The 57,671-nt window shown below is 47.4% G+C and carries 51 protein-coding genes, 3 tRNA genes and 2 riboswitches (2 of these 56 cut by a window edge); of the genes, 27 read left to right on the top strand and 27 right to left on the bottom strand.

What is annotated here, in order from left to right; genetic code table 11:
- From hisA to N2245_RS12845, 7 genes are all read right to left on the bottom strand, one after another.
- Positions 1-450, bottom strand: the 5' portion of a protein-coding gene (gene hisA, locus N2245_RS12875) for a 1-(5-phosphoribosyl)-5-[(5-phosphoribosylamino)methylideneamino]imidazole-4-carboxamide isomerase (RefSeq protein ID WP_494537134.1). It extends 282 nt beyond the left edge of the window; the window shows 450 of its 732 coding nt (coding positions 1-450); the start codon lies at positions 448-450; the stop codon falls past the left edge of the window.
- Entirely contained in the window at positions 447-1,085 is a 639-nt protein-coding gene (gene hisH, locus N2245_RS12870; RefSeq protein ID WP_494537133.1) for an imidazole glycerol phosphate synthase subunit HisH, read from the bottom strand. Before hisH ends, hisA begins: the two co-directional genes overlap by 4 nt.
- Positions 1,086-1,090: 5 nt before the next feature.
- On the bottom strand, positions 1,091-1,681 hold the full coding sequence (gene hisB, locus N2245_RS12865; protein ID WP_494537132.1) for an imidazoleglycerol-phosphate dehydratase HisB: 591 nt from the start codon (positions 1,679-1,681) through the stop codon (positions 1,091-1,093).
- Between the two features lie 3 nt (positions 1,682-1,684).
- Entirely contained in the window at positions 1,685-2,797 is a 1,113-nt protein-coding gene (gene hisC / locus N2245_RS12860; RefSeq protein WP_494537131.1) for a histidinol-phosphate transaminase, read from the bottom strand.
- Positions 2,797-4,098 carry a histidinol dehydrogenase gene (hisD, locus tag N2245_RS12855; RefSeq protein WP_494537130.1) on the bottom strand — a complete coding sequence of 434 codons (1,302 nt, stop codon included), beginning with the start codon at positions 4,096-4,098 and terminating at the stop codon, positions 2,797-2,799. Before hisD ends, hisC begins: the two co-directional genes overlap by 1 nt.
- 17 nt (positions 4,099-4,115) lie before the next feature.
- Entirely contained in the window at positions 4,116-4,994 is an 879-nt protein-coding gene (gene hisG, locus N2245_RS12850) for an ATP phosphoribosyltransferase (RefSeq protein ID WP_494537129.1), read from the bottom strand.
- Positions 4,995-5,106: 112 nt separating this feature from the next.
- Positions 5,107-6,417 (bottom strand): DUF1015 domain-containing protein, encoded by a 1,311-nt coding sequence (locus tag N2245_RS12845; protein ID WP_494537128.1) that lies wholly within the window; start codon positions 6,415-6,417, stop codon positions 5,107-5,109.
- Between the two features lie 195 nt (positions 6,418-6,612).
- On the opposite strand from N2245_RS12845, the gene N2245_RS12840 reads away from it, so the two are divergent.
- The 3 genes from N2245_RS12840 (at position 6,613) to N2245_RS12830 (ending at position 8,782) form a co-directional block, all read left to right on the top strand.
- Positions 6,613-6,915 carry a hypothetical protein gene (locus tag N2245_RS12840; RefSeq protein WP_494537127.1) on the top strand — a complete coding sequence of 101 codons (303 nt, stop codon included), beginning with the start codon at positions 6,613-6,615 and terminating at the stop codon, positions 6,913-6,915.
- 110 nt (positions 6,916-7,025) lie between these two features.
- On the top strand, positions 7,026-7,802 hold the full coding sequence (locus tag N2245_RS12835; RefSeq protein WP_494537126.1) for an electron transfer flavoprotein subunit beta/FixA family protein: 777 nt from the start codon (positions 7,026-7,028) through the stop codon (positions 7,800-7,802).
- Positions 7,799-8,782, top strand: a complete 984-nt coding sequence (locus N2245_RS12830) for an electron transfer flavoprotein subunit alpha/FixB family protein (RefSeq protein WP_494537125.1) — start codon at positions 7,799-7,801, stop codon at positions 8,780-8,782. Before N2245_RS12835 ends, N2245_RS12830 begins: the two co-directional genes overlap by 4 nt.
- Positions 8,783-8,788: 6 nt before the next feature.
- Here N2245_RS12830 and N2245_RS12825 read toward each other — a convergent pair whose 3' ends face one another.
- Positions 8,789-10,273: an ABC transporter ATP-binding protein gene (locus N2245_RS12825; protein WP_494537124.1), complete on the bottom strand. Its 1,485-nt coding sequence runs from the start codon at positions 10,271-10,273 to the stop codon at positions 8,789-8,791.
- A gap of 181 nt (positions 10,274-10,454) precedes the next feature.
- Between N2245_RS12825 and N2245_RS12820 the strand changes: the two genes are divergently transcribed.
- A complete protein-coding gene (locus N2245_RS12820) occupies positions 10,455-11,456 on the top strand; it encodes a Gfo/Idh/MocA family protein (RefSeq protein WP_494537123.1) in 1,002 nt (333 codons plus the stop codon).
- A 28-nt stretch (positions 11,457-11,484) separates the two neighbouring features.
- On the opposite strand, the gene N2245_RS12815 is transcribed toward N2245_RS12820, so the two are convergent.
- The 11 genes from N2245_RS12815 to N2245_RS12765 all read right to left on the bottom strand — a co-directional run bounded on the left by N2245_RS12815 (position 11,485) and on the right by N2245_RS12765 (position 25,709).
- Entirely contained in the window at positions 11,485-12,348 is an 864-nt protein-coding gene (locus N2245_RS12815) for a hypothetical protein (protein ID WP_494537122.1), read from the bottom strand.
- Between the two features lie 12 nt (positions 12,349-12,360).
- Positions 12,361-13,062: a polysaccharide deacetylase family protein gene (locus N2245_RS12810; RefSeq protein WP_494537121.1), complete on the bottom strand. Its 702-nt coding sequence runs from the start codon at positions 13,060-13,062 to the stop codon at positions 12,361-12,363.
- Complete coding sequence (locus tag N2245_RS12805; protein WP_494537120.1) at positions 13,038-14,891, bottom strand: MGDG synthase family glycosyltransferase; 1,854 nt, start codon at positions 14,889-14,891, stop codon at positions 13,038-13,040. The genes N2245_RS12810 and N2245_RS12805 overlap by 25 nt, the downstream gene beginning before the upstream one ends.
- Before the next feature lie 446 nt (positions 14,892-15,337).
- Positions 15,338-16,138, bottom strand: coding sequence for a hydroxyethylthiazole kinase (gene thiM, locus N2245_RS12800; protein WP_494537119.1), 801 nt, complete (start codon positions 16,136-16,138; stop codon positions 15,338-15,340).
- A gap of 17 nt (positions 16,139-16,155) precedes the next feature.
- Positions 16,156-16,950, bottom strand: coding sequence for a bifunctional hydroxymethylpyrimidine kinase/phosphomethylpyrimidine kinase (gene thiD, locus N2245_RS12795; RefSeq protein ID WP_494537118.1), 795 nt, complete (start codon positions 16,948-16,950; stop codon positions 16,156-16,158).
- A gap of 6 nt (positions 16,951-16,956) precedes the next feature.
- The gene (thiL, locus tag N2245_RS12790; RefSeq protein WP_494537117.1) at positions 16,957-17,961 is read right to left on the bottom strand and encodes a thiamine-phosphate kinase; all 1,005 of its coding nucleotides are present in this window, start codon (positions 17,959-17,961) and stop codon (positions 16,957-16,959) included.
- Positions 17,958-18,608 (bottom strand): thiamine phosphate synthase, encoded by a 651-nt coding sequence (gene thiE / locus N2245_RS12785; RefSeq protein ID WP_494537116.1) that lies wholly within the window; start codon positions 18,606-18,608, stop codon positions 17,958-17,960. The genes thiL and thiE overlap by 4 nt, the downstream gene beginning before the upstream one ends.
- Positions 18,596-19,288, bottom strand: coding sequence for a thiaminase II (tenA, locus tag N2245_RS12780; RefSeq protein ID WP_494537115.1), 693 nt, complete (start codon positions 19,286-19,288; stop codon positions 18,596-18,598). Before tenA ends, thiE begins: the two co-directional genes overlap by 13 nt.
- Positions 19,289-19,352: 64 nt before the next feature.
- A riboswitch (TPP riboswitch) is annotated at positions 19,353-19,474 on the bottom strand.
- Between the two features lie 70 nt (positions 19,475-19,544).
- Positions 19,545-19,736: a hypothetical protein gene (locus N2245_RS12775; RefSeq protein WP_494537114.1), complete on the bottom strand. Its 192-nt coding sequence runs from the start codon at positions 19,734-19,736 to the stop codon at positions 19,545-19,547.
- 171 nt (positions 19,737-19,907) lie between these two features.
- Entirely contained in the window at positions 19,908-20,588 is a 681-nt protein-coding gene (locus tag N2245_RS12770; RefSeq protein WP_494537113.1) for a hypothetical protein, read from the bottom strand.
- 177 nt (positions 20,589-20,765) lie between these two features.
- Positions 20,766-25,709, bottom strand: a complete 4,944-nt coding sequence (locus tag N2245_RS12765) for a PAS domain S-box protein (protein WP_494537112.1) — start codon at positions 25,707-25,709, stop codon at positions 20,766-20,768.
- A gap of 130 nt (positions 25,710-25,839) precedes the next feature.
- Between N2245_RS12765 and N2245_RS12760 the strand changes: the two genes are divergently transcribed.
- Complete coding sequence (locus tag N2245_RS12760) at positions 25,840-26,379, top strand: hypothetical protein (protein ID WP_494537111.1); 540 nt, start codon at positions 25,840-25,842, stop codon at positions 26,377-26,379.
- 20 nt (positions 26,380-26,399) lie between these two features.
- On the opposite strand, the gene ispH is transcribed toward N2245_RS12760, so the two are convergent.
- Complete coding sequence (ispH, locus tag N2245_RS12755; protein WP_494537110.1) at positions 26,400-27,281, bottom strand: 4-hydroxy-3-methylbut-2-enyl diphosphate reductase; 882 nt, start codon at positions 27,279-27,281, stop codon at positions 26,400-26,402.
- A 591-nt stretch (positions 27,282-27,872) separates the two neighbouring features.
- Between ispH and N2245_RS12750 the strand changes: the two genes are divergently transcribed.
- The 3 genes from N2245_RS12750 to N2245_RS12740 all read left to right on the top strand — a co-directional run bounded on the left by N2245_RS12750 (position 27,873) and on the right by N2245_RS12740 (position 31,150).
- Positions 27,873-29,066, top strand: coding sequence for a calcium:cation antiporter family protein (locus N2245_RS12750; protein WP_494537109.1), 1,194 nt, complete (start codon positions 27,873-27,875; stop codon positions 29,064-29,066).
- 56 nt (positions 29,067-29,122) lie between these two features.
- Complete coding sequence (locus tag N2245_RS12745; RefSeq protein WP_494537108.1) at positions 29,123-30,475, top strand: ornithine cyclodeaminase, nickel-pincer nucleotide-dependent; 1,353 nt, start codon at positions 29,123-29,125, stop codon at positions 30,473-30,475.
- A 309-nt stretch (positions 30,476-30,784) separates the two neighbouring features.
- Positions 30,785-31,150, top strand: a complete 366-nt coding sequence (locus tag N2245_RS12740; protein ID WP_494537107.1) for a helix-turn-helix domain-containing protein — start codon at positions 30,785-30,787, stop codon at positions 31,148-31,150.
- Positions 31,151-31,182: 32 nt separating this feature from the next.
- On the opposite strand, the gene N2245_RS12735 is transcribed toward N2245_RS12740, so the two are convergent.
- The 3 genes from N2245_RS12735 to N2245_RS12725 form a co-directional block, all read right to left on the bottom strand.
- Positions 31,183-32,358, bottom strand: a complete 1,176-nt coding sequence (locus tag N2245_RS12735) for a DUF4268 domain-containing protein (protein WP_494537106.1) — start codon at positions 32,356-32,358, stop codon at positions 31,183-31,185.
- Positions 32,359-32,447: 89 nt separating this feature from the next.
- Complete coding sequence (locus N2245_RS12730) at positions 32,448-33,605, bottom strand: C39 family peptidase (protein WP_494537105.1); 1,158 nt, start codon at positions 33,603-33,605, stop codon at positions 32,448-32,450.
- 81 nt (positions 33,606-33,686) lie between these two features.
- Positions 33,687-33,760 (bottom strand) — tRNA-Asp (locus tag N2245_RS12725).
- A gap of 80 nt (positions 33,761-33,840) precedes the next feature.
- Here N2245_RS12725 and N2245_RS12720 point away from each other — a divergent pair.
- The 3 genes from N2245_RS12720 to N2245_RS12710 all read left to right on the top strand — a co-directional run bounded on the left by N2245_RS12720 (position 33,841) and on the right by N2245_RS12710 (position 35,971).
- Positions 33,841-35,610: a dynamin family protein gene (locus N2245_RS12720; RefSeq protein ID WP_494537104.1), complete on the top strand. Its 1,770-nt coding sequence runs from the start codon at positions 33,841-33,843 to the stop codon at positions 35,608-35,610.
- Positions 35,611-35,621: 11 nt separating this feature from the next.
- Positions 35,622-35,813, top strand: coding sequence for a hypothetical protein (locus N2245_RS12715; protein WP_494537103.1), 192 nt, complete (start codon positions 35,622-35,624; stop codon positions 35,811-35,813).
- 81 nt (positions 35,814-35,894) lie between these two features.
- Positions 35,895-35,971 (top strand) — tRNA-His (locus N2245_RS12710).
- Positions 35,972-36,537: 566 nt separating this feature from the next.
- On the opposite strand, the gene N2245_RS12705 is transcribed toward N2245_RS12710, so the two are convergent.
- Positions 36,538-37,104: a DUF488 domain-containing protein gene (locus tag N2245_RS12705; protein WP_494537102.1), complete on the bottom strand. Its 567-nt coding sequence runs from the start codon at positions 37,102-37,104 to the stop codon at positions 36,538-36,540.
- Between the two features lie 101 nt (positions 37,105-37,205).
- Between N2245_RS12705 and N2245_RS12700 the strand changes: the two genes are divergently transcribed.
- The 4 genes from N2245_RS12700 to N2245_RS12685 all read left to right on the top strand — a co-directional run bounded on the left by N2245_RS12700 (position 37,206) and on the right by N2245_RS12685 (position 41,130).
- Positions 37,206-38,606: a TrkH family potassium uptake protein gene (locus N2245_RS12700; protein ID WP_494537175.1), complete on the top strand. Its 1,401-nt coding sequence runs from the start codon at positions 37,206-37,208 to the stop codon at positions 38,604-38,606.
- 12 nt (positions 38,607-38,618) lie between these two features.
- Entirely contained in the window at positions 38,619-39,293 is a 675-nt protein-coding gene (locus tag N2245_RS12695) for a potassium channel family protein (protein ID WP_494537101.1), read from the top strand.
- 395 nt (positions 39,294-39,688) lie between these two features.
- Positions 39,689-40,585 carry a hypothetical protein gene (locus N2245_RS12690; protein ID WP_494537100.1) on the top strand — a complete coding sequence of 299 codons (897 nt, stop codon included), beginning with the start codon at positions 39,689-39,691 and terminating at the stop codon, positions 40,583-40,585.
- Positions 40,586-40,596: 11 nt separating this feature from the next.
- On the top strand, positions 40,597-41,130 hold the full coding sequence (locus N2245_RS12685; protein ID WP_494537099.1) for a hypothetical protein: 534 nt from the start codon (positions 40,597-40,599) through the stop codon (positions 41,128-41,130).
- Positions 41,131-41,387: 257 nt separating this feature from the next.
- On the opposite strand, the gene N2245_RS12680 is transcribed toward N2245_RS12685, so the two are convergent.
- Complete coding sequence (locus N2245_RS12680) at positions 41,388-42,503, bottom strand: glycoside hydrolase family 172 protein (protein WP_494537098.1); 1,116 nt, start codon at positions 42,501-42,503, stop codon at positions 41,388-41,390.
- Positions 42,504-42,612: 109 nt separating this feature from the next.
- On the opposite strand from N2245_RS12680, the gene N2245_RS12675 reads away from it, so the two are divergent.
- The 4 genes from N2245_RS12675 to N2245_RS12660 are packed head-to-tail and all read left to right on the top strand — an operon-like array spanning position 42,613 to position 46,402.
- Positions 42,613-43,458, top strand: coding sequence for a sugar phosphate isomerase/epimerase family protein (locus N2245_RS12675; protein ID WP_494537097.1), 846 nt, complete (start codon positions 42,613-42,615; stop codon positions 43,456-43,458).
- Positions 43,459-43,492: 34 nt separating this feature from the next.
- Entirely contained in the window at positions 43,493-44,857 is a 1,365-nt protein-coding gene (locus N2245_RS12670; protein WP_494537096.1) for a nickel pincer cofactor-dependent isomerase, group 22, read from the top strand.
- An 11-nt stretch (positions 44,858-44,868) separates the two neighbouring features.
- A complete protein-coding gene (locus tag N2245_RS12665) occupies positions 44,869-45,888 on the top strand; it encodes a galactitol-1-phosphate 5-dehydrogenase (protein WP_494537095.1) in 1,020 nt (339 codons plus the stop codon).
- A gap of 13 nt (positions 45,889-45,901) precedes the next feature.
- Positions 45,902-46,402 carry an NUDIX hydrolase gene (locus N2245_RS12660; RefSeq protein WP_494537094.1) on the top strand — a complete coding sequence of 167 codons (501 nt, stop codon included), beginning with the start codon at positions 45,902-45,904 and terminating at the stop codon, positions 46,400-46,402.
- Positions 46,403-46,434: 32 nt separating this feature from the next.
- Here the strand turns inward: N2245_RS12660 and N2245_RS12655 are convergent, their stop codons facing one another.
- Positions 46,435-47,958, bottom strand: coding sequence for a carboxypeptidase M32 (locus N2245_RS12655; RefSeq protein WP_494537093.1), 1,524 nt, complete (start codon positions 47,956-47,958; stop codon positions 46,435-46,437).
- Between the two features lie 99 nt (positions 47,959-48,057).
- A tRNA-Val gene (locus tag N2245_RS12650) sits at positions 48,058-48,131 on the bottom strand.
- A 125-nt stretch (positions 48,132-48,256) separates the two neighbouring features.
- Positions 48,257-48,318: riboswitch (Fluoride riboswitch) on the top strand.
- Between the two features lie 54 nt (positions 48,319-48,372).
- Between N2245_RS12650 and N2245_RS12645 the strand changes: the two genes are divergently transcribed.
- From N2245_RS12645 to N2245_RS12610, 8 genes are all read left to right on the top strand, one after another.
- Positions 48,373-49,101 carry a DUF6062 family protein gene (locus N2245_RS12645; protein ID WP_494537092.1) on the top strand — a complete coding sequence of 243 codons (729 nt, stop codon included), beginning with the start codon at positions 48,373-48,375 and terminating at the stop codon, positions 49,099-49,101.
- 10 nt (positions 49,102-49,111) lie between these two features.
- Entirely contained in the window at positions 49,112-50,392 is a 1,281-nt protein-coding gene (locus N2245_RS12640) for a DUF190 domain-containing protein (protein WP_494537091.1), read from the top strand.
- Between the two features lie 16 nt (positions 50,393-50,408).
- Positions 50,409-50,900, top strand: coding sequence for a hypothetical protein (locus tag N2245_RS12635; protein ID WP_494537090.1), 492 nt, complete (start codon positions 50,409-50,411; stop codon positions 50,898-50,900).
- 4 nt (positions 50,901-50,904) lie between these two features.
- Complete coding sequence (locus tag N2245_RS12630; protein WP_494537089.1) at positions 50,905-52,386, top strand: inorganic diphosphatase; 1,482 nt, start codon at positions 50,905-50,907, stop codon at positions 52,384-52,386.
- 121 nt (positions 52,387-52,507) lie between these two features.
- On the top strand, positions 52,508-55,864 hold the full coding sequence (gene fdh / locus N2245_RS12625) for a formate dehydrogenase (RefSeq protein ID WP_494537088.1): 3,357 nt from the start codon (positions 52,508-52,510) through the stop codon (positions 55,862-55,864).
- Entirely contained in the window at positions 55,864-56,703 is an 840-nt protein-coding gene (locus N2245_RS12620; RefSeq protein WP_494537174.1) for a 4Fe-4S dicluster domain-containing protein, read from the top strand. Before fdh ends, N2245_RS12620 begins: the two co-directional genes overlap by 1 nt.
- A gap of 11 nt (positions 56,704-56,714) precedes the next feature.
- Positions 56,715-57,644, top strand: coding sequence for an NrfD/PsrC family molybdoenzyme membrane anchor subunit (gene nrfD, locus N2245_RS12615; protein ID WP_494537087.1), 930 nt, complete (start codon positions 56,715-56,717; stop codon positions 57,642-57,644).
- Between the two features lie 6 nt (positions 57,645-57,650).
- Positions 57,651-57,671, top strand: the 5' portion of a protein-coding gene (locus N2245_RS12610; protein ID WP_494537086.1) for a hypothetical protein. 201 nt of this gene lie beyond the right edge of the window; only the first 21 of its 222 coding nucleotides appear in the window; the start codon lies at positions 57,651-57,653; its stop codon lies off the right edge, out of view.

Genomic DNA, 57,671 nt, shown 5'->3' with positions numbered 1-57,671 from the left:
TTCTAGGACATCCAATCCTGAGGACTTAGTCCAACCATCGACCGCAACAACACCATTGCGGGCATCTAGAGCTGCTACGACCATATCAGGATATTCAGCACAAACTGTCCTAAGAAATTCAGGGTCTTTTACGGCTGAAGTACCTAGCACTATCCTGCCAGCTCCCATCTCCACAACACTGCGGATATCCTCCAGTGTCCTCAGTCCTCCTCCCACCTGCACCTGGGGGCCAAACTCCGTGATTATAGCCTCGATCACATCCATGTTCACAGGATGTCCCTGTCGGGCGCCATCTAGATCCACAACATGCAACCATTGCGCTCCGATAGCCTTCCACTTTCGCGCGACGATAACAGGATCGTAGGAGTAAATCTTTTTTCTGGAGTAATCACCTTGGGTAAGTCTTACCAGCTTACCTTCTAGGATATCTATTGCCGGGATTATGATCATGCAGGAGTTACCTCCCCTTTGACAATCCGTATGAAGTTTTCGTACATACGAATCCCGATATCGCCGCTCTTCTCTGGATGGAACTGAGTACCAAAGACATTATTCCCAGCTACAGTGGATACTATCTGTCCATCATAATCGGTAGTAGTTATTACAAATTGCTCCTGATCAGTTATTACATGATACGAATGTACAAAATATACATACGAGCCTTCCTCAACGCCCTCTAGCAGAGGATTAGAACGTATTAGGTTCAAGCTGTTCCAACCCATGTGAGGTACCTTAGCACGTCCACGAAGAAAAACCACATCTCCCGAGAGTATGCCTAATCCCTTAGTAGGACCCTCTTCGTTTTCTCCAAACAACAGCTGCATACCAAGACATATACCGAACAGTGGTTTGCCTCGATCTACCTGATTAAGGATCTCTTGATCAATGTGCTTCTCCACTAGAAAATCCATAGCGGATTTAGCGGACCCGACGCCAGGCAGTATTATGCCATCTGCTTTTGTTAGATCTTCAGGGTCGTCAGTTATAAGAGGGATACCCCCTGCTTTCTCTACCGCCCTTGTTACACTATGCAGGTTACCTGCTCCATAATCAACTATTGCTATTAAAGGCGATGAATCTTTCATAAGGCTTAATCCAGAGCTCCCTTAGTAGACGGAACATCACTACCGTGTATGGTAATAGCCTGACGAATAGCAAGGGCAAGAGCCTTGAACATAGCCTCTATGGAATGATGAGGATCATGTCCATACAGCAGCTCTACATGCAGGGTAACACCAGCTTCCTGTGCAAAAGATCTAAAGAAATGCCCCACTAGGTAGGTCTGAAATTTACCTACATGAGATTCCAGACCAGAAGCCTTGTACACTGAGTAGGGTCTCCCACATATATCAATTACCGCCCGAGCCAATGAGTCATCCATGGGAGCGTAGGCATAACCAAACCTAGCTATACCAACTCGATCGCCCACAGCTGCCCTGAAAGCTCTGCCCATAACCAATGCAACATCCTCGGTAGTATGATGATCGTCTATATGCAGATCACCTTTGGCCTGTACCAAAAAATTCATACCAGAGTGGCGAGCGAGTGAGATCAACATATGATCTAGGAAGGGGATTCCTGTATCTACCTCGGCACGTCCTTCCCCATCAAGAGTCAACTCAACCCTTATATCAGTTTCAAGAGTTTTTCTATGAAAGCTGCCGGTCCTGCTCGCTATCATGATTTATCCTATCAACACAGAGTTCTTGATATCATCCAAGGCTTCAATCAAACGATCGGTATGTTCAGGCAAACCAACGGATACGCGTAGGCAATCCTGTATTCTAGGCTTGGAGAAGTGTCGCACAAAAACACCCCTCTTTGCGAGCTCTTCTCTCACAAGCTTTGCATCCCCATTGACCCTACACAGGAGGAAGTTAGCTTTGGAAGGGTAAGGCAGAAGTACACCTTGTCCCCTGAGCTTAGTGAACATGCGCTCCCTTTCCTCTACCAGCCTCCGCACGTTGTCCTGTAGTCTGTCAATGTCTTGTAGGGAAGCTAGAGCAGCAGCTTGCCCTGCAACTGTAACATTATATGGCTGTTTGATTTTCAGCAACTCGTTGATCATGATCTCGGACGCTAATAGATATCCCACTCTTAAACCAGCAAGCCCCGCAAGCTTACTGAACGTCCTTACTATGAACAGGTTAGGATACTTAGGCAACAATCCCACGAAAGTTTTACCAGCAAACTCATAATAAGCTTCGTCTATTACCACGGGGATGCCAGTATCCAGCAGGCGTACAACATCCTGTTCTGATACGAGGTTACCAGTAGGGTTGTTGGGCGAACAAATAAATATTAGTTTTACCGGCCAAGCCGCTAGAACCTTGAGTATGGCCTGCAAGTCAATATTCCAATCGTCACCTCTAGGAACATCTATGACCTCGCCAGCGTTCTGTAGAGTAAATAACGAATACATGCTGAACGTAGGCTGACAATCCACCACAGCTTCTCCCGTCCCAACGAACAGGCGGATCAGTAGCTCTATGATCTCGTCAGCCCCCGCACCTACCAACACCTGTTCAGTAGATACGCCTGCATATTCCGCTATCTTCTTTCTAAGGGATGTCGATAACGGATCAGGATACCTATTAATACCTTGCAGGTTGGCAAGAGCCTGATATACCAAAGGAGATGGGCCATAGGGATTCTCATTAGCATCCAACTTAACTATCTGAGATACATCCAACCCATATCTCGCCGCTAGAGAGTCTATGGTCTCCACTCCCTTATAGGGCTCGAGATCTTCCAGATGTTGCCTAAGATATTTCCTTACATCCTGCTTTGAACTCATCAGACAGAAAACCTCACCTCAATAGCTCTAGCATGTCCCTCCAGATTCTCAGCACGCGCCAGAGTAGTTACAACATCTGATATGACCCCCAGACCTTCTGGGGTGAGTTCCTGCACCTGCACCCACTTGCCGAACTCCTCTGTCGAGAGAGGACCAAACGTGCGTGCGCTCCCACTAGTAGGTAGCACATGATTACTTCCCACTGCGTAATCTCCGGCAGGAACAGGCGAGTACCTTCCAAGGAATATGGATCCTGCATTATTGATACCCTCCAGAATCTCTCTAGGAGAAACAGTAACTATCTGAAGGTGCTCTGGAGCATACTCGTTGACAAACCCTACAGCCTGAGCAAGATCCTCAACTAGGAGGATGAAGCCATTGCTCCTAAACGAGCTGATAACCCTATCTTTATTGGGTAGGTCTTCTAGTTGCCTCGTCAGCTCAGATAATACCGCCTCCGCAAGATTTTCGGAGGTGGTAACCAGTATGCTTGCATTGTCAGGAGCATGTTCAGACTGAGCTATAAGATCCGCAGCGGTCTCTCTAGGATCAGCTGTATCATCCGCGATAATTACCAGCTCAGAAGGACCTGCAGGCTTGTCTATATCTACATCACCAAAAACGAGCATCTTGGCAGCAGTAACATATACATTGCCTGGTCCAAATATCTTCTGTACTGGCGGTATAGTCTGAGTGCCGTACGCCATAGCGGCTATAGCCTGAGCTCCGCCTATACTGAATACTCTAGTAACACCAGCTAGCGCTGCCGCGGCTAAGGTTGCTTCTGGCACCTTGCCATCAGGTCCCGGGGGAGTGCACAATACTATCTCGCTACAGCCTGCTACCGATGCTGGTACAGCGTGCATCAGGACAGTAGATGGATATCTAGCCCCACCACCTGGCACATATACACCCACCCTCTCAATAGGGCGCCACACACGCCACACCTTTACGCCTGGCAAAGTCTCCACTACAGGTTCAGGATGTATCTGGGCGCTGTGAAACGCCCTGATATTAGACGCAGCAATGGACATAGCCTCTGCCAGATGCTGGTCTATATGATCCAAAGCAGATTTGATCTCTACACGAGGCACCTCTAGGGAATCAAGTTTTACCCCATCAAAGCGCTCTGTATACTCCCGAACTGCCTCATCCCCCTTCTGACGCACATCTTCTACTATCTGACGTACAGCAGAGGTTACATCCATGGAAATGGCCCCAGATCTCTGTGTTAGCCTTCGACGCTCTTCAGGTGATAGATCTGCTAGCCTTATAGTGCGTACGGGAGCTACGTTTTTCAAAACGGGACTCCTTTCAGTTAGAGTAAAAGCTTTTCTATAGGATTGACCAGTATCTCGGAGGCTCCAGCTTCCCTTAGTTTTTCGATAACTTCCCAAAACTCGCTCTCTTGGATAACGGTATGTACCGCTACCCAGTCTGGATCAGCCAGCGGTACAACCGTTGGAGATTTAAGTCCCGGTGTGATCTTACGGATCGCAGGCAGTGCCCATCTAGGGGCGTTCATCATCACGTATTTGTATTGCTTGGCGGCAAGTAGGCTCTTGATCCTGAGAAGCAACCTGTCTATATTGGGTTTTACATCAGATGACTCAACAGTCTCAGGATTAGCTATCAACACGGCCTCAGATTCCAAAACAGTAGCTATAGTCCTGAGATCATTTAGCACCAGGGTGCTACCAGTGGCACTTATGTCTACGATAGCCGAGGCTATTCCGAGCGAAGGGGCTACCTCTACTGATCCAGATAGCACTACCAATTCCACCTCTACTCCCAAGTTCTGAAAGTATCGCTTCGTAGAGTTCGGGTATGAGGTAGCCACCCTTTTACCATGTAATTGCTCGGGAGCATCTATATCGGAATCGTTAGGTACAGCTACGACCAATGAACAGTATCCAAATCCCAAAGGAAGGAGTTCCTCGACTCTAGCTTCTTTCTCGACTATCATGTTGCGGCCGACAATACCTAAATCCACGGTACCATCTGCTACATATTCGGGAATATCATCATCGCGACCGAAAAGTATATCAAGCGGGAAATTACGGCAAGGAGTCAACAGGCGTTGCTGATAGCTCTCAAATTGCAGCCCTATACCTCGTAGGAGCGAAGTAGTTCCTTCCGTCAATCTACCCTGTCTCTGCATAGCCAGCCGAAGCCTGCGCTCTTCGCCGGTACCCAAAGCCTACCTCCTTACAAAGCAGGACCGCATGTTTGTAATAGCAGGGAGACCACAATCAAAACCACCAAGGTGATAAATGTTATCTGAGACCAGTTTCTTCTACCCTTACCCATTAATGCATAACCTCAGCTATTCGCGGCAAACGTACATCCAGCCTATTGATTATCAACCCTGCTGGGAACTTGGGATAGAAGTAAGTGCTCTTATGAGGCATCCTATCACCAGCATCAGCCACTGCCCTTAGTTGATCGACCCCTGTAGGTCGTACAAACGCAGCCAATTGGAAATCCCCATCATTAACCGCGGCAATTGCGTACTCGACGCTTCTAGTGTATTGCACATATCCTTCAATATTTCCAAGGTCTATATCGAGTAAGTTCCGGAACACTAGCTCATGTAGAACGGCCAAGTCCAGTTTCTTCCACGCTTCGGACCTGTCCCCCGGAAGATAAGTAGCAACCTCCTGCCCTGCCGTAAAGAGCCAAGCTCCCTGGCGACTGTACATTAAGAAAGCATAATCCCAATCATTACGAAGTATCTGTTGTATAGTCCCCTCACTGGTCGAAACCAACTCGACGTTATCAACTCTAAAGAACTTGCCTGCTCTAGAAGGAAGCTCGTCCACCAGAGTCGGAGCCAGATTTCTTATAAGTCTGTGTGTAGGTAGCACCACCAGTCCAGGATCTTCGAAAGCAACCAAGCTCATAGCAACATAGTTATAGGCAGCATCCTCATAGTTACCATCCTGACTTCTACGCTCATCCCTATAAGCCAGAGCGGTCTCGTAGCGGTGATGGCCGTCTGCTATGTAGACCTTGGAATCCCTCATAGCATTATGGATAGTAGCTAATTGCTTAGCATCGGTGATTGCCCAGACCCTATGCTCAACATCAGGTTCGAAAGCTACGATCAGGGGATCACCTGCAGATACCACCGAGGCTATTACCTCGGTCACTGATGGCTTCTGCTCATAAAGTCCAAATATAGAGCTGGGAGCTACATGGGTGGCCCTCAAAAGTTCAAGCCTATCCTTCTTAGGGCCAGCGAACGTACGCTCGTGAGGTATCACCACGCCGGCTTCCCAAGGCTCCAGGCGAACGCCTGCTACCAATGCAGTACGAGTGTAGTTCCTGCCATGGCAGGTAAAAGTCTGCTGATGCACAAACATAGCAGGCTCAGGAAAAGGCTGTAGAACCCCAGAAGCTACCCATTCCTGAACAAGCTTAGCAGCTTCCTCGTATGGATTTGAATTACTGTGGGCAGAAGGTAACTCTATGTGTATAGCGCTATAAGGGTGTCTTGCCCTGTAAATAGCACACTCTTCGGCGCTAATTACATCATAAGGTGGAGTGATTACAGAAGAAACATCTCCAACCAATTCGACGTTATATATAAATGGGAGAATTGGACTTAGCTCTGCCAAAAGGTCTACCTCTAGTTGTTTCTCAGGTCAATTGTAGTAATCGCAAAGAGCTGATGTCCAGTCGCAACCTTTGGCACACTAGCTGCTATACACTCTTGGTAACTACCTATATAGGTACTATGTCTTGAATTGCCAAGCTGTTATACTTATTATGAAAGCCAAGTAGGCCGCAGGCCCGGAAATGGAGTTGGAGTTATGAACCAGAGTGAGATAAGGGAAGTCAAGGAAAACCAGGCCAGCGAGACCCAGAGGCAGCAGCCCAAGGTCAAGACTTATGACCGTTGGCAGCTATTCTTCCTGGATAGATTGCACAGACTTTGCCTGCTTAGGGAACAGATCGATTCGGGCAACATTGAGGACTACAAAGTAAGCGCACTTAAGAGAGCCATCTTCTCTACCCTGTTGGACTGCGACGCGGCAGGTGTGGGTGAAGAGGCTCGACAAATGCTGTACGGCCCTTCCTATAAAGGCAACAAGCCACAACAACAATCAGAGTAATAGTAACTTCTGTAGATAGAACTCGAGGGGCGGGAGTTATCTTTCCCGCCTTTATTGCTTTATAAAGCCGTTTATCAGCGTATAATACCCCCGTACAACTGGAGACTCATATGCAAATCGTTGTATGTGTGAAACAAGTACCAGATCCCTCTAAGGTTGATTTAAAGATAGATAAACATACACTCCGGGTAGTCAGAGAAGGGGTGCCTAACGTCATGGATCCAGGGGACGAGGTAACCCTGGAAGGAGCTTTGCGACTAGCAGAATCTACCCCAAATAGCCAAATAACGCTGGTATCTATGGGACCGCAGAGCGCCGTAGAGCCTCTACGGATGGGCCTTGCCATGGGAGCAGATGCTGCAGTATTGGTTTCGGACGAAGCCCTAGAAGGCGCGGACGCTTTCATCACGGCACGAGTATTAGCATCAGTTATATCTACCATGCCCTATGACTTGATAATGACCTCGACTGAGAGCTCAGATGCCTCAAGTGGGTTAGTACCTGGCATGCTAGCCAGTTTGTTAGGGATATCGCACATCTCGTTAGTGAGAAAGATCTCTTCGAGCGACAAAGAGTTGAAGGTAGAGCGGCTAACGGTAGAGGGCTACCAGGAAGTTGCGTGTAGTATACCGGTGCTGCTGACTATATCCAGTGGAGCTTACACCCCAAGGTACCCAACTTTGCGGGGTATTATGCATGCAAAGAACAAACCGATAAAGATATTGAGTGTTGCCGAGATAGGACTATCCTCAGATGACCTTAAAAATACAGAAGAGGTCATCGAGATTGTAGAGCCCCAAGGTAAAACAGAGCCCCAAATAATTACAGATATCAATGAAGGGGTGGATCGTATAATTACCATACTGGCTCAGAGGGGACTGCTATGAGCAACGATATCTGGGTATATGGAGAACATAGCAACGGCAAACTCGCCGAAAATACCCGGGATATCCTGAGCAAAGCCTCTGGTATGGGACGCACATCATTGATATTACTTGGGGCGGAAGCAGACAGAGTGGTAGACGAAGCCTGTAAGACGGGCGCCTCCGAGATAATCATAGATGCCGACCCTAGATACGACGAATATTTGGCTGAACCGCATGCCAGAACCCTGCACAGGTTAATAAATCAAGATATGCCCCCTAGAATGCTGTTGTTCACATTCGATCCACCTTCAAGAGATATCGCCTCCAGACTAGCCTCAAAGTTGGGAACGGGCGCAATTTCCAATGTGCTGGATATTAGTGAGGAAGAGGGTCTTACAGTGGCTACTGTCCAATGGGGATGGAGCTACACTGCCAAGTGTAGACTCAAAGGCAAAAGCCCTCACATACTTCTGATAAGGCAGGGCGCATTTTCAGGTCCTTCCCTGAAGATGGCGAATGCAAATAATGCAGAGGATATAATCAAGCACATAAGTATGTTCGAGCCGGACGAAACCTACCCACGGGTGATCAGAAGTACAGTGGAAAGAAAACCAGGGCCTACTCTTACGAACGCCAGGTTAGTAATAGCTGGTGGAAGAGGTATGGGCAGTGCGGATAACTTCAGACTCATAGAGGACTTAGTAACCATGCTAGATGGGGCTATTGGTGCTACAAGAGCCGCTGTCGATGCTGGTTGGCGATCCTACACCGAGCAAATAGGACAGACAGGTGCTAGCATCAGACCTGAAGTGTATATAGCTTGTGGTATATCCGGTGCTGTGCACCATATGAAAGGTGTACGAGGATCCAAAAGTATAATAGCTATCAATAAGGACCCAGATGCACCTATAATGCGTATGGCTGATGTAGGGATTGTTGGCGACGCCGTGGAATTGCTAAGGCTCCTACGAGAGAAGTTGCAGGAAAGACTTAGCAAGTGAAAGATGCTAATCGTTAGCCCCCCACGCTCCTTGCTCCACAATTCTACCGTCGGACATCAGCATCTGATGAGTTATAAAGGCTGGTATATCCTCGTTATAGTGGCTGGTAAGTACTAGACTTGTGCCATTTCTAGCTATATAACCAAGTATCTTCGATATATTTGATCGTGATCTAAGGTCCAAGCCGTCGAAAGGCTCATCAAGCAGAAGTAACTTAGGACTATTGACGAGTGCCCTAGCAAGAAGCACTTTCCTCAGTTGGCCATACGACATTCGACCTAAAGGTTTACCAGATAGCTCTCCAAGCTCCATAAAGTGCATAACTTCCCTAACTCTGAGCATCTGCTCTTGGGGAAGAGATCTTTGGGGTTCGAAAGAAGCCTCAAATCCTGAAGCTATGACATCCTCAACAATAAGATCTCTCCTAAAAATCTCCTGCATCTCAGGAGAGTAATAGCCAATATACTTCTTGATCTCCCACAATCCGAGCCTATCTAGGCCAAGCCTGCTGATGGTTCCTCCCAAGGCGGGTCGATAATCTCCCAAAATAAGCCGGAGGAACGTGCTCTTACCCGCTCCATTACCTCCTCGAATAATCCAGTGCTGACCAGGCTTAAGCTTCCAATTTATACCCTTCAGTACTTGACGATTATTTACATATACATCTGCTCCCTGAATCTTTATTAAGGGCGGGCTTTCGGTAGTCAGCTGTTCATTGTAGGAATGAAAACCTTCCTTCCAGACACTGGTCTGTTCGCCATCTGTCTCAATCTCCTGGAGCAGGCTATGGTATTCGCCTATCCTCCCATGCCATGCTACCCTGCCATCCTGCAAGCGGATCACATGGGTTATAGATGGAAATACATCCTCATCTCTATGTGAGGATATCACCATTGACACCCCAGATAAGGCTATCTTTTCAAGTATATTTAGAACATCTCTCCTGGCACTGGGATCCAAGCCAGAGCACACCTCATCAAGCAACAGAAGAGCAGGCTGTCTAACCATAGCTCTAGCTATCAACACCTTACGTAACTCGCCATAGGACATCTCTTGAATCGGCACATCCATCAGATTACGGATACCTAAACGATCTACCCAGCACCTAGCAAGAGATATCTGGTCAGTATTCAAAGGACTGTATAGTAGGAAGCTATCTGAGAAGGCGGACAGTACAACTCGCCATCCAGTGAGAGAATACTCCAGATTTTTGAGTTTAGTTTGTAGGTCGGGAGAGACAGTAGCTATGTGCTGCTTGGCGTCTATAGGGCTCCTGCTAGGGGTACCTGTGAAGTTATATGTACGGGTCCCAACCTGAGGCTCTGGCCATAGCTCAGCTCCTAAGATTCTCATCAAAGTGCTTTTCCCAGAACCATTCGGGCCAACCAGCAACCACTGTTGCCCACGTTCGATAGTCCAGCTAATATGGTGCAGAATTCTTTCCCCTTGAAGAGAGGCACAGATACCCTTGAGTTCAACTATAGCGTTCACCCCCTAACCTCAGAAGCAACGAATATGAAAGGAAAGATCATAACAAATGATATCGATCAATGCGTATTACGCACAAGCATAAGTAATAAGATGTAGTACTTACTTATAACCTTGACCTTCTAATCATGGCAGAGGGTAAAATCCACTGGGCACACAAAATAACATATCAGGGAGTTGAAAGGTGACTGTTAAGATAGGACTAATCGGCTGTGGAGGAATCGCTCATCAACATGCAAGAGGGTATACAAAGTACCCAGATTTAGTCAAAGTAACAGCAGTATGCGACATAGTAGAGGGTAACAGACAAGAGATAGCAGACATCGTTGGTGGCGCAGAGCAGTACAGTGATTACCACAAGATGCTGCAAGAAGCGGACATAGATGGGGTAGACATACTCCTACCACACCATTTGCACAAGGATGCCATCGTCGCAGCCGCAAAAGCTGGTAAGTACATCATGTGTGAGAAGCCTCTATGCTTGAACACGCAGGAGGCTGAGGAGATACGGCAAGTAGTGCGTGAGAACGGTGTTACCCTCATGTGTGCCCATAACCAACTGTTCTACCCTTCTGTCCAGAAAGCTAAGGAGATCCTGGATCAGGGATTGCTGGGAAAGATCTACGAGATTCGAACCGTGGACACTTTCTTTAATAAGTGGGTGAACGCTAATGCTGGATGGAGGGCCTCACGCGAGTTGGTGGGCGGAGGCGAACTCATAGATACTGGGTATCATCCATCCTATCTCCTGCTCTATCTAGCTGCCAGCGAACCCGTAGAGGTAGTTGCTATGCTCAGTAGACACAGGCTGAACATAGAGGGTGAGGATTCAGCACAGGTACTCGTACGTTTTGAAAATGACGCAGTCGGTAACATAGTGACTAGCTGGGCTTATGATAAACCCGAAGGTTGGTCCCAGTTTCTAGTGATAGGCGAGAATGGCCAACTGTACCGCAAGGATAACAACCTAGTCCTCGCCCTTAATGGGCAAGAACCACAGGTTTACGAGTTTCCATCAGTCAACACTTTCCACATAGAGATGGGGGAGTACGCGAAAGTAATTGCTGAGGGTAAGCGTCCGCTCCAGAACGAAGAAGATGGCATCAGAGTACTAGAGCTTATACTTGGAGCATACAAGTCTGCAGAGGAGAAAAGAATCGTCTCTCTGGGAGCTGTCACCGCTTAGAATCGAGGCCCTGGGATGTTCCAGGGCCTCACTTTTTTGCGGAAGTGGTTGGAACCCCAATTCGAGACATATTTGAAGACATAGAAAGCATCAAAGTGCCAAATAGGATCATACCTATTCCCAGTAAAAGCAAAACCCTCTTTAAGTTGTCTGCCGGCCATGTCTCACCGAATAGTAGAGGTGCTGCCGCTAGGGGTAACATGTTACTTATAGCCAGAATGATCGGGGATACCGTCGAAGCGGATCCATATCTTAGGGCTCTTATCTCTTCCCAAAAACCCCACAGGCTAGTGAATACAAGGCCGATCAGAAGCAACGCTAGTGGTAATAAGTTTTTACTAGATATATAGATGGCTATAGCCTTGTTGCACACACCGCTGAATGCATATGCCGATCCTGAAGCTATAGCTTCCAATGATACCCTCTTAGACAATTGAAATATTTCAAGCAGATATGGAAGCGCAGCCAAGATCAGAAACAGAATGCCCAGAAGGAACCATTGCACCAAGCTAGGTGTAATATTTCCCATAGGTGGAGATGCTATAACTGTCAGTATTGTTCCCAGTAACAACACACCTACAAGAATAAGGTCTCGCCTACCAATCACCTCTCTTAGACTCCAACGCGCCATGATTAGCAGGAATCCAACACCAGCTACACTGAGTACTCGAGCTAAAGTCAGGGAGATAAGCCTTAGAGATAGAACTTCGAACACCCAGCCAAGAGCATTCATTAAGACTATGAGGATTACACTATTAGCCTGATTCAAAAGCCAAGATCTAGATATAACCCTAATACCTGGCAAGTGAGTCCTTACCAGGGCTGCCAACACAACTGTGGCAAAATTGTAGGCCAGGCTAGATAGGAGAATAAGCAGTATACCTAACAACATCAGCTCTATTCCTTAGACTAGATCACATAGGAGAGTGGTATGCATCCCTTTATCCGCAATATGTTGCAGAATATTTGGAAGTGCCTCGATCGTATGCAATGGTGCACCTGGATAGGAATACCTATCAGAGTCGTGCAAGAGAATGATATCACCAGGCTCTGGGGTCCCGATATTCTGAGCTATCTGCAATGAAGTGGCTTCGGGCAACCAATCTTTACCCCACCGTGACCATAGCACACGTATCCATCCCTGTCTAACGCTCTCTATCCAAGAGGCCAAAGAAAACACACCATAGGGAGGGCGTATACATCTCGGAGAAACGCCTGCTGTATCCTCGATAATCACTTTACACCTACGTACATCTTCTATAGTCGCCAAAGGGGCACGCAGGAGATGGCTCACGTGCCTGTACCCATGTATGCCTATCTCATGGCCTGCGGCAACTATTTCTCTTAGAAGCTTGGGATGACGCTCGATCTGTTCACCCACCACAAAGAATACTGCCTTAGTGTCATATCTTGAAAGAACATCTAAGATCTTTACCGTGTATACATCTGGGCCATCGTCAAAAGTAAGCACTACGGAATCGCTGCTGTCTACTCTTCTGATCACAGGGAATAATAATCCACCTATTCTAAGACGAGAAACAGCAGGTAGGGCATGGGCAAGTAGCATCCCTGCTGGCAAAGCTATAAACCATTTATAGCTGTGCACGTCAATCCCCTAAGCCTGATAGTGTCCATTGTCGAATACAAGCGATGAACAGCTTCTGATGGAGATAAGCCTCTGGCATCAACAATGATAAGACCTTTGTCTGGAAAATTTGTGCCTATTTTATTCCAGGTAGCAAGATGTGTATGCTTAGGCATTTCGATCAATTCGGTAATGTTCGGCCTCCCAGCAGGAAGGAAATAATGAGGATATTCACCAGTATGATCCTGAATCTCATGAGCTATCAAAGCTGCATGTCTCCGCTCACTGAACGGAGAGTGCAGTCTACCTTGATACAAGGGCTCAGACACCCCAAACTGCACTTTTCTACTAGGGTACAGCCCAATCGCGGCCTTGTCATCGGCAAAGATCGTTATGCATCCCTCAGTATTCCAGGCAGCCTGCTCTATAGCCCTGGCAGTTAGAGGGTCACTTACCCTCACCCCTATTGATACTCTACCTTTAGGAGCATGATAACCAACTACCGGTAATCTTAAGGCTCTGGAAGCAAGCACTAATCCTGTTGGAGTAAGTGATAGCCACAGGAATACACTAGCGGCTATGATGCCATACCCAATGCGGTGCAACCAATCTGTAGAATTACTTACAACGCTGGTTACATATGTAGGTCGAGCAACAGTGTCCTCTACAGCATCTACCACCGAGGGTGTAAGAGGGGAAGTTATAGGCGTACGTAGTGATCTCTGTCCGCTCATGATCTCGGTTAATAGATCGGTAAGTTCTTGAGGTGTACGAGCACAACAGACCACTCCCGCTTGCTCCATGACACGTACGTTCATCTCTCCATGCCCAGGCACTGGGTTGTACATTATGATTGGCAGCCCCACGTGCAGCGCCTCCAAGCAGGTAACTCCACCCGCATTCTGTATGAGACAATCAGAAGCTGCCATGAGATCGGGCATGTTATCAGTCCAACCCAAGATCTTGATATTAGGTGCATTCCCAAGACAAGCTTCTAGATGTTTTCTTAGAGCAGCATTTTTACCCGTCACAACTATGGTGAATGCTCCTGCTGCAGCTGCATACTCTGCTGCTCCTCGCATATCGCCAATACCCCAAGCACCGCCAACCACTAAAACTACGAAGGCTGTCTGGGGAATACCCAGCTTAGTACGAGCAATACTCTTGGGAAGCAACCTATCAAAAGAAGGATCGACCGGCATACGGACTACCCAAGCTTTCCCCCCTGCGGACTCCACCAGCCTAGCAGATTGCTCTGAGGTTACTAGATGCATATCCACATATGGCGATACCCATAGTGCATGAACACCATAATCCGGTATAACCGCAACTACTGGTACATGCAGCTTACCAGTCCTCCTGAGGTATCCTAATGCAGCAGTAACCAATGGATAGGTCGATATTACAATGCTTGGTTTACTCTCTTCTATTACAGGCAGTAATCTTCGAGACAGGAATACTCCCACAAACAGACGAACTAGGCGGGCAGACCAACCGAAGGCAGTTAGCCTGAAGGTCACTTCCCACATTATTGCCCCAATAGATCTTCTAGACCAACGCATATGCTTGAGCATTCTGGCATAGGAGCCCACCATCATCCAATTGACTACCTTACCCATCAGCTTTAATCCATCTTCAACGCGCACATAGTATCCTCGGCCCTCCAGCTCTGCTCTAACGGCTTGTCCTATAGCCTCATGTCCACCACCGACAGCAGCTGTAAGAATAAGGGCACGCAATTCCCCTTCATTGCGTGATCTAGGTGTTGTACTATTTGATTGACGAGATACATACAGCAAAACCAAGGTAGCTAAGGCGAGTAGAAGTATAGATAACTCACCAATAATCAAGACACCCTCCAGGTATTAGAAGATCTAAAGAAGGAATATAGTACTGAACGACAGTCTTTAGCCCTGCCAAGTATCAAACGAAGAAGCTACGTAGGATGTTCCTATCAAACAACATAGTTAATCCTACAATGGCAGGTATTGTAGGGACAAACTAAGACAAGCTTGATGATCTAAGGCAGAAGAACTCGAACTTATTAGTCCTTCGATATGAAGTCCTTTTGCATTTACCATGATAATTTAAGCAAGGTTTTGGGATGGGTGTTGAAATCATATAATTCTGCACCCCCATAATTCTGCACCCCCAGCGCCACTTTTGTTCTTACCTTTAGTTTTGCCGAACCCGCAGGGTACAATGAATTGCTAATTGCTTAATGGAGCATCGGTTCTTCTTATCTTCTTGGAATTCATCAGTACAGGTAAATTAGATTCCCTGTACTGACGGAAAGTCAGCCCGACAACTCGCGAATATCTATTCCATCCACTCCCTTAGTGAGCAGGGCAGCAGCCTCATCAAGTAGTTTACTCCTGAAAGTCCCAGGACCTGGCTCATGCTTTGCAGCGCGCTCCGCAGCCACGCCGTAAGATCCTAAAGCTAAGGCTGTCTGTAGAGCAGGGTCCTCACCGGTGGTCAGGAAAACACCTACAGCTGTAGTCGCCATGCAACCAGATCCTGTAATTCTTGCAAGCAATGGATGGCCGTTATGGACCTCAAAGGCATTATTCTTACCAACCACAACATCAAATACACCTGTAACAGCCGTAACTACCCCGAAGCGCTCAAAGAACCTTCTGGCTACATCTCTGGGGTCTTCATCACCTACAGCCTCTACCCCTCTGACTTTGCCTGAACCTACGAGCGCGCCTATCTCTCCTCTGTTACCCCTAACAACAGTCACCGGCAGCTCCGCCAGGATACGCAAGGCCGTCTCGGTGCGTAGCTTAGTTGCACCTACTCCAACGGGATCAAGAACTATAGGTACATTGTGCTCGGCAGCAGATCTACCAGCACGCATCATAGCCTCAATAGACTCTCCAGAAAGAGTTCCTATGTTGAGTATCAGCGCCTTTGCTGATGCCGTCATTTCCTCTACCTCTTCAACTGCATCAGCCATCACTGGGAGAGCTCCCAAGCCTAGAGTCAGATTAGCAGTATCGTTTGCCACAACTATATTGGTTATGTGATGGACCAAAGGCTTATTTCTGGCTACTATCCTTAGGGTTTCAACTGCTTTTGCCTCGTAATTCAATCCTACCCTCCTTGTTTTTACTGAAGATTTGCATCCCATCTAGGAAAATGCTGCAAGGGGCCATGCCCAGACCCTATACGGGGCGCCTGCCTTATGGCCTCGCTCACGTATCTTTTAGCTATAGACACAGCTTCGTAGATGCTTCTACCCTTGGCGATCTGGGCAGCTATAGCTGAAGAGAACGTACATCCAGTCCCATGGGTGTTGTTTGTATGTATACGCTCTCCCCTAAATTCATGGAACCGTTGACCGTCAAATAGCAGATCTACCGGATCACCCTCAAGGTGTCCCCCCTTTACGATTACATATCGTGCGCCCATTGAATGCAATACCCTGGCAGCTATTCGCCGGTCATCCTCACTCTTGATACTAACATCAGTCAGAACTTCTGCCTCGGGTATGTTGGGAGTTATTACTAGAGCCAAGGGTATTAACTTCTGTCTCACGGCCTCAATAGCGTCCTCTTTCAGGAGTCTATCGCCGCTCTTGGCTACCATTACTGGGTCCACGACTAGGTTTTCTATCTCCCACTTCTTGACCTTATTGGCTACCGCCTCAATGATCTCAGCACTAAATAACATCCCAGTCTTGGCGGCATCGGTACCTATATCGCTCATCACAGCATCAATCTGCGCCTCAACAATCTTAGTCGGTAAACCGTAAACATCAGTAACGCCCAACGTATTTTGAGCAGTGATTGCGGTGATCACAGAAGTACCAAAGGTGCCCATAGCAGAGAATGTCTTGAGGTCGGCCTGTATACCTGCACCACCACCAGAATCAGAACCAGCAATAGTCATAGTACGCTTCATGATTAGTCACCTCTTAAAATGGTCCCATCCCTGGCTAAGTATGCTTGCATCATTCAAGCCTTCCAGCTTCAGTCCTGCACTTTGTGGCAATATCTCTCCTATTAGTGTAAGGGGAGTACCACCTAAGCCATCATCAGAGGCTACACTGTCCAAGATGTGCCTATCTCCCGTCAACAACAGTTCATAGTCCTCACCTCCAGACAGAGCCCAACGTAACACGTCCTTCCCTAGCATAGATGCAGCCTCTCTGGCAGCAGTCGCTATAGGCAATCGGTCGGTATACACAACAGCTCCGACTTCACTAGCCTCTAGAATATGCCCAAGGTCACTTATGAGACCGTCGCTTATGTCGATCATCGCAGATATCGCCCCGGTAGCAACTAAAGATCTTGCCTCGTATAGCCTTGCCTTAGGTGTAAGATGAGAACTCGTAAGCTCTTCCCAAATACGCTCATCGCAATCCCTCAGCCTACTGCCCAGCAGCTCAAAACCAGCAGCAGAGCTTCCCAGCCATCCTGTTACATAGATTCCATCCCCTGGTGCAGCACCGGATCTGAGTACAAGGTTCTCCGGCTCGACCTCTCCAAGAAGGCAGAGATCCACAATGAGCCCGGTCCTAGAGCTAGATATGTTCCCTCCTATCACATCCAGACCATACATACGAGAGGCTGAATATATACCCTCATAAAGCTCTTCGACAACCTCAAGCTGGCATGACTCGGGAAGCATAAGGCTTACTAAGGCATGCTTTGGCTGGCCACCCATTGATGCTATGTCACTGACATTAATAGCTATTGCTTTTTCACCCAGCTGCCTGGCCCCTGTATATTCAAACAGAAAGTGGACCCCTTCCACCTGGGAATCAATAGTGGCAAGCATATATTTATCTGAGCTAGTCCTCAAAACCGCTACATCATCACCTGGCCCCACGATCACATCCCGGCCATATTCAGGTAACTTGTCCAATAGACGGTTTATAAGACCAAACTCTCCAATATCATTCAGCTTCATCTATGTTTGGCCCCATATGAGCTATGAGCATCTATTATAGCCCGTAGATTACGAGCAGCCTGGGTTATATCAGAGGCTGCTACTACGGCCGATATTACCGCAACGCCACTCACACCCGTCTCAAGCACATCCGTCAAATTCTCTTGAGATATGCCACCGATAGCCACGACAGGAATATCCACAGCTCTCACTATCTCTGCAAGTCCAGTCAAACCTATTGGGGGAGCAGCATCAGCTTTACTACCCGTGGGGAATACAGGTCCAACTCCCAAATAATCGGCTCCTTGCTGTTGAGCTAATAATGCTTCCTCAACAGTCGAGGCTGAGACGCCGATTATCTTATTCCCTATAATCTTCCTGGCTATAGGAGCTGGTATATCATCTTGTCCAAGATGGACTCCATCTGCATCCGAAAGTAACGCTACGTCCACCCTGTCATTGACTATAAACGTTACGCCAGAGGCACGAGCGATATCTCTAATACGCAGCGCCGTCTCGACCTGTTTCCTGCCCCCTAATTCCTTATCCCTGAACTGGATTACCGTAGCCCCACCTTCGATCGCGGCAGCCGCTATCTCTTCATGAGCCCTGCCGCCAGATACTTTTCTGTCTGTTATTACGTAGAGTCTAAGATCTACACTGGCCATTGTTCCTGTCTCCAAGCCATATCCCAGAACATCCACTCATATCTGCTACTTGTGATGAATATCCTTTCCAGTCTACTTATCTCCATCTCATCTGCATGGGTTGTAGACTCGTCCAGTACTTGGCGTAACCATACACCTACCTGTTCAAAATCATCCGAAGAGTAAGTCAACAGCCAATCCCTATAAGGATGATCTTTAGCGGGTGTTCCTTGCGAGCTGAAGTACTTACCTACCTCAGCATAAATCCAGGCACAAGGCAAGATGGCTGTGATGATCTCCGGCAGAGTGCCAACGGAAGCTATGGCATGCAAGTGGCTAGTATACGCATAGTTCGTAGGTGCCATCTCCACGCTCAGCATCTCCTCAGGAGACATACCGAAGCGTTGAGCGTATGAACGATGCAGTTCCTGCTCCACCCTTATAGTGTTAAGGAGGAGTTCTCCAAACCTCTCCATATGAGCCAGATGATGGGACCTGGTGGTTGCATATCCGAATATTTTTGTAAGCTCTTTGAGGAATAGAGCATCCTGGCATATGTAGAACTTGAAGTTTTCCTGCGGTAGACTACCCTCTCCGAGGGCGGTTACAAAGGGATGCTCTAGCTGCCTCTGCCAGATTGGTCTTGCAAGCTCATACAGGTGTATGGACGTAGAGCCAGTTTTCAGCTTAGCGTCACTCATTCGCTTCTCCTGAGCTCAATTCTTTATGGATAAACAAAAAGCCGTCGGGTAGAAGCCGACGGCCAAAGAGATCTATGTGATTCCCTGCGCCAGCATTACCCGGTTCAGGTTCCAACGGTCGGTGGAGCTCCCTGCGGATTGTCCACCCTCTCAGCCCGGCTGACCCGAGCTCCCGTATCCTCCATATTCACTTGTCACCAGACTATAGCAACGCTGATAACCTTTGTCAATAGAGTAAGCCCGAGCAAGACAGAAATCAGGCGCTGGATGTAGCCTCAAGTTCGCTTATGGAAGTTTCAGAATGCAGAGACTCACGGATGAACTCCACCTTGTACTTATCTGTGACCAAATAGCAGATAGACTGCACCACCCAGCCATCCCTCACCATAATCTCTATACCTTTGATCATTTCCTCTCTTGAACCATACTCTAGAGTAGAAATATCCATGATCCTCACCTCTTAATAACACAGGAAGGACAGTAGAGGGGGTGGCTCACCACTTCCACCCCCTGCAACGGAGGGATGTCTGCTACTGTCCTACCATAAAGCTTAAACAACATTGATCTAGAAAACGATACTCTAAAGTAGAGTTTTAGTCCTACACTTTAGAGTAGGGAACTAGTGTATGATCCTGCTGGAGTAGGAATGGTTACCTGAATCCTCTCTTGAATCTCTATGCAGGTCTGAAGTGCCTAATGCCATAACTTTCTCTATTTCCCATTCAAGATCCTCAGCCTTATCTAACACCTCTTCTGCATCGTTGAATATAGTAGTTACCAATTTATCTTGGAGCTTAGCAGCTATCTGCGAAAGCACCTCTGTCAGATCTGCTCTGAGAGCTTCAGGAATACTGCTATCAGTTTCAACTGATTGCAGCGCTTCATAGCCATACAGCGAATAAAGGTACATACCTACTCGATCACAACGATCCATTGAATCTTGCATATTAGCTATAAGGGATTCAGGATCGAGAGCGCTTATCTGCCTAATAATATCTGCTTTGCGGCTAGCAGCCGCCATCATGTCATTAGGGCTAAGGGCGACTCCCGCATCCTTTAGGTCATCAATTGTTGCTCTAGCTATAGATCTAGCCCTGACAACCAGATCCTTAGCTCTATAACTGATCTGCTGAAGATGAGGCCACCAACTCAGAACTATGGCCTCGTGCAGATGAGGAGTTTTACAGGTTTCCAATAACCTGAGATAATGTTCCCTGGACCTGCGTATATGACTAGCCTCAACCTCCAGCTCAGTTAACAGCTTCTGTAATCTGCAATGATAAATACCAAGTGGTGTCATCTTGACCCCCAAAAGAATTTCCTGCCTCCCTCCTCCTGCACCTGACGATCCTGTGGGGAGGCAAATAGAGAATACAGGATCATCAGGAACGATGATAGCAATAGCAGGAAATGGACCACCACGCCAAAAAGGATAGGGTAGGACCTACACTTAAGTGTAGGTCCTACCCTATCTGGACTACTTGCTGCTTAGGCCATGTTGTACTGCCCAAGCAACCACCTGTGCTCTACTTTGGAGATGGAGCTTGGATAGGATATTCCTTAAGTGATACTTCACCGTATGCTCGCTAACCCCAAGTTGTCGGGATAAGTCCTTAGTAGAAGTGACCCCATTTACGAGCAATTGGAGTACCTCTTGTTCTCTCTCTGTCAGCATCTGCAACGAAGAGCTCCTTACAGGTCTTGAGAACTCGTCGATCAACTTGCCGGCCAATCGAGGAGTAATAGCTGGTTCTCCGCGGATAACGTTTTGTAATAACTGGAAGAACTCCCCGGATTCCAGATTCTTAGGGATAAAGCCTTGCGCTCCGGCTTTAATAGCCTCAAATAGGTCCTTATCATCTTCAGATGCCGTGAGTACTATGACTTTTACGTTAGGCATGCTTGCACTAATTAGTTTGATTGCGTCCAGACCTCCCATTACTGGCATTGATAGATCCATAAGAACCAGATCAGGATTTAGGCTGCGCACAAGCTCCACAGCTTCCTGGCCATTACTAGCTTCTCCCACGACTCGAAAACCTTCGGATTCCAATAAGCTTTTGATACCGTCTCGGAATAGTGCGTGATCATCAGCGATAACTACCTTCAGACCAGATTTGCCAGACACATCTGATGATTCACGGCTTATTGGTATCCGTACTATCACAGTAGTGCCAATCCCTGGCTCTGAGTTTATACATAACAGCCCTCCAATTGCCTCTGCTCTTTCCCTCATCATAGATATTCCAAATCTCGGGAAATCACTACGCCCTTGGTCATGAACATCAAATCCCTGTCCATCATCTTCTATCGTTACTTGCAGCCAGTTGTCGATTTCTTCAAACTTCACCTTGGCAGAGGAGGCATTGGAGTGCTTTCGGACATTGGCCAGCGATTCTTGGATGATCCTAAGAAGCTGGATCTCAGCAGAAGATGGAATGGCATCTAGGTCCACGCATGGATCTATTTCCAGCTCTACTTTGATTGAGCTCTGCTGCTCCCAAGTACTGATGTAATCAAGCAAAGAGTCTTTCAATCTACGTTCGGAGTCAACGGAAGTCCTCAAGCCTAGTATATCTTCCCTAAGATCCGCATATGCGGATCTAGCAGCGCTTGCCAGCTGCTCTAGCTGGCTAATAGCTTCTTCTACACTCCCATGAGATAACATTCTATGTACTGCCTGAGCTTTAGTATTGACATAGCCTAGCACCTGCGCAAGAGTATCATGCATTTCTCTCGCGATACGGGCCCTCTCCTGATTGATAGCAGCCTCACGACGATCAGTTACATCCCTGCAGTTCAGTAACACGCCCTTAATAGTGGGATCATCAAGGAGATTGGTACCTATGACCTCCATGTATCGCCATGTGCCGTCCTGACGCCTAAACCTGAGCTCTGTGGTAGAAGGTCGTCCATGCATAGGCAATAAATTAGTGAGAAAATCCTTATATCTGCTTATATCGTTGGGATGCAGAATATCATCTACATTGACACTAAACAAGCTATCTTTTGTATATCCAAGTACATCCTCGATTGATGGACTTACATACTTTATAGCTCCAGAAGGATCACAGATAAGAAGAACATCAGACTTACTCTGTGCAAGCACTCTGAGATGATTTTCAGATATCTGAGCTTCAAGGTTGATCCTTTCGACACCGTTAGCTATGACGTTGGAAACAGAGCGCAAGAAATGGAGATCCGCTTCGTCGAATCCTCTATTCTCCTTCCTACGGGCGACCAACACTCCGTAAGGTTCATCCCTGCCATGCACTATCATTGTTAGATAGTTTGCATCTTCATCTCTATCCCTCCCGCTTAGGACATTTAGAGGATTATCACTACTCCAAAGCGCTCTCCACCATTGCGAGATATCTGAGACCTCAAGGTGACTCGGAGTAAGGCTAATATCCCACCCAAGAGAGGATCTTAATACAAGCTGATTTCTATCTTGATCAAACCCATAGTAGGCTATGCCTGCAAGCCCCAGAGACTGAAGGGAGACTGCCAGAGCGTCTTCTAGCAGGTCATCCAAACTCATATGACCCAGAGCTCTCTGCCCAAGCTCTGCTAGCATGTCTTGCCTCTTTACTTGTAGGGCTAACAAGTTTTCCGATCTCTTGCGCTCAGTTATATCTCTATCTATGCCCAGTACTAGCTCCCTACCCCCTACCATTATCAGTGAAGTAGTGAACTCAATTGGGAAGAGAGTACCATCCTTCCTTCGATGCCAATCCTCCCCCTTTACCACACCTTCTCGTCTTATCTGCGCCAGATGCCTATTCCTCTCATCTAAATCTTCCATGCTTGGATCCAGCATGGATATGGGAGAGCCTATTAGCTCTTCTCTAGAGTAACCATTCATCTGGCAGGCAGCATCGTTACAATCCACGATCCTCCAGGGAACTTCTAAGTCATATGGATCCAGAAGTAATATGGCATCAGGGGAATGCTCAAAGAGCGTTCGAAAGCGTAGCTCGCTCTCGCGCAGGTTCTCCTCAGCACGCTTTCTTTCGCTAATATCTCGATCGATACCAAGTATGAGTTCCCGACCGTTGACAGTGATTAGGGAAGATGAAGACTCAACCAGTATCAGTCTTCCATCCTTGCTTTTGTGCAGAGCCTCCAGCTTATCAGGGCCGTTAGTCCTCAAAGACTGTAGGTGTTGCTCACACTCCTTTGGGTTCATAGGTACCGGGTGCAGAATATCTAACGGTTGACCTATTAATTCCTCTCTAGAGTAGCCATTCATCCTGCAAGCGGCTTCATTGCAGTCCACAATCTTCCAAAAAACCTGGTCATCATGGGGATCTATAAGGAGAATGGCATCAGGAGATTGCTCAAACAGCATTCGGAATCTAGCTTCGCTCTCAAGTAAAGCCTCTTCCGATAGCTTCCTATCTGTTATGTCCTGTACGGTGCCTTCGTAAGCAATAGCATTTCCAGAGGCGTCTAAAATCTTCCGAATACTAATAAGTACCCATATAGCAGCCCCATCGACTCTGGTTATCTTTGCCTGGTAATCTTTGACGGACCCCTTGGCACGCAGTTCTTGCTTGAGGTCATCAAAGCAATCACCATCGACGCAGACTCTCTGCAGATTATCCGCTTCTAAACCAATGACATCCTCAACACTGGAGTAGCCTAATATCCTAGCGAAAGCAGGATTAGCCGCCACTAGCTTACCTTCCGCAGACAGCTGGAACATACCCTCAACAGAGTTTTCAAATATACGCCTGTACTTTTCCTCCGCTTCTCTTCTAGCTTGCTCCTGCCATCGATTGTGAACGAACGCACCTATCTCATCGGCTATTCTCTGAAGCACCCTTAGGCTTTTGGAGTCTCTACCGTGATTGCCTTCTCTCCAGAACTCAAGAGCTCCTATTACCTTGCCCCCTACATTTATAGGAATAGCCACTCCAGTCCAGATCTCATCTTTTGTATTAGGACCATTAGCACCGATTGAGTGGACAGCCCAAACGGGAGATCCATCCTTTACGTCGTCAATGATCCTATAATCAGCACCCCACAAGTTTCTAAAATCGATCTGCTTATCAACAGCTATACGCGCCGATCTCCAGCTATGTAAACACAGAGGGGAATCTTGATCACCCTGTTGAGTCCAGATGGAGGCATAATCCCACTTGAATGCGGGACCTACGATCCGTAATATCCTCTCGCACACCTCTTCTAGAGAAGAAGCACTCACTAGTAACCTGTTTACACCGTATTGAGCTGCTAGCTGCTGCTCAGCTTCCTGCTGTGAGGTTATGTCTTCCTGTACAAACACCACTTCCTGCAGCTCATTTCCGAGCTGCACAGGAAACATCACACCTTTCACATATTTGTTGATAGTCCTAGCATAGCCATCTTCAAGCTGAATCTCATATTTGATTGGAGGGACTGATACAGATACCCCCTGAAAAGCTTGCCGTATATAAGGCATCAGACCCTTTTCAAGAAGCTGTCTATCGGAAAATATGTTGTAATAACCTATCTTGTCTCTATCAGTAAGCCATATGTTTTCCCAAGCCTTGTTGACTCTAATAAGACGACCGTTGGGATCAAAAACAGCTATCCCCAAGGGAGACTCTTCCAAGATCGCGCTGTTCTCGTTTCGAAGGCTGAGCAGGGACCTATATAGATCTCGGACATGAGTTAAGTTGTTTAGAAGAATAAACCGCAACTCAGTATCCCGCAGTTTGACAGACAAGATCGTAAATTGAATACAAAGCTCTATGCCCGACTTCCTCAGTCCAATTATGTAGTCGACAGGTAAGCTGCCTGGTGAGCTATTATCCAATAGCTTGTCCAAACTGATACTCTCACCATGCAAAGAAAACAAGTCACAGTCCGAGAACATATCCTGGACCTTAGTGCTATCAGTTTCTCTACCTCTGAAACCTAGAAGTTCTAAAGCTGTACTACTGACATAGAGAACGTTATCGTCAGCATCTGTAATAATTACCCCAGCAGACATCTTGTGGAGAGCTGCAAATTGGGAGTTATTTATAGTTGTAGAGGAAGAAGTATCTATCAGCAGCAAGATAGCATTATGAGCACTAAACTCACCTTCCTCGTCTTCTATTAAGGGGGAGGCGAAAAACCTAACTTCAGTTGGGAATTCGTTGCGTAGGAAGATCTGATCCGTAAAGGTCAGGTAATCTCCATCAATACTAGTACCTAAACGCCCAATTGGGCAGGACCCCGAGTGATCGGCATGAGAGCCATGCAGGACTTCGCAAGCCGATCTCCCCACGACCTCGTCAGCGTTCTTACCTATTAGCTCAAGAGCAAACTCATTAGCGAATATGACTTTGTTAGAGTCGCTTTCTATAACTAATACAGGTATATAGGCCGCATACCAAGGTAAATAGCTTTCTGGACCAGTCCCGGTGCCCATGGGATCTGAACTATCCATCCCCTTTCTCCTATCAAAGGAGGGAAACATCAGCTTACTTGACAGTATAAGAGCAGCGAGCTAATTGGGCAAGCCAAAATAAAAACAAAACCTGCTATCCTTTGTATGGACGAAATCTATGGGGGTAAAGGTGTCTGAAGGCGCAGTTAGAGTCTTGGGAGCTTTAGGGATACTCGGAGGCGTAATCCTCATAGCCAACGACCTCCTATTTCTGTTAGGAGCTAATATCAATCTTAGCCCGCTTGTAATGTTGCTTCTTAGCCTATGTGTTGTAGGTCTATACTGGAGATTACAACCCAGAGACAAAGCTATCGCACAGCTAGGACTTGCACTGGCTTACATCGCGGTAATAGCGTCCGTGTTCAACATATTCTATATAGCACTAGGAGGACCACCAGCTTCTCCACAAGAGCCTTCGCTTATAGGAGTAAGCACCATCGCCTCGCTAATGGGAACGCTTTTCGCCCTATTACTTATAGGTTTAGCCCATGTAACAAGCACGGGTATAAAGGAAGGCTGGAGGTTGATTCCAATAATGACAGGTATCTTCTGGATGCCCTTGCAGTCGATAACATCTTACTTCCTAGGCAGGGGTCTAATAATAGCAGGGCTACTTTGGATCTGCGTAGGATACGCTGTGCTAGCCAAAGCTGATATCCGGGAAAAATGACTTAGCGTTTCTACTTACGCCTACTCTTCTGGCTTGATTGCCTCGATCGTCTTTACAACTTTCTCAATTACAGCATCCGGCGTTGAAGCACCAGCTGTAACACCTACAACTTTAGCACCCTTGAACCAATTCGGGTCTATCTCTTCCGGCCATTCTATATGGTAGGTAGGAACACCCTCCTCGCTTGCAAGTTCAGCTAGATGCTTGGTATTAGCTGAATCTCTACCACCTACGACCACCATGACATCTACTTCATTGGCAAGCTCCACCACAGCACTTTGCCTATCGAGCGTAGGCTGACATATAGTGTTATGCACATGGAACTCATTGAAGTCGTCTGGGAGAAGAGATACAAGCTCAGCTATAAAGCTCTTGAATCTTTCAGCAGGTTGGGTTGTCTGCGATACTACAGCCAGCTTCTTAGGAACTCGCTTCTTAGAACTAGTCAAAGCTTTAAGACGCGGTACAAGTTCCTTAGCATCTGTACTCACTAGTGCAGTATTTTCAGTCCATCCCACTATTCCTCGGACCTCTTGATGATTTGGGTCACCATAGACCACTACTTGGTAGCCATCTTTGTGCAGCGACTCAGCAATCTTTTGAACCTTCGTCACGAGAGGACAAGTTGTGTCCAGAAGGCGAAGTCCTTTCCGCTGAGCTTCAGCATAAGCGTCGGGACCAGCTCCATGAGCAGTTATGGTAAGGGTGCCGCTGTCCACCTCATCAACACTGTAAGCAACGCCTACACCCCTTGACTTGAGCTCGCTGACCACTTGTGGATTATGTACAAGGGTTCCCAAAGTTTTTACACCTCTACTATCGGACCCCATCTCATCAAAGAGCTTCAATGTCTTCTTGACGCCGAAGCAGAACCCTAATTCTCTTGCTAGCTTGACCTGCAAGACCCACCTCCTGGACATAAAAAATACCTATGCTAGTCTACCATTTAGTAAGGATTGAGCACAGTTAGATAAGCATCCATAGAACGTACTGTAGCGTAAGACCAAGCAGTACCAATATTGACACAAGCAGAAATAAGGAAAGAAACCTGTTCCAAAGTAAGCCCTTGGGTATACCTTCTCGTAGGTAGTACTCGGATAACATCATGAAGCTAAAGGTTATAATCGCAACTACTACTACGCTTGACAGATAGAAGAAATGGCCTGCATCGCTATCACGAAATATCAGGTATAGCAAGAGGGCAATTGATGGACGCCATACCTGTATACCACAGAAAAAAGACAGAACCACAAGAATCAGCCATAAAAGATAGCACACTATAATTGCTTTGATCTTTGTAAGAGAATATACCCTAGCTCTCGATAGGATATTCATCTTGGGCACCTGAGAGGATAGTTCTGGGTAATTATAAGACCGCATCAGCTTTATGTATAGTAACCTTTGTAAATGCTGTTGTTCTGCTATGCTACGTAAAGCTATAATGCATAAGCGCTCAAACTTTATTACGGGGAAGATTTAGAGGAGGGATAAGTTTGTCTAAGTGGTTAGCGGTTATTATCGCTGTAGCAGTAGTTGTCCCCGGGGTAATACTTAGATTCTTACATCTCGAAGGGGCGGCCCCACTGCAAGCACTCATATATGGTATTGCGATAGTGGGGGCTGCGTTCCTGCTCTCATGGGCAGCTGAGGTCCTACAGATGGATGTATCTCAAGGGTTAGCACTGGCGTTACTGGCATTGATCGCTATACTACCTGAGTACGTAGTTGATGCCACGTTCGCCTGGCTGGCAGCAAAGGACCCTTCGTATGCGAGCTATGCAGTCGCCAACATGACGGGCGCCAACAGACTGCTTATAGGTGTAGCATGGCCTTTGGTAGTGATGCTTGTATGGTTTCGAAACCGACGAAAGAGCGTTTCTCTGGAGCCTAGCCATGGAGTGGAGATAATAACACTACTTGTAGCTACCGCGATAGCTTTCATCATACCTCTCAACAGCTCTATAGGCTTAATAGATATGGCAATACTGATAGCCATATTTGGAATCTATATGTGGCAGCTTACCAGGATGCCAGCTGAGCATCCTGAGCTTGTAGGTCCTGCAGCAATGATTGGTAGTCTGCCCAAAGCTAGACGCCGATTGATCACGGGCGCCCTTGGAGTTATTGCCGCAATAGGCATACTGCTGGTTGCGGAGCCTTTCGCTCACTCCCTCGTAGAAACCGGCACGTTGCTAGGTATCGACGAATTCCTGCTTGTCCAGTGGCTAGCCCCCCTAGCATCAGAAGCTCCTGAATTTGTTGTGGTATCCATATTTGCCTGGAGGGGAGCTGCAGCTGCAGCTTTGGGTGCGCTAGTATCCTCTAAGGTCAACCAGTGGACCCTTCTGATAGCCATGTTGCCTCTTATCTACTCAGTATCTGCTGGTAGACCTGACTCGCTGCCTCTCGATCACAGACAGGTGGAGGAGATCCTGTTGACGGCAGCTCAGTCCCTACTTGCCATCATACTTTTGCTAGATTTGACACTATCCCTGATCGGAGCAGGAGCCTTGTTCATACTGTTCGCCATACAGCTTGTGTATCCCGACATCCATATGGAGATGGTGTTCGTCTACGTACTATGCTCTCTCGTAGCACTGTTGGTTGGCAGGAGGCATCTTACGAAAGCATTCTCAGGACTGAAAGCTGCGGTAATTGATCCCAAACAGTTTTCAGAGCACACTTAGCGAAGGCTAATACTAGCAAGATTTAACTAAATTGCTTCAATATAACTGGAGGGAGTATGCAAGGACAGGGTAATGGGAGAAGCTCGCTACCGTTTCATAAGACTATAGAGCTCAGAGGACACATAATAGACTCGCACATCCTGTCCCAGGTCATGGATCTGGTGATGGATTATAATGCTGAGTTCTATATAGAGCAGTTTGAAGTAGGCAAACATAAATATGATCCCAGCTACGCAAGACTGATACTTTATGCCTCCACTCCAGAAGCCCTAGACGAACTAATGGAGGCTGTTACCAAACTCGGAGCTCAGCTTCTAGAGAGCGAAGAGGTAGATGCCCGCACCGAGCCTGCTCCCAAAGACGGTGTCCTGCCAGAAGATTTCTACTCCACCACTAACATGCCAACTGAAGTCAGGATAGACGGGAAATGGTTCCCAGTCGAGAACATCGAGATGGATGTGGCTATAGCGATAAGACTAAACGAAGAGGGCAAGCCCATAGGTGCCTACACTGTGCCAATGTCCGACGTGAGAAAGGGAACTCCCATAGTCGTAGGGCATCAAGGTATTAGAGTTTCTCCTATAGAACGCCCAAGAAGCCCCGCGCTTCTTGGTTCACCATCCCGAGCTTCACAGGGACACGTCTTTAGCTTCATGAGCAGTGCTGTAAGCACTGAGCGTCCTAAGGCTGCAGCTATCGCCGAGATAGCACAGAGGATGAGAGAAATCCGAGATTCAGGTGGTACAACGCTAGTAGTGGGAGGCCCGGCGATCGTGCATACAGGAGCAGGACCTCAGTTGGCTGCTCTGATCAGACACGGTTTCGTACATCTATTGTTTGCAGGGAACGCGTTGGCAGCCCATGATATAGAATCAGCATTCTTTAATACTAGTTTAGGGGTTTCTCTTGATGCCAATAGTGAAGGTGCAACCTACGAACATGGGCACGAGCATCACATAAGGGCCATCAACAGGATCAGATACTATGGTGGTATAAGACAGGCAGTAGAAGCTGGAGTACTCAAACAGGGCATCATGTACGAATGCATAGTAAACAACGTGCCTTACATACTGGCTGGATCAATCCGTGATGATGGCCCTATTCCAGATGTCATCACCGATGTAATCGAAGCGCAGCGCGCTATGAGAAAGCATATTCAAGCAGGAGTAGACTTGGCACTACTGATAGGTACCACCTTGCACTCAATAGCTGTAGGCAACCTGCTTCCTGCCAACGTACTTACCGTTTGCGTCGATATAAACCCATCTGTAGTTACCAAACTATTGGATAGAGGTAGCCTCCAGACAGCCGGTCTAGTGATCGATGCTGGAGGATTTCTAAGAGAGCTGTGCTATCAACTAGGACTAAGAGAGAAGTCTTCCGTTGACTCACCAATAAAGGTTCAGTGATTGCGATAGCACTGATTTAGCCTATTTGGGAGAATTTCATCCTATCTTCTTGGGAACATTTCTGTATAAATAATGCGTAATAAATATGCCATCAGAATTTACGCATGTTACTCGTATGTGAGATAATTTGGTGGCAAATATAGCGATTACGATAAAAAATCTACAGGTTACAATTATACTTTCTACATTAGCTTTGTATATAATGTAATTTACACTAGTGTGTTCAACTTGGTTGGGGATGTTTGAACTACACTATAACCATATAGAGAATGCAGTAAAACAAAGTAAGGCGGGGAGGCATAGGCAATCATGACGAATCAAGTAGAACAAAAAGAAACTATTAGTGAGGTCATTCGTAGGGAACTCCAGAGGAGGCATTGGTCCTACAGAGTGCTAGCAGAGGCGGCTGGTATCTCACCTGCTGCTGTCGGGCAGCACGTGCTCGGACGCAGTATCCCAGAACCATCTACGCTGAAGAGGTATGCTGAGGCTCTTGGTCTACCATTCCAGTATTTGATGGTAATAGCAGGGCATCAGGAGCCACCTAAGGAAAACAGACCGGCAGATCTGCAGATAGCTATTGAAACTCTGGACAGCATATGGTCAGATCTCCCACCCGAGGTACGCAAGCTAGTTACCAACTTTATATCTGAGCTGAAAGAGGTAAAAGAATAATTAGCCAAGGGCCAGCAAAGGGTATGCTGGCCTCAGTAGGAAGCTTCTTCTTGAATATCATCTTGAGATGAACCAGTTGCCGAGTTGGGTGGCTGGTTCATCTTTTGTTCAAGAAAAGCTAGCATCTTGACTCTGGGAGCAAAGATCTTATAGAACACCTCAGAGTGGTGTCTGAGCCACGCATGAGCCTCTATCCATCTATCTCTATCTTTGAGCTGGACGTCTTTTGTCTCGATCGATATTCTAGCCTCAGCTCCCCCCGAGGCAAGGTTCCACTCCAAAGCACCAGCTATACGTTCTATCAAGCCCTTGTCCTGCTGAAGTAGCTGGAAGGTTTTCCACGCATCTTCCTTCTTTATCCGTAGCTCACAGATACAACGATCTCTAGACGGGCTGGCAATCAAGCATATCTCAAAGCCATCTCGATCCAATGGAATAGAGTATTCTCGAGCATTCGTATCCTGTAGCGCAAAGGGTACTCCTCTCTGCCTACAATACTCATTGAACTCCATCCAGAATTCCTGATAATCCAACTGTTCATACTGGTTTGATTCCTTGTATGTGTGCTCCGACTCAGAAGAATGATCATATCGCTCCTGCTGTGCGAGGGCAGGACGATCTCTAACAGGAAGCAATTCTTGATCTTGCTCCTCCTCGATTATTAGATGGTGAGACCTAAGGCTATAGCCTGTATTCGGGTTTGGCTTGATCGTCAGCCTAAAGACAGGGGCAGGTAGGCTATCACCTATACGCAGGAACTGCATCTCCACTCCAAATATCATCAGGTCAGAGGAAGATCCATTTAGTAAGTCAAGAGCCTTCTTGTGTTGATCCTTCAGCTCGGTGCAAACCCATATCAGCACCTTGCTACCAAGCAACGCGGCGCAGGTCATCAGCTTTCCTAAATGGGCATCATCCGAGGAAGCAATCTGATTCTCTATTAGAACGATGTTGCCCAACTCTCTGTCTACAGCCAAAACATCTATCAAATACTCCCCCACCTGCAGGTTGAACTCTCTAGAAGAGAGATCTATGCCCACTACGTCAGACAGTAGCCTGAGATTCTCATCACGTGATATCCAAGGATTGAAGTCGCCTTGCTCATCAATCTGAAGTGAGTCTGCGGAAACAGGACGAATGCTGGCCAGCTTGTCCGAGCCAATTCTTATTATCTCATTACCCGCGAAGAAATTATCCTCCAGGTGCACGCCAAAGCTCCTCAAAAGCGCTAACGAAATTATGTCATATAGTTGACGCAACTACAATAGTACTTTTGTCTAATAAGTGCCAGCAAAACCTAATTGCACATATTATTAGCTTCCTCGATTAGTCTTCTTGCCAGCCTATGGTCGCTGGGAAATATCACATAGGTTGTTCCATAAGAGTGCCTTAACCAGAGATCTTCTACTTCACTCCTTTTATAAGTTCTACGAACAGCTTCATTTGAAGAAGCCGCAGGGTCATTTATTACAGGGTCTCCACTAGAATCAAAACCGGCTAGCACCACTATGTGACCATCGCTTGACTCTATCGGTGCTCCAGTCAGCTCCCCCTTCCCCCAGGCGTAACTAAGAGCCAAGGGGATACCTACATATATCCATCTCTCAGCATCCGCTAAAGATCTCATGCGTATCAAATATGCCTCCATCCCTCGGGAGGATGCATAGGCAACGTTGAAAGACCAATTCCCATAACCACCATACATCCAGTCAAAAACGCCCTGCACAGCATCCCTAACTCGATCACTACAATTCTGACTTCCTATTCCCCAGTACCCAAGCAGCATAGCGATGCAGGTGGGACTACACCAGACATTCCCCCCATTAGGGTAGACCATCTGGGAGCATAAAGGTACGTCGAGCACCCTCTCAACACAGGTGTGACTGGCAGAAGTACAGCTTGAGACAAAGCCGCTACCGGAGAGAGTCAGCATTACCGACTTCAGACAGGGAGAACTCTCACTTGTCGAGAATAGGCGCACAATTATCTGCAGGGCATCAGCTCTATAAGGTACCTTTAGTTTCAGCACGTCGGTATCCACTTTGAGATATTGATCTTCAAAGGGCACCGAGTGACTTGCAAACGCTATATCCGAAGACCATACCCCCATGCTGACTGGATGCATCCACTGCCTATTCAATCTTACTTTGAGTAAGACCTCAACCCAGGTCCCTACTGGAGTCTCGAGGTTCCAAGAAACTATGGCTTGTTGGACACCGTCAACCTCTAGGACCGGGCTAATGGCCTCACCAACTTGGTACCTACCACCATTGTAGTAATTATGACCATAGTATCCGCCAGGAGGATAAGGATCATGCTCTTCACGGGCGATAGCAATATCTAGGAGCAAACTACCCGATTGAAGGCGTAGCCCTTCGAGTAACCAGCTATCAAATGTATTGCTGTAGCCTGGGCCGAAGAGAAAGTAACACGAACCAGAAGGTGAGGTGTTCATGTCGTGAGTATATCATACACACTAAGTGCCATAGTTTAAAAAATATAATTGCCATAGCACCAAGTGCTATGGCAATTTCAGCGGAACCGACGGGATTCGAACCCGCGATCACGTCCTTGACAGGGACGTATGTTAGGCCACTACACCACGGTTCCTCGTGACGAGCTTATTATTACAAATCACGCATCCAGACGTCAAATTCTATTGTGGCTATTTACTCTGTTATAATCCGCTAATGACAAATACTAAGCACGCTGTACTTAACGAAGAGCAAAATGAGCTTCTTCGAAGGGAGCGCCAGCTATTTTCAGAACTGCTGGAGTTCCTCAGATCTTTTGATGCTCCTAGAAACGACATAGAATTAGTCGAACAGACGCTAAGTGACCTTGAAGAACTCTTTCTACTGGTTATAGTTGGCGAGTTCAACTCCGGCAAATCCGCCTTTATCAACGCGTTACTTGGTCGAGATATAGAGCCCGAGGGCGTCACCCCCACCACTGACAGGATCACCTTACTGAGATGGTCTCCCGAAAACTATGAAAGAGCACGTGGAGACGGTGTACTCGAGAGAGGTCAACCCATCGATCTTTTGAGAGAAGTTGCCATAGTAGATACACCAGGGACTAATGCCATTATCAGGCATCATGAAGAGCTATCTAAGGGTTTCGTGCCCAGATCTGATCTAGTGCTGTTTGTGACCTCTGCTGATAGACCTTTCACCGAGAGCGAAAGAGAGTATCTGGAGATCATCAAGGAGTGGGGGAAAAAGCTCATAGTAATCGTTAACAAGACAGACCTTCTTAGTACGAAGGAAGATGCAGAGAACATCAAGGAATTCATACAGAGCAACATGCAATCCCTACTGGGGATAACCCCACCAATCTTCCTGGTATCATCCAAGCTTGCTAGACGAGCCAAGGTAGCTGATAGCCAGATCGAAAGGGATGCTTTATATAAAGCCAGCGGTTTCGAGGAGCTAGAAGAATACATATTAAGCATACTAGAAGAAAGCAACAGGATAAGGCTAAAGCTAGAGAGCCCTCTAGGGGTAGCTGATCAACTGGTCTCAAGATACACTCTAGGAATCAACGAGAGAATGTCCTTGCTTGAAGATGACTTCAGGATGACTGAGAACATAGATGCCCAGTTGGAGATCTACAAAGAGGACATGCAAAGAGACTTCAGTAGCCGAAGAGCTGAGATAGAAAACCTGATACACCAGCTAAACGAAAGAGGCGATAAGTGGTTCGAAGAGAACATCAGGATAGGAAGGTTCTTTGAGCTGGTGAAGAAAAACGAGGTACAGCAGAGATTCCAGAAGGAGGTAGTAGGCGATACCACAGAAGTTATCGACCGCCATATCCAAGAGCTGGTCGACTGGATGGTTGATCGCGATCTAAGACAGTGGAGGTCCATAGTAGATTACGTCAATCGGAGAAGACAAGCGACCTATGACCATAACCTCATTGGTGAGATAGGCGGTAACTTCGAGTACAACCGTAACCAACTACTGCAATCTATAGCCCAAGATGCTAACAAGGTGGTACAAAGCTATGACAGAGAATACGAAGCTAGTAAGTTAGCTCTATCCATTCAGTCTGCAGTAGCACAAACTGTAGCAATGGAAGTGGGTGCAGTAGGGCTGGGAACACTAGTGGCTATGTTAGCTACAGCTACTGCTGTAGACGTCACTGGACTGTTAGCAGCCAGCACAATAGCAGTACTTGGACTCTTCGTTATCCCCAACAAAAGACGCAAGGCTCGTAATGAATTCAGAAGCAGGACAGAGGAACTGCGCCAAAAGCTGATAGAGGTGCTCACTCGACAGTTCGGATTAGAGTTACAAAGGTCAATAGAGCGCATCAGAGAAGCTATCGCTCCCTATACACGTTTTGTGCGATCGGAATACCAAAAGATGTCGAAAGCAAGGGATATGCTCTCCGAGATCAAGAAAGAGATAGAAAATCTGAGAATCCAGATCGGAGCCCCAAGAATAAGCACGTAGAGGTAACCTATATGAGAACAGCTGGCACTGTGTTCGGAATAATCCTACTTATAGCGGGCATTATATGGGCATTGCAAGGAGCTGGAATAATTCAAAGCAGTAGTCCCATGACAGGGCAAACATTCTGGATATTTGCGGGCATAATAACGGCAATAGTGGGAGCTGTGATAGCCTACTGGTCCTGGAGCAGGAGATCTACCTAGTGAGCGTTTCAAGTTGTCGATTCGCTGGTCTGGCAGTTGACTTAGCCGAATCCTTAACGCTAGACTTTTCTAGAGTATTTGGTGGCTGTAGCTCAGTTGGTTAGAGCGTCTGTCTGTGGAACAGAAGGTCGTGGGTTCGAGTCCCATCAGCCACCCCAAGAAATACTAGGAAACACTTGGAATTACAAGCACAGTTCCTACAATAGTTCTCTCCTACAACAGGGGTATTTGAAGTCACTTCTTTTAGCTTTCTTCCGCAAACAGTAGCTTACCGAGTCTTTTCGATAGATGTCCTCTGCATAGTGGGCATAGCGCGAGAGCAGGCCTGCAGGGACAGATACCGCATATTCCGATCTCTAGACCACGCCTTAAAAGGGACATCTGCGGCAAGCATCAACATAGTAGCTAGGTGCTACGGGTCATGAAGGCATATGCTGAGCAGCACTGCCTTCTGGCATTGGCTTTACAAACTTGCAGAACACCAGATCCATTAGCCAGGATTAGCCCAATCCATCAATCCAGCACAAGAAATAAGTTGGGGGGGATGTTACACAGCAAGGTAACATTTGGCTCCCGCTAGTTCACAAGGCATGATCTAAGAGTTATCTTAGTAAGTGGCCTAATATTGCTTAGTTATTAGCAACTGCCGAGAGTGAACTAAGATATAAAAAAAGTCCTCTGAGAGGACTACTAAGTCCAAGACCAAGCATAAATTCTTTATAGTTTAATTGTCTAAGCCAGGCAACTTAGGATAGTCATCACGTTTGACATATACTAGGAGATCCTCATCTTGTACTTGAGCAAAATCCGTAAGGGTATGTATTGGAGCATTATTCTCATCAAGTATGTGTCTCACAACTAGCCCCCTAACAGTTAGGGCATCCGCTATGAGTAAACGGTGGCATCGCCAGTACAAAGCTTCTGAACACATAATAACTGTATTGCACTTACCTGCCTTAAGCATTAGATGATCCAGAGCCCGTCTAAACTGCTGTGTCGTCATGTAGTCGGCGTATCCTCGAAAAGAGGAGTTGCGCCAGCCAGTATTTGGGGAATTCTCTGCTGGCTTGCGGAATCCACCCAGATCACGATAGTGAGAATACCGTATCCCGATCTGTTGCAACGCAGCAGATAATGTTCCCATTTTATATTGGGGAAACTTTCTCGAACCTGGTGCTATCCTTACGTCACAGAGCAACTCTATACCGTACACCTGAAGAAGCTTTAGAAACTCTGCAAGACTGCGAGAAGAGTGTCCTATTGTGTATATGGTAGTACTCACATTAGTCATGTTAATTGCCGAGCAATCTAATTTTATATCTTGAGTAGGTAACTCTTTGTGATTATCCTAGATTATAAATTCATAACTTCATACTACAGGGGTAGTGAACTATAAGGATTAGGAGAGCTCATGCTTTATCTTCCCATATTAAGCCCCTGCTGAGTAAAAGTAAGAACCCAAAGGAGCACCCGCTACTTCCAGCCCAGAGACTCGCAATAGGCTTCCTAGCAGTTATAACCCTAGGGACTCTCCTCTTAATGCTTCCTATAAGCTCAAATCATGGCTGGACAAACCCCTTAGTGGCTCTATTTACATCGACCTCAGCTGTATGCGTAACTGGACTAGTAGTGGTTGATACCGGCACATATTGGTCTCACTTCGGACAGCTAGTGATACTCCTACTGATGGAGATCGGAGGGCTAGGATTTGTAGTAGGAGCAACAGCGCTGGTGCTTCTGGGAAGAGGCAAACTAGGCTTCCAAGAGAGAGAAATAATTAGACAAACAGGCTCTACCCTCAAACTTGGTGGTCAAACCTCCTTTGTTACCAGAGCCGTGATGCTCGCATTAGCTGCTCAGATAGTAGGAGCGCTGTTGCTCCTAACAAGATTTCTACCTGAATTCGGGGCATCAAGAGGCATATGGATAGCCATATTCCACTCAGCAGCTGCTTTTACCAACGGCAGCTTCGATCTGTTTGGCGATTATCGTAGCTTAGCTAGTTACAGGTCTGATCCCTTGATATTACTGACTATCGCAACGCTCATAATAGCTGGAGGCACCAGCCTTCTAGTAGTGGAGGACTTGTGGAGGCATAGGAGCTGGAGAAAACTCACGCTCGACACTAAGATCATACTTATCGGCATACCAACATTACTCATTCTTGGCACTATGTTTATAATGCTGATCGAAAGCAAGAATCCTAGCACTCTTGGCAACAGATCAATAGGAGAACAGCTACTCAACTCGTTTTTTCACTCATCTGCAGCACGCACAGCCGGTTTCACGACATGGAACTTTGGGCTCTCAGACGACCGTACGCTGTTCTTTGTAATCGGCCTTATGTTCATAGGCAGCGCTCCAGGATCCATGGCAGGTGGAATCAAGATCACTACTGTGGCAATTATCTTGGCAGCTGCTTGGAGCAATATACGTGGCCGTAGGGATACGGAACTCATGGGGAGAAGAGTGCCACAAGAGCAAGTAAGACAGGCATTGACAGTAGTACTCCTGGGAGTCTTGCTTATAGTTACGATTGCACTAGCCATCAGCCTACTGGAGAGGGCAAGATTCAGAGACGACTTTATCAAAGTGCTGTTTGAGGTTACATCCGCATTTGGTACGGTAGGATTATCTACGGGTATCACTCCAGAGCTATCAGCTCCAAGCCAAATATTATTGATCATCACGATGTTTGTAGGGCGACTTGGACCAGTAACACTAGCAACATCATTGTCCCATCGATCACAAAGCACATACAGATTCCCAATTGAGTCGGTGCGAATAGGATAACGGAGGGTTAAGGTGCCAAAAGGAGATAGGGCGTCCAGGCAATTCGTGGTTATAGGACTTGGCAGGTTTGGTCTAACCTTAGCCAAGACATTAACTGATTGGGGGCATGATGTGCTAGGCATCGATCAAGACGAAAACAAGGTACAGGAGGCGAGAGACCTGGTAACACACGCTGTGCAGGTAGAAAACCTGGATGAAAGAACGATATCTGAGCTAGGGCTCAGTGAGGCTGATGTGGTCATCGTAGCAATAGGGGAGAATATAGAGGCAAGTATTCTAATCACTGCCATGCTGGTAGAGGCAGGCACAAAATATGTGGTTGCCAGAGCTTCTACTGACCTGCACGGAGTTATCCTGCGAAAAGTAGGCGCCCATCACGTGATATATCCAGAAGTACAGCTAGGTGTGGAATTGGCACATCAGCTCCGCGTACCAGGAGTAGGAGAATACATTTCCATAGGAGAAGATACGGGAATATATAAGCTGCAAGTACCCAAGGAGTGGGCAGGTAAACGACTTAGTCAGCTCTATAAGAGCATACATGATCCATTATTTACAGTATTAGTGATTATTCGGATGGATGAGATCATCACTACTCCTGGAACAGAAGAGATGCTTGCAGAAGGAGACACTATTGCCATAATATGTCGCGAAAGCCGGCTGGATGAGCTGCACATATCCTCTTAGCTTATCTTAAGACCTTAAATTAGCGGAGGTAACCTAGACACACTAGTTTGAGGAGATTTCTTGATACCCTTTTTCCAAAGCTTTAGGATATGTTACCGACTCTTCACCTCAATGCGCATAAGTTTGCATCTGTTAGCTTATCCTTGCCATAGTCAGCAAAATTACTTCCCGTACATCATAACCGTTGCTCACCCAAAGACTTGGCTCCTAAACTTCTGATACCACACTCATCTGTTGTTATCCCGATTTCAGGATAAGCTCTAAGAACTCCCAGAAGTCGCACGCAAACACTTCGAACCTAAACGCTGCCACACGCCTAAAGCACTCTAAGCACCTGCTGGATACTTGGTTTGCTGAGCTTGCCACCATTTGCTAAATCCATTTGCATGGAGCTATTGACAGACAGAAAGCGCAGGTATATACTCAATCTACCAACCCACAGGGCTAGGATGAATGATGTGGCGCACATGAAACCCAAGCTACCGCTTCTTCTGGTGCTCCTCTGTGCGCTGGTCTTATGGCCCCAAAGAGCACATAAGGCCCTCGCCCACACAAGCTGTGATACCTGGCAGGATCTGGAGGGAGTACAAAACCTTATTGGACGCCTGCGAGAGCCTATTGGCGGCTCTGGTGATCCTGGCCGTGGAGGCATAGCCTGGATCAGGCACTCACGCTCCAGTGCCGAGTTCATCAACAACTCCAAGAATTTTGTACTCCAAGGCCTATACCTGGCCACAGATAGCATCAGGGACTCCACATGGCCTCCTAGCTATTGGGTGGAAGTAGGCCATACGGATACACAAGATGATAGTAACCCTAATAACTTCACTTACTTCCACGGCTTCTATTACGCCTACCGCTACAACTGGGGTGGCATTGGCATCTATGAGGAGGTTTTTGTTCGTAACGTTGTCCCAGGGGCATTAGGAGAAGACTATCGCTACCAGATCAAGTGGGATCCATCAGCGGACACAAACGGTGCCTATCGCATATACATAACCACAGCCGATGGAGTCAAACATCTGGTGGGCACAGCCTGGAACAACACGACCAACGCCTGGCACTTGGTGGTTGCAGGAGAGGCTTCCTACTGCGATGGCAATGATGGGGACAACGAGCGTAACTGGTTTGATCCCACCTACACAGATAGCTGGTTCTGGTCAGATGACGAGGGACAGGTACACTGGATAGTATCACCGAACACCGTGGAGAACAACTTCCCTATCCATCTGTGGCTGCTCTCGGGTGGGGATAGGGCCTGCGTGCACATGAACACGACCGCAGGCTGCTAGGGGAGGCTACCATGAGGTATATATTAGCGATCATAGCATTAGTAATAGCTGGGATGGCTGCCATCGCGATCGTGAATTCCTCCGGGACTCAAGATGCCAGGCAGCAGGCAGGTCCGCTTGGGGCTTCAATAGAGCTCACAGCTGAGCCCACAAGGACACAGCCCGCATCCACCAGCTCTCCCGAGTGGACACCTCCCACTCCTGATCCGACCCAGGTGGCCAAAGCTACCACCCAAGAAGCGCTAATAGAATGGGCTAAAAGGACTGCCCAATCTATGGGGGAGCCTAGTCCCTCACTAGTAGACGTAAGGGAAACAACGTTTGCTGGAGCATTGAAGCTGCTAGGTCTTCACCCTCAACCTACAGATCCTCCAGACAATCATCCTGTATACGTATTGCGTATGAAAGGCAAGTTCAAGCCATATCACAGTATAGGCGCAGTAGATGCCCCCTCTGTACCTGGCGTCATGCATATGATAATTGATGCCAAAACCGGATATACACTAAGAATAGGATACATTGAGTCCTCCGATGCCAATCCATAACTAGCAAGAACAACGAAGAGGCGACATTCTACTTCATCCTAATCTATCTGGTCTACGAGCAATGATCAGGATGCCACTTCCAAATGGGCAACCTTTTACTTGCTCGCTTCCAGGAAAATGCAAGTCAATATAAGCAAGGTGGGAGCAGCACTTAGGCCAGAGGTATCCTCGTACAGGCTACCTCCACCTTGATACTCTTGATGGCAAAGACCGTGCTAACAACATGTGCTAGCACATAGCCAGTGCATTACAAATGGCTAGCTTGGACGTTCGTTACCCCATAGCTTGCCGCCTCCCATTGACTGTCTCCATGCATGTCTCCACCTGTGAACATCCGTAACCGTTATAGCTGGCATAGGATGTCTGGCCTCACTTGGAGGCAATTGTGGGAAGGGCTTGTGAGGCTCCGTCTGGTACCAGTACGCAACAGTACAGATATCAAGTGTCAGATTGTTGGCATGCCCATGTTCTATAGATGCCCTGATTGACTTCTGGAAGTGAATGGGGTCCTCTATGTGGAATCTATAAGCATGAGCCTTGCCCAGCCACCCGAAGCTGTGCTCCACATGTGCATAACCGAAGTACGGATGCTGATACTCCTCAGCCGGAGACCAGGAAGTACAGAAGTAATCTTCAGTACCCGTGCCGTGCAAAGACCCTGGCCAAGGTTCACCATCTATGAGGAACATATCATCCCCTTCCCCATACCACATTGGACTGGGACAATCTACAAAGTAATTTACCCCAACATAATGCCCTCTACCCTCAGCATCTAATATCAGGTAATTGCCCTCGTCAGAGGGATGCTTGAGCTCTGGGGCTAGACAACTCCACTCGTTTTCACCGGATGGGTCTGGGTCAGTTATTTCCCGATTCCACCATGCGTGGAATCTACCTAGAGAGTCATCTACTTCAGGCCATTCCTCGTAGTCTATGTAAAAATAAAACGCATCTACAGGAGTTTGACTCTGATTCTCCACTTCAATTCTAGCTCCATTGCCAAAAGGCATTGGGAAGTAGCAGTTCAGGCCGCGGCCAGATCTTGGGGATGCTGCTAGAGGCAGGGACACGAAGTTGTACTCTAAGCCCCAGCCCTGCCCAAAGAAATCTCCCACAGGGCTCTCAACACTAGGATTATTCTCACCATCCCAGTACATGCGCAGCACGATGTTCCTGCGATACATCGGATCCCTGCTAGCGATAGTGAACCATATATGCTTGATAACACCCGCCCCCTCGATAGTGGCCAGGTCCACCCGTTCACCCGCGGCTATCTGTATCCTGTCAGCATTACCACCGGTTCGATCGTAGCTAGAGATCCTCTTTGACCTCGCAGGACGTATTTGAGCGATATTAGCTAAAGGGCTATGCATACCTTCCTCCTTGGAAAATGCTTTATAAAGCTTGAATTAGATATTGCACTAATTGCCCAAAATAAAGCAAGCTATAAGCATACTCCTGAATTCTTCAAAGGAGAATGAAGTGCAGACAAAGCATAGTTACAGAGGGCTAAGCGCCGTTCCAATGATCTACTTCAAAGCCATGGTACTCGAGAAGACTATGGACCTACCAGAGTGGTTCGATATAGCCCAGGAACTGGAGCTTGATGCCACAGAGATTCATGACAGATCTCTGAGAAGCAGGGATGAAGCCTACATAGATGACATAGCACAACAGCTCGAGCATAGAGGTCTAAAAGTATCACAGGTAGTAGGGGCAGCCGACCTAACCAATCCGAATCCTGACATTCGAGAATCCGAACTTGCCACTACGTTCAATAATATAGACATCGCAGCGAGATTAGGGGCAACATGCGTCCGCATAACGGCCGGACAAGCACATGATGCTCTTAGTCATGAGCAGGGAGTGAAGCTTGCGGTAGAGGGTATAAAGAGAGCGGTAGAATACGCGATCCGCAAGAACGTCTGGGTAGCATATGAAAACCACTACAAGGATTACTTTTGGGACAAGCCTGATTTTTCCCAACGCTCAGAGGTGTTCTTAGAAATACTTTCTAAGCTCCACGACGTACCTATCAAGGTCAATTTCGACTGTTCGAATCAGGTTATGATAGGGGAGGATCCGGTTAATCTTCTTAGGCAGGTCGTGGACTACGTGATCCATGTGCATTGCAGCGATCGAGTGGCACCTAATCAGTATTTGCATGCCGTCACAGGAGAGGGGATTGTAGATTATCGATCTATATTTGGTATCCTCAAGCAACATGGATACAGCAGTTGGCTGTCTGTGGAGTACAATGGCACTAAAGGACTGGAAGGACTTCAAAGATCAATCAACAATGTAAGAAGATTGTGGCAGGAGGCCTAGGTTAGACAAGCACCTATACCTTGGGAGGACTCGGATGTATATACCCTCAGATGTCACAGAGCTAGTAAATGAAATACCTATGCCTGCACTTTATAGGGTCAGGCAGAAGAGAGAATATCCTATCGTGGAGGATATACAAAGCGAAGTTGCCCGCGAACTTAGCGAAAGCAACATCCTGTCTAACATCAAAAGTGGAGACAGGATAGCGATAACGGCGGGTAGCAGGGGAATTATCTCCCTCCCCGAAGTTATCAAGGCTGTAGTAGCCGAGGTGAAGAAAGCTGGTGGCGAACCCTTCATCATTCCCGCAATGGGAAGCCATGGAGGAGCAACAGCTGACGGACAGACACAACTCTTAGCGGATCTGGGGGTGACAGAAAGTTACGTTGGAGCACCTATCCGTGCCACGATGGAGGTGGTAAAAGTAGGAGAAGTACCAGGCGGTCCAGCAGTGTACATGGACCTTTACGCCTCCCAAGCGGATGGAATAATACTTGTCAATAGAGTCAAGCCCCACACCGATTTTCACGGGAATGTAGAGAGCGGCCTAGCTAAGATGTGTGTTATTGGTCTAGGTAAGCAAGTGGGGGCAGAGACAATGCACCTTTACGGCGCTAATGGGTTCCGCAAGTTTCTATCCCAGGCCGCGCAGATCTCAGTAAGATCCAAGCCAATACTCGGAGGTGTAGCAATAGTTGAGTCGCCATCCGGCAAGCCAGCCAAGATAAAGGCGTTGCCTCCTAGCGATATAGGTGGCCCTGGGGAAGAAGAGCTTCTGAAGGAAGCCTACGATCTTCTGATGAGAATACCCTTCCGAGAGCTGGACGTGCTGGTGGTGGATTACATAGGGAAGAACATTAGTGGAACCGGTATGGACACCAACGTAATAGGAAGGACTATGGTCCATGGTGAGCCAGAATCGCACAATCCGGATATCTCAGTTATAGTAGCGCTTAGATTAACCGAGGAAACTCATGGCAATGCTTCGGGAATAGGGTTAGCAGATGTTACCACACAGAAGCTACTAGAGCAGATAGATTTCAAGGTTACTTATACTAACGCTATCACATCAGGCATCTTCGGCATGCAGCGGGTTCAGATACCCATAGTCATGCCGGATGACAGGTCTGCAATATCTCTGGCTATACAGTGCTGTGGCCGACCAGACGCCGAGAATGTAAGGCTTGCAAGAATATACAGCACTCTGGATCTAGAAGAAATATTCATATCAGAGTCTTTGCTTACAGAAGCCGAGTCCAATCCAGATATCGAGATTCTCGGACCGGAAGGACCGTTGTCCTTCCAGGAAAACGGCGACATAACACCTTGGACTGGAGCAATATCTCATGTACATGCTGCTGGCCTGGAAGCTGGAGTAGATGGCATAGAAAACTTGTAGGGAGAAAAGATTTGAAGGCTTTAGTATGGCAAGGACCTCATAGTCTAGAGATCGTAGAGAAGGATATCCCCAAACCTGACCCAGGTTTTGCGCTCGTGAAAGTTGAAGCATGTGGCATATGCGGTAGTGATATCCATGGTTATACGGGAGAGTCCGGAAGGCGCACACCTGGCATGATAATGGGGCATGAGTTCGCTGGAACGGTCGCTGAAGTAAACGGTGAAGCCAAAGATATAGCTGTTGGGCAGCGGGTCGCAGTGAACCCCCTTTGGGGTTGTGGTGAATGCTTTTATTGTTTGAGAGGAGAACCGCAAATATGTCCCAACCGTTTAACAGTTGGTGTAAATATCACGGAATCCGGGGCTTTTTCAGAATACGTAACCGTCCCAGTGAATAACTTGGTCCCAATAGCTGATCACGTCAGCTTTGAAGAGGCCTCGATGGCTGAACCTCTGGCTGTGGCTCTAAGAGGATTTCATCTTTCTGGCTTAGCACAAAACGATACAACACTTATATGCGGAGCGGGCACTATAGGGCTCTGCGCACTACTCATATGTAAGGCCCACAAACTCGAAACAGTGTTTATAACAGATAAGCTCTTACACAGGTTAGAAGTTGCAGAGAAGATAGGGGGCATATCCCTTGCCCCCGAAGACAATCCAGTTGAGAGGGTTTTATCTAGTACGAGCGGCTTGGGTGCTAAGGCAACGCTGGATGCTGTGGGAATAGGAGCAACTATTACTCAGTCGCTTATGGCTACTATGAGGGGAGGCAAATTAGTCTTGATAGGACTGGCCACTCCAAAGGTAGATATAGCTCTTTATGAACTGGTACCTCAGGAAAGGCTGATTCAAGGGTCCTACGCATACACCCCCGATGAATACAGACAAGCCGTCCAACTCATATCAGATGGCATAGTAGATGTTAAACCGTTGATAGAGAAAGTTGTGCCTCTTAGCCAAGCCCCGGAGTCTTTTGCAGCACTAGCCTCAGGAGGAGACAAATCCGTAAAAGTAGTTGTGAAGCCCTAGGAAGATCACCTGGATGATCATTAAGTTGCTTCTTTACGTCTATAAGCTTCTGCCGTCTAGGTTGCAGGAGATTGCTTCTTGGTTGTTGAGCTCAAAAATGACCGTAGGGGTCTGTGTAGCCGCATTCGACTCGGAGAACAGAATCCTCCTCTTTAGGCACACGTATCATCCTGGCGGCACGTGGACCCTTCCTGGTGGACACCTACATATCGGAGAACCACCAGATGAGGGGCTTATTAGAGAGCTGCGGGAAGAATCTGGTGCAGAAGTTAAGCTTATTAGCCTAATAGATATAGAAGTATCGCCACACTGGCCTGGACATATGACTCTATATTACCTGGCGGATTTGTTACATCCTCCCAAATACTCCTCTGCCGAAGTGGAAGCTTGGAACTTATTTAGTATCAATGAATTACCAGCACGAATACTTCCAGAAGCGAGAAGGGTTATAGCCCATGCTCAGGAATTCATAAATGCCCGTCACAACAAGAGATCCAATGAGGCAAAGGTATAAAAGGGGTATGTAACCTCACATACCCCTGCACGTTACCCCTCTAACAGCCCATAGATCTCCCCGTACTTGCTTCTCAAGTAGTTAATATACGGGCCCACATCCAATCTACTGCCCGTAGCGCGCTCCAGCAATTCCTGGGGAACATATTTCCTTCCATGTACATGTATTTGTTCTCTCATCCACCTTAGCAAGGAACTTATATCTCCGCTGGACAGATCAGAAGGGATGGATGGATATTCCTCAACCGCTTTGGAGTACAGCTGTAGGGACATTACATTTCCTATCGTATACGTTGGGAAGTAACCAAAAAGGCCGCTCGACCAATGCATGTCCTGCAGTACACCATTAGCATCGCTATCAGGCACAATACCTAAGTACTCCTCCATCTTTGCGTTCCATAGATGGGGAAGGTCGTTCACGTCGATACTACCCTCTATCAGGCCCAGCTCTAGATCGAATCTAAGCATTATGTGAAGATTATAAGTAACCTCGTCAGCCTCCACTCTAATCAGCGAAGGGACCGATTTGTTCACGGCACGATAGAAATCCTCGAAGGAGACGTTACCGAACTGTTCAGGCAGCATCTGCTGGATGCGAGGATAGTAAAACGATAGGAAATCCTTCCCTCTGCAGACTATGTTCTCCCACATTCTGGATTGCGACTCATGTACGCCCAACGATGCTGGAGAATGCAGAGGGGTGCCCTCAAATTCCTCAGGGATTCCTTGCTCGTAGACGGCGTGCCCACATTCGTGAGCCGCGGCATAAAGACATGAATCCATCCTGTTCTCGTAAACCCTTACAGTTATTCTTACATCCCTGGAAGCTAGCCCCTGAGTAAACGGATGGGCAGAGATATCTATCCTGCCAGCATCAAGGTCATAGCCAAGCACTTTAACCAAGTCCTGGGCCAATGACATTTGCTGCTGGTAGGGGACAGGCCTATCGAGGATTGCATCATCCACCATAGATTGCCTATCTGAGATAGCAGCAACTAGAGGTACAAGTTGACTACGAAGGTTGTCGAATAATGCCCTTACTTCCGAGGTAGTCATCTCAGGTTCAAACGCATCTAGGAGAGCATCATAAGGGTGTTCTTGGTAGCCAAGGGACTGGGCTAACTCTTTCTCAAGATCGACTATCCTTTGCAGATAGGGCGCAAACATTACAAAATCGTTCTTCTTTCTAGCTTCCTGCCATACTTGGACGCCGTGGACCTCGGCCTCACGAAGGCGAGCCACGAGATCAGGAGGCACCTTGACATTACGCTCAAAGTCCCTACGAGCTACTTTAACCATGAGAAAATCAGGGTCTTCGGGATCTTTTCCCTCCACCTCTTTTTCAGCTCTATCAAGCAGGTCTCCATATTCCTTAGAGGTGCTCATTTCGTGAGCAAGTCGCCCTACAATTGCTGATGCACGCGCTCGGGATGACGCCCCAGCAGGAGGCATATAAGTTTCCTGATCCCAGGTCATGAGGCTTCCCGTATAACCCAACGCACTAATTACCTGCCATTTTTCCTTCAGGGCTTCCAAAGCGGATTTACCTTGAGACATTAGAAACTCCTTGAAGCAAGTAATACGAAGACAAGAGACTAAGGTCTATCCTTAGTGTAGCACTCGAGAGAGGAGCAGGAAATACAAGACAAAAAATAGTGGGCGGTAGTGGACTCGAACCACTGACCTCCACGATGTCAACGTGGCGCTCTAACCGACTGAGCTAACCGCCCAAATGACTACTATACACAATTTACGTCAGAAGGAACTAACCTGTCAAGCACCAACTAGGCGGAGGTTATGGTACCCATGGTATGAATTGACTCGTACAAACATCTGAAATATAATTCCTTACAAAGTAAATATAGGCGATGAAGCTCGCCTTAAGCGCCGCACAAGGCTGATAGCTTCTACCAAGATCGAGCTTGGTAGAAGCTATTTTTATTACTAACCACTTAGATAAAAGGGATGGGAATGAGCCACGAAAGTCTATATTATGATCTGCTAGAGGCCATAAAAAACGGAGAATGCCCTATATGTTCTGCAGCATTACGCGCAGTCGCCAGCTGGATGGATAGTGTTTCTTATGAGTCTGTAAATGATCCGCAGGTTAGAGACTCGCTGCGCGCCTCATATGGCTTCTGTAACAAGCATGCCTACCAATGGCTAGATCAGAGACATCTACTAGGAACAGCCATAATATACAGTGATGTGCTTGAGCATATTAACGAAGACCTGCAACAGCTTGAATACCAGAGACGGGATCTAATCACCTCTGTAAGCACGCTTATAACTGGCAAGAACACTTATGAGTATCGTAGCAAAGTATTAATTAACTCCACAAAGGTATGTCCTGCTTGTACCGTCCAGGCAGAGTCCGAGAAGATAGCGAGAGAAGCTTTTCTAGAAGGGCTTTCAGAACAAGAGTTTCGTTCTACCTACGAACATTCTCTAGGATTATGCTTGATACATCTGCGATCTGTGCTTCAGTTTGCCCCAAATAGTAAGATCTTTCATTTTTTGAAAGAGCATTCAATAAAGCAAAATGATGGTCTGCGCAAACAGCTGCTGGAAATCATACGCAAGCATGACTATAGGTTTAGGTTCGAACCCATCACAGAAGAAAGAGGAGCAGATCTGAGAGCCATACGTCACGTTGCTGGTGAGGCTGGGATTAGAGGTTTGGATTTGGACAAGACATAGGAGAATAGCAATGAACGTTGTAGGTAAGGCTAAGAGGGTGAGGATCTATATAGGAGAGTCAGATAGCTACCAAGGCAAGCCTATGCATACAGCTATTGTGGAGATGCTGCGGAGAGAGGGCTATGCTGGGGCAACAGTGCTAAGGGGTATAGAGGGCTATGGGCGAGGAAGCAGGTTGCATACTGCCAAGATCCTGAGGCTATCCGAAGACCTACCCCTGGTGATAGACATTGTGGATATCCCTGAGAAGATCGAGAAACTTTTGCCAATGCTTCAGAGCATGGGAGTAAATGGGCTTATAACTGTCGAAGACGTAGAGGTGCACTCCTATGGAGAATTCCATCCAGGAAGAGAGCTAAGGAACATCAGAATAAAGGAGATTATGACTCCAAACCCCATATCTATAAACGTGAGCTCTCCAATAGGTGACGCTATCGAGCTGCTATACAATCAAGTATTCAAGGCCCTCCCTGTGATTGATAATGAGAAACACGTCTTGGGGGTAATAACCAGCTCCGATCTTGTCAATCAGAACATACTGCCATTCTATATGCCCTTATTAGACAAAACCGACGTAGATAAGAAGGATCCCCACAACAAAGCTTACAACTCAAGCGTATCCGATGTAATGAGTAAGCCAGCAGTGACTATAAACCAGGATGCAACCGCTCAAGAAGCTGCTAACCTAATGGCCTCCAAGAAGATAAAACGTCTGCCAGTTGTAGATGATCAAGACAAGCTTGTGGGGATAGTCAGCAGGGTAGATATCCTAGCTGCAGCAATGCATACCAAAGCAAGAGAGGAATCTCCAAAGCCTCCCTCACAGATCTCAAGCAGTACGAAAGTAAGCGACATTATGCGTACTCAAGTTCCAACAGTGGATTTAGGTACACCTATATTGGACGTAGTAAAGGGGCTACTGGAATCGTCGATACATAGGCTGATAGTAGTAGACGAACAGAACAAAGTGAAAGGCATAATCGGTAGTAGTGACCTAATGAATGCAGTAAGCAGTCACAATAGGGCTAGCATTATGGAGGTTTTAAGAGCCCAAATACTTAGGGATGAGCGCTCGATAGAGCATATTCGTAAGATCAGAGCCCGAACTGCCGAGGACGTAATGAACCGCGAAGTAGTTTGTATCAGCACCGATGCAGACATAAGCAGCGCAGCAGAACTTATGGTGAAACAAAGAAAGAAGATCCTGCCTGTAGTCGATGATTCAGGAAAGCTTGCGGGAGTGATTGCTCGTGACGAAATCCTCTCATCGTTATCGATACAGGCAACATAAGTTGGGAGCTTTCTAATTGGAAGAGGAATACGTAACTCTGCAAATAAAGTTACTATCCACTACCTACCTAAGTATCAAACAGCTGGCAGAGGAACAGGGATGGGACGAGGAGAAATGGCTGAGATTTCTCATTGATAAAGGGCTAGCAGACTTCCAAACAGAACGTTTACTAGGCACTGAAAGTAATGATGAGAAAACCTTACTAAGACGCCTTGCAGATTGTGAAGGCAGATATAGCGCAATGAAATTCAGGGCATTCTCTCTGGAGAGGGATAATCAGACTCTACAGTTCAAAGTGGCGGGCCTGGAAGGCTCGGTTGAAATGTGGAAATCCTGGTCAGAACAGGTAAAACAAAGGCTCTTCGAACTTTCACAGGAGAACCAAAGTCTGCGGAACCAGTTATCCCAGCTTGAAGCCAAAGCTCTCAATATACCTATGGGTAGTACTAATAATCCTGACTTCAGATCTTTTTGGCAAAGGATTCGCAGCTGGATAATCGGAAGATAGGGAAATGTCTTACCAAGAAAGTACAAGGCATTGGATCCAGGCTGAAGAAAAGACGGTTAAGGTGCTGATAACAGAGGCTGGTAAGGAGTACTTGGAATATACATATGACGACCGCGCACGACAGCTGTTAGTTAGTCAATTGATAGCCCACAAGTCTAATCTACCTGTAGATACTGGATTAGTACCGAGAACAATAACCGAAGACGGCACAAGTCTTAAAGCATGGGTGTTCTCAAGCCTATCCGTAGCACCTGGGACATACGTCCTTGTGAGGGTGATAGGCCTATTGAAGCCCAAAGACCTTCAAGTGAATTGTCCCACAATATTATTGGCCACTATCCCCGGGGACCCGGTTTATGTATCTGCAGAAACGCCGCGGGATGCAATAAATAACCTTCCAGTGGACGTAAGACAGACCATCTTAGAGGAATGCAAATACGAGTTGCTAAGTAAGGAAGCCGCGCATCGGACATTGCAAGCGGCAATTGAGAGATATATCCACTTACAGAGAAAACTACAAAGTGGGTGGTCTTCATCACCCGCCTGGATGGCCACAATATTGCAAGAACATCGGTTGGGCGAATCTGAGATTTACACTCAGTACGAGAGAGAAATCCCAAGGCTCCCCTATAGATTTCAGAAGTACATAAGAGAGTGCTTGCATCCAGAGGAGAGAGTACTGCTGTATGTTCTCAGGCCACTTGTTTCGGAGGGTCGAGAGATACTAGGATTGTTAGGAAAGAGGCGTCTTATGGAGGGTATTCTGCTCATCACAGATCAGCAGGTTCTATTTGTGGAAGATGTGAGACCTCCCAGCAATTCTGCAGGTATCCACTGGGGTTACGTAGCTCGTGTTTTCCCACCAGAGAGGCTACTAGACGTTAGGGTCCTTACAAAAGGACAAACAGCTACATTAGCATTGGACATGTGGGCAAAGACAGATCAGCATCACCTAGAGTTCATATTCCCAGGGGAACAAACTTTTTGGTTAGCAGAAGCCGAAAGCTTATTAAGGAGATACCTACCATATCCTGAGAACAGCAAGAGTCCAAGACGAATCTATGAGGACAAAGGACTGAACGACCGAGATTACTCAGGAGTGCTACACCCATCTGATCTTGAAGATCTTAAGTCTCTCCAAGAGCTCAGAAGCTCTATACTTCGCCAAGAGGATATACTAGTATCTGCCTTCACACCAAGTAGTTCTACTAACTCAGCCAAACTCGTGACCTGCACTTCAGATGAGCTGTTAATATTCGAGGCACCCAATAAGGTTTCGAGAATAGATATCTCAAGTATAAGCCTAATTACCCTCAAGCATTCCTTACTCGGCAACGAGGTGTTGATCAGGGCTTCTAGGACCTACGGTAAAGAAATAGCCTTAGATATCAACGGTCCCATCATCGAGGACTTTCTCCAACTAGTTATCTTCCTGCGTAGAGCGATGGTCAATAATACTAAGGAACATTCCGCCCCCGAGAATTAAATTAAATCTATATTTTCAACATATACTTATCGAAAAGTATTGACTAATTCCGCAATCATCAGTAAAATCCCAGCACTTATGGTTTTAGGCTCAATAGGGTGCAGTGTAAGGAGTAGTAGACATGACTACCACTATCTCCAGGAGGGACTTCCTTAGGCTCTCTGGTGGGGTTGCAGCCGGTACTGCTCTTGGTGGACTAGTAGCTATGGGGGTGGACTTAAGGTCCACCACAGTGAAAGCTCAGGAGGCACGTATAGTTCGTGCCAGAGCAGTACCAAGCGTATGCCCTTATTGTGCGGTAGGATGTGGCACTTTAGTACACACAGTCCAGGATGAAGATGGCAGACCTAAGATAGTCAATATAGAGGGTGACAGGAACAGTCCAATCAACAAGGGAACCTTGTGCCCTAAGGGAGCGGCTAGCTTCCAGCTCCATGTCAACCCCAACAGGGTCACTAAAGTGTTGCATCGAAGGCCAGGAGCTACTGAGTGGGAGGAAATGGATCTGAACGAGGCTATGGACAGAGTGGCTCGCCTCATGAAGGAGACCAGGGACAGAACCTTCGTCGAGAAGGCTGATGATGGCACCCCACTGATGCATACCCTGGCCATATTTTCATTGGGTGGAGCAACCCTGGACAACGAATGGAACCACCTGCAACAGAAGCTCATGAGAGGGCTCGGCGTAGTAGCCATTGAAAATCAAGCGCGTATATGACATAGCTCGAGCGTTCCCGGTCTGGGAACAAGGATAGGACGTGGTGCCTCCACGACCTTTCCAGCTAATCTGACAGCTTCCGATTGTATAGTTATACAAGGATCAAACATGGCTGAGTGTCACCCCGTAGCCTTCAGGTGGGTGATGCAAGCCAAGCTCAATGGTGCTAAACTTATCCATGTTGACCCTAGGTTTACTCGCACTAGCGCTATGGCAGACATTCACGCACCCATACGTTCGGGTTCGGACGTAGCATTCCTAGGGGGACTGATACGCTATGTAATCAACGATGAGAGGTGGCAGAAGGATGATTTCTTCCGGAACTATCTGCTGCATTACACTAATGCCGCCACCATAATCAATGAGGATTACAAGGATACCGAGGACCTAGCCGGCAAGTTCTCTGGATGGAAGCCTTATGATGGTGATCCTATAAATGGATTCATAGGTGAGTACGACAATACTACTTGGCAGTACGCACGTACTCCCGTTGGCGATCAGGGCAGATCAGCCTCCACGGCACAGTCAGGAGAACAAAACGTAACCTCAGGTAACCCAGGGCAGAAGCCTGAGAATACCCAAGGACCTCCTTACGATAACCTTGTGAAATCGTTACTAAAACCCGCACCTAGAAGGGATGAGACCCTTCAGGATCCCAACTGCGTGTTCCAGATAGTGCGCAGACACTTTGATAGATATACCCCAGAGATGGTCGAGAAGATCACTGGCTGTCCTAAGGAGACATTCCTCAAGGTAGCGGAGACGATACTCCAGAACTCAGGAAGAGATCGTACCACTGCGTTTGCATACGCCCTGGCATGGACTCAGCACACAGATGGTCCCCAGACTATAGGGTGCTGTGCCCTGCTCCAATTACTGCTTGGGAACATAGGCAGACCAGGCGGTGGTATCCTCGCCCTGAGAGGGCATGCCACTATCCAAGGATCTACAGATATACCTACCCTCTACCACAGTATACAGGGATATATGCCAGCACCTGCTCATACCAAGAGCAAGAACCACAAGACCTTGGGAGACTACCTGGCACTGGAGACTCTTCCTACCAGTTACTGGGCTAATACACCCAAGTTCATGGTCAGCTATCTGAAATCCATGTATGGTGATGCAGCCACACCGGAGAACGACTTCGGGTACGATTGGCATCCCAAGATAGTCGGTGACCATTCACACATGCCCACGTTCGTGCGCATGATGAACGGAGAAGTAGAAGGCATGTTCGCTATAGGTCAGAACCCAGCTGTTGGGGGGCAAGATGCTGGTTTCCAGCGACGAGCCTTGGCCAAGCTAAGGTGGTTGGTGGTCAAAGACAACTTCATAACCGAGACAGCTACATTCTGGAAGAACTCGCCAGAGGTCCACAGCGGTGAACTCAAGCCTGAAGACATTCAGACCGAGGTGTTTTTCTTCCCATCTGCCCAAGTGGCGGAGCTTGAGGGCAGCTTTACTAATACACAAAGGCTCATGCAGTGGCATTACAAGGCTGCAGAATCCCCTGGAGACTGTAGATCAGATCTATGGTTCACCTACCAGCTCGGAAAGAGGCTCAAGCAACTTTATGCAAACAGCGACCTTCCTAGAGATCAGGGATTCAAGAACCTTGTATGGGACTATGATCTAGATGAAGAGTCCAAAGCTCTAAGGCCAGATAATGACCTATCGGTCGATATCAATCCAGAAGGGGAGCCAGACGTATATAAGATCCTGAAGGAGATCAATGGCTTCTACACCGCAGAACCTAGTAAGCACCTCAAGAGCTTCTCGGAGCTCAAAGATGATGGATCAACCACATGTGCTTCCTGGATATACTGCGGAGTGTTCCCAGAACCTAAGATGAACCTTGCCGCGAGCAAAGTTCCAGATCCGCCGGATGCCCAACCTTGGCAACCCAATCTCAAGTGGGGTTTCGCATGGCCAGCGAACCGACGAGTGCTCTATAACAGAGCATCTGCAGATCTGCAAGGCAATCCCTGGAGCGATCGCAAGAAGTACGTGTGGTGGGATCCCAACGCTGACTACACAGATCCTGTAACCGGTAAGACAAGCAAGGGTGCTTGGGTAGGGTACGATGTGCCGGACTTCGCTAAGAACAAGCCACCTAGCTACAAGCCGTCTGAGGGCGCTATAGGTCTGGACGCACACTCTGGTACTGACCCATTTATTATGAAAGCCGACGGTAAAGGATGGCTCTTTGTACCTACTGGCCTCGTGGATGGGCCTCTACCTACTCATTATGAGCCCATAGAATCTCCTATACGCAATCCACTGTATCCACAACAGCAATACAGCCCAGTGGCCAAGATATGGGAGCCTAAGGAGAAGCTGGCTGAAATAGGAGATCCTCGCTACCCGTACATCCTGACCACGTATAGGCTAACAGAGCATCACCTCTCAGGTGTGATGAGCCGTTGGCTACCTTGGCTAGCTGAACTACAGCCGGAGCTCTTTCTGGAGATTGGCCCTGAGCTCGCCGAAGAGAAGGGCATCAGGAATCTAGACTGGGTCAAAGTAAGCACACCCAGAGGCACGATCAGAGCCAAGGCGCTGGTTACACGACGTATGCGTCCGTTCAGGATAGGCGACGAAGGCAAAATAGTGCATCACGTAGGTTTGCCCTGGCACTGGGGTTATGAGGGTGTGGTAACAGGAGATGTTACCAACAACCTATCCGCACTGGTAGGTGATCCTAACGTATCCATACACGAAGCTAAAGCTTTCGTATGCAACGTGGAGAAGGCATGATGGTAGCTACAGCACAGAAATTCCAAGCAAGACCAATGGGTTTCTTCACAGATACAACCATCTGCATAGGTTGCAAAGCTTGTGAAGTAGCATGTAAGCAGTGGAATGAGCTGCCAGCCACTAACGGTGGAGCCAATACGCTTAGTGGTATCAGCTATGATAACACTCGCAAGCTGGATGGCATACACTGGCGACATGTTAAGTTCATAGAAGATTTCACTCCTGACAGGTCAACAGCTCGATGGCTGATGATGAGCGATGTGTGTAAGCACTGCGTACAGGCTGGTTGCCTGGAAGTGTGTCCCACAGGTGCTATCATCCGCACTGAGTACGATACAGTTGTCATACAGTCCGATGTCTGCAATGGTTGCAGAGCCTGTATAGCAGCTTGCCCGTTCGGGGTGATAGATATAAACCCAGTGTCCCGCACGGCCCAAAAATGCACTCTATGTTACGACAGGCTGCAGGCTGGACTAGAGCCTGCATGCGCTCAGGCATGTCCAACAGATTCTATACAGTTTGGGTACATCGACGAGCTCAAGCAGAGAGCTAATCAGAGACTAAGGCAACTCAAGGAACAAGGACACACCAAAGCGCAACTATACGGAGCCGATGAGAATGGACCACTTGGAGGGCTCAACGCCTTCTATCTACTCGACGACGATCCTGAAGTTTATGGGTTACCAAGAAATCCACAGCTACCGTCCAAGAACCTGGCACCGAGCTCTGGACTGTCGGTACTTGGTGCGATAGTGATGGGCATACTTGGACTTGTAAGTTTTCGCAAGAACCGAATGGACAGGTTCGCAGCGGAGGCCCGAGAGCGCGGGGGAGAATAGGAGGGGTAGAGATGCCAAGTCAGATATTTACCACTGCGCCACACTGGGAATTGTGGATAGTGCTGTACTTCTTTGTAGGAGGTATAGCTGGAGGAAGTTTCTTTATATCCACCCTTATAGACCTACTTAGAGGTGAGGTCGATAGGCCTATCTCGAGGATAGGCTATTTGATAGCATTCCCAGCCATCATAATCGGCACAATACTGCTCATCATAGACCTAGGCAGACCAGAGAGATTTTGGCACATGGTCGTGCAATCAAAGACATGGCTGCCTGCACTCAAGTGGTGGTCTCCTATATCTTTTGGCACCTGGATAGTAATGGTCTTTAGCATGTTCGCTTTTCTGGCATTTATCGCCGTAGCTGCCCAAGGTAGGGGAATTACTAGGCCATTTTATGGGCTCTTTTACCAGCTGGGAATAGTGAGTAAAGCCATACAGATACTTGGAGCTATCGCAGGGCTAGCTGTAGCAGGATACACAGGAATACTCCTTACCGTCACAAACCGCCCTGTCTGGGCAAACAACAACTTACTAGGATTTCTCTTCATGGTCTCTGGTGTCTCAACAGGAGCAGCTATGATCAGCTTACTAGCTGCTAGCAAGAGGAGACAGCACGAAGGAGCTCTTTACTCTGTTCACCGCATGGACACTTGGCTGCTTATACTGGAGCTAATCCTAGTTGTTACACTAGTAATATGGCTATCTCCAATAATATCCTGGGCTTCCGCAGCCGCCCCAGGATGGTTACTCTCGTGGGGGGTAATATTACTGCTGGGAGTAGTAATAATAGGGTTGCTGATACCTCTGGCGCTACAGTGGAATCCGAGGATCCTGCCAGGAAGCGCGTTACTTGCAGCAGTACTGGTACTTGTAGGAGGATTCGTACTGAGGCTAGTTGTCGTGGTATCTTCTGAGTTCCTTGATAGGATCAGGGTGTAACTAGCTATGATTAGACTAAGAAGAAAT

It is taken from the genome of Thermobaculum sp. T2p (assembly GCF_059335935.1).
This window is presented reverse-complemented; position numbering and strand designations above follow the sequence as displayed.

Coding starts and splice junctions, on each gene's coding strand:
- hisH (WP_494537133.1), bottom strand. CDS start 1,085: ATGAAAGATTCATCGCCTTTAATAGCAATAGTTGATTATGGAGCAGGT.
- hisB (WP_494537132.1), bottom strand. CDS start 1,681: ATGATAGCGAGCAGGACCGGCAGCTTTCATAGAAAAACTCTTGAAACT.
- hisC (WP_494537131.1), bottom strand. CDS start 2,797: ATGAGTTCAAAGCAGGATGTAAGGAAATATCTTAGGCAACATCTGGAA.
- N2245_RS12840 (WP_494537127.1), top strand. CDS start 6,613: ATGAACCAGAGTGAGATAAGGGAAGTCAAGGAAAACCAGGCCAGCGAG.
- N2245_RS12835 (WP_494537126.1), top strand. CDS start 7,026: ATGCAAATCGTTGTATGTGTGAAACAAGTACCAGATCCCTCTAAGGTT.
- N2245_RS12830 (WP_494537125.1), top strand. CDS start 7,799: ATGAGCAACGATATCTGGGTATATGGAGAACATAGCAACGGCAAACTC.
- N2245_RS12815 (WP_494537122.1), bottom strand. CDS start 12,348: ATGTTGTTAGGTATACTGCTTATTCTCCTATCTAGCCTGGCCTACAAT.
- thiD (WP_494537118.1), bottom strand. CDS start 16,950: ATGAAGCGTACTATGACTATTGCTGGTTCTGATTCTGGTGGTGGTGCA.
- thiL (WP_494537117.1), bottom strand. CDS start 17,961: ATGAAGCTGAATGATATTGGAGAGTTTGGTCTTATAAACCGTCTATTG.
- thiE (WP_494537116.1), bottom strand. CDS start 18,608: ATGGCCAGTGTAGATCTTAGACTCTACGTAATAACAGACAGAAAAGTA.
- tenA (WP_494537115.1), bottom strand. CDS start 19,288: ATGAGTGACGCTAAGCTGAAAACTGGCTCTACGTCCATACACCTGTAT.
- N2245_RS12775 (WP_494537114.1), bottom strand. CDS start 19,736: ATGGATATTTCTACTCTAGAGTATGGTTCAAGAGAGGAAATGATCAAA.
- N2245_RS12770 (WP_494537113.1), bottom strand. CDS start 20,588: ATGACACCACTTGGTATTTATCATTGCAGATTACAGAAGCTGTTAACT.
- N2245_RS12765 (WP_494537112.1), bottom strand. CDS start 25,709: ATGGATAGTTCAGATCCCATGGGCACCGGGACTGGTCCAGAAAGCTAT.
- N2245_RS12745 (WP_494537108.1), top strand. CDS start 29,123: ATGCAAGGACAGGGTAATGGGAGAAGCTCGCTACCGTTTCATAAGACT.
- N2245_RS12740 (WP_494537107.1), top strand. CDS start 30,785: ATGACGAATCAAGTAGAACAAAAAGAAACTATTAGTGAGGTCATTCGT.
- N2245_RS12730 (WP_494537105.1), bottom strand. CDS start 33,605: ATGAACACCTCACCTTCTGGTTCGTGTTACTTTCTCTTCGGCCCAGGC.
- N2245_RS12720 (WP_494537104.1), top strand. CDS start 33,841: ATGACAAATACTAAGCACGCTGTACTTAACGAAGAGCAAAATGAGCTT.
- N2245_RS12715 (WP_494537103.1), top strand. CDS start 35,622: ATGAGAACAGCTGGCACTGTGTTCGGAATAATCCTACTTATAGCGGGC.
- N2245_RS12705 (WP_494537102.1), bottom strand. CDS start 37,104: ATGACTAATGTGAGTACTACCATATACACAATAGGACACTCTTCTCGC.
- N2245_RS12685 (WP_494537099.1), top strand. CDS start 40,597: ATGAGGTATATATTAGCGATCATAGCATTAGTAATAGCTGGGATGGCT.
- N2245_RS12680 (WP_494537098.1), bottom strand. CDS start 42,503: ATGCATAGCCCTTTAGCTAATATCGCTCAAATACGTCCTGCGAGGTCA.
- N2245_RS12670 (WP_494537096.1), top strand. CDS start 43,493: ATGTATATACCCTCAGATGTCACAGAGCTAGTAAATGAAATACCTATG.
- N2245_RS12660 (WP_494537094.1), top strand. CDS start 45,902: ATGATCATTAAGTTGCTTCTTTACGTCTATAAGCTTCTGCCGTCTAGG.
- N2245_RS12655 (WP_494537093.1), bottom strand. CDS start 47,958: ATGTCTCAAGGTAAATCCGCTTTGGAAGCCCTGAAGGAAAAATGGCAG.
- N2245_RS12645 (WP_494537092.1), top strand. CDS start 48,373: ATGAGCCACGAAAGTCTATATTATGATCTGCTAGAGGCCATAAAAAAC.
- N2245_RS12640 (WP_494537091.1), top strand. CDS start 49,112: ATGAACGTTGTAGGTAAGGCTAAGAGGGTGAGGATCTATATAGGAGAG.
- N2245_RS12630 (WP_494537089.1), top strand. CDS start 50,905: ATGTCTTACCAAGAAAGTACAAGGCATTGGATCCAGGCTGAAGAAAAG.
- N2245_RS12620 (WP_494537174.1), top strand. CDS start 55,864: ATGGTAGCTACAGCACAGAAATTCCAAGCAAGACCAATGGGTTTCTTC.
- nrfD (WP_494537087.1), top strand. CDS start 56,715: ATGCCAAGTCAGATATTTACCACTGCGCCACACTGGGAATTGTGGATA.